Below are 57,671 nucleotides of genomic sequence, written 5' to 3'. Positions count from 1 at the left end.
AGGAACTCGCGGGCGCCCCGGTCCCATGGCAGCACCTCCAGCCCCTCGGCCCGCACCGCGGCGACGACGGCATCCCCCACTGCCGTGGGGTCCGGGACAGGCGCGGGAGTGGTCCCCAGCGTAATGGCCCCCAACCGACTCACCTTCTCGGAGCGCAACCGACCGGCCTCCCACACGCTGCGCTCCTCCTCCACCCGCCACGCCCCGGCCGCGGCGAGGGCCTGCTCCCGGCTGATCGGCGCGGCCGCACGGATGAGGGCATCGCCGCGCCCCGGCAGGCGGCTGATGTCGGCCACCGCCAGCCATTGACTTGAGGCCAGGGCGGAGCCCGCCGGCAGGCGCATCCCGGTTCCGGCCACGCTCGCATAACCCGCCTCGACCCCTGCCGCCGGGGCCGGCCCCCGACGCCGCCCGACCCACTCGGGGCGGGCCAGCGCGGCCACCAGGGCCACCGCCTCCTCAAACCCGGGGCCGGAGAACACCTCAAAGAGCCCGGGCGGGGCACCAAGTGCGTCGAAGTCACCGTCATTGTGCGAGGCGCGCACCGCCTCCACGGCTCGACGCAGGCGGACCGCCTCCGCCCTCCATGACGAGGCCGCCTCCCCCTGCCCGGAACGCACCTGCCGCGCCAGGGCCACCAGATCCCCGCCCGGTGCGCGCAGGTCGGCGCTGAGCAGGGCCACCGCCTCCGCGCAGCGCCGCACCCCCAGGACCGGGGCCGCCACCAGCAGTGCCCGGGCCAGGCGGGGGCCTGCGGGAAGCCCGGCCGCGGCGCGGCCCAATGGGGTTACGCGGGAGTCGTCGTCCATGAGCCCGAGTTCTGCGAGCGCCTGATGCGCCGCCCTGAGGGCGGGCGCTGGTGGCGCATCGATCCACGCCAGCCCCGCGCCTCCGGGCGCACCCCACACCGCCAACTCCAGGGCCGCCCCGGTCAGGTCGGCTGAGAGGATCTCAGGGGTGGGCGCCGCGCTGGCGCGCGCCCAGTCGGTGGGGGTGCAACAGCGATGGACTACGCCGGGTCCCTCCCGTCCGGCCCGCCCAGCGCGCTGCACGCCCGCTGAACGGGACTCTCCGACTGTCACCAGCCCGGAGATCGAGCGGACCACGTCAAGGCGGGGCTCGCGAGCCAGGGTCGAGTCGACAACGATCCTCACCCCGGGCACCGTCAGCGAGGACTCGGCGACACTGGTGGAGACCACCACTCGCCGTCGTCCCGGGGGTGAGGGGGTTAGCGCCGCATCCTGGGCGCGCCCCGACAGGCGCCCGTGCAGCGGGAGGACGTCAACCTGTCCGGGCAGCTCGGTGCGCAATCGCCGAACCACCTCGTCGACCTCCCGCGCGCCGGGCAGGAAAACGAGGGCGTCGCCGTCATCCCCTCTCAGCGCCTGAACCGTGGTGGCGGCCACATGGGCGAGGAAGCCCTCGGGTACGCCTCGCGGGCCCAGGCGCTGGGTCCGTGAAGGGGCCCAGACCTCTGTGACGGGGTGCCTCACCCCGGGCACCTCCACCAGTGGGGCATCCCGCCCGGCCGAGCCGAGCAGGGTGCGCAGGCGGCCGGCATCCGCAGTGGCCGACATGGCCACCAGCACCAGGTCCTCGCGCAGGGCGGCGCGCGCGTCCAGCAGGAGGGCCAGGAGCAGATCGGAGTCCAGCGAGCGTTCGTGGACCTCATCGAGGACGACGGCGTCCACGCCGCTGAGTTCGGGGTCGGCTTGGAGACGGCGCAGGAGCAGCCCGGCAGTGACCACCTCAATGCGGGTGTCCGGGCCACTGCGCCGCTCGCCGCGCACCGCGTAGCCCACCGTGGCCCCGACCTCTTCACCCAGAAGCCAGGCCAGGCGGCGGGCGGCGGCCCGGGTGGCGACGCGGCGGGGCTGGGTGACAATGACCCGGCCGGGCGGGTTCGGCGGCGCCCCTGGTGTTGGCGCAGCAGGCCCTACGGGGCCCTGGTTGGGGACAGGAGTGGCGGCGCGCAGCACGTCGGCGACCAATGGCGGGACCAGTGTGGTCTTGCCGGTCCCTGGGGGAGCAGTGACCACCAGGGTTGGGGCCGTCAATGCCGCGCGCTCAACAGCGGCGTCGTCCAGGCCGCCGGCGCCACCGGGCATTGGGCGGCCGGGCGCCCGTGGCGCCGCGGCCCCAGGGGTGTGGGGCGGAGCGCTATTGGGGGCGAGGAGGCTGCGCAACTCAGGCAGGGCGGCGACCACGGGAAGATCGGGCGGGCTGGCGAGGAGCCGGGCAATGGGATCCACGAGCGCATTGTCACTCGAGGCGCCGGGCCGGCCACTGCCCGGGGAGTGGATCTGGCGCCTGGGGCCGGCGTCCACAATGTGGGGTGACAGCAGTCACATGGCCGGGGACTTTGCCGCAGGACCACCGTGCGACAGCGGGCCTTGGGCGCACCCTCGGGGAGCGAGCCTCAACGACTGCAGAGCAAGGACTTGCCAAGGCCAGTACGCTCATAGTGAGAGCGAATGCCCTGGGGGAGGAGAAGATCCTTGACTACCCAACCCACCGCGGCCGGCACCTGGGACGAGGATCCCGACGGCGCCTCCATCGTCCTGGCCACCGGCCGGGCCCGCCACGACCTGCTCATTGTCGCCGATCCCATCTACCTCACCAAGATTGACGCCGCCTGGGGCCGCCCCGCCTCCAGTATCCGCCTGTCCTTCCTGCCCGGCGTGAGCGCCCCCAGCGGCCCCGGTCAGGAGGACGAGCTCATGTCCTTTGACCGCGACGGGCTGGGTGTGCTCATAGCCCGCGGACGCACCTCCCTCTTCGAGGGGGCGCCCGCCGACCGCACTACCGCCTTCGCCCGCATTGCCGCTGGTGCGGGAATACGGGCGGCGCTCCTCGTCACCCGCGCCGACTCGGTGGGGGGAGCGGAACCCGGAGATGTCCTGGTGGTCGGCGACCACCTCAACCTCAGCGGCAGCCCCCTCCTGCCCCTACCGGTGGCCGGCCCCCTGGGGATCGGCTGGGATCAGCGGCTGGCGGAGCGCCTGAGCGTCGTCGAAGGCGTTAAGAGCAGTGCGGTCGCTGCATTCCTGCCCGTGCCCATGCGCCCCACCCCCGCCGAGACCAGGATGCTGGCCCTTCTAGGGGCGGATGTCGTTATCGCCGACGGCGTGTCCGAGGCCATGGTCCTGGCGTCGCGGGGCGTGCATGTGGTTGGGCTGGCCTGCATTGACGCTGTTGCCGGCCAGCCGGAGAGGCCGGGGGCGCCGGGCCGCAGGAGCACCGGCCGCCGGTCCATTGCGCAGGTGGTGCACGACGTTGTCGAACACCTGCTCGACGCCTTGCACTGAAGCCGGTTCAGCCGGTTCTCCGCGCGCGCCGCGAGCCCGACGTCATGCTCGGTGGGCGCCTCAGGGCGCCAATGCGCCCAGGACCTCGCTGGTGCCCGCCTCAATGCGCAGGTCCGCGATCTCATCGACCGCCGTCGGCCCGCGGTTGACCACTGCCAGTGCGGCCCCGTGGGCCACGGCCTGGCGCACGATCCACAGTCCGGTGAGTACGGCCAGACTGGTCCCGGCCACGAGGACGACGTCGCAGGCGCCCGCCGCCCGCATTGCCTGGTCCATGGCCGGGGGCAGTCCCTCTCCGAAGAAGACAATGTCGGGCTTGAGCAGGCCGTCGCACTCCGGGCAGGTCAGCGCCCGGAAGTCGCAGTTCTCGGCCGCCGCACGGTCGGCCTCAGGGGTGATGGCGATGCGTGCGGGATTCGACTCGCGCGGATAGTCGGGGTTGAGCGCGCTCAGCCGCTTATCCAGGTCGGAGCGCGGGGTTAAGCGCCCGCACCTGAGGCACACGACTCGGTTATAAGCGCCGTGCAGCTCCCAGACGGTGCGCTGCCCCGCTTTGGAGTGCAGACGGTCCACGTTCTGCGTGGCCACGCCGCTGAGCGACCCCTCCTCCTCCAGGCGCGCCAGGGCGATGTGCCCGGCTGTCGGTTGCAGGGGCTCCAGTAGCCGCCAGGTGGCGTGGTTGCGGGCCCACACCCAGCGGTACCACACCGGGTCGGAGACGAACTCGTCGAACTCCACCGGGGTGCGTTCCGTGGTGCCCACGCCCCGGTAGTCCGGGATTCCCGAGTCGGTGGAGATCCCGGCACCGGTGACCGCCAGGGTGCGACGTCCTCGCAGGAGCGACCTGAGGGCGTCGACGGCGGCAGTGAGCGCGTCCGGCTCGGTGTGCTGCGCGGCCATGAGACCTTCTTGCGGATTGGGGGACGTGGGCGTCACGGTGCCTGCCAGCCCGAGTGCTCAGGACGGTCGGGCTCCATGGGGGGCGCGAAGGCCCCGCCCTGGGCCGGGGGCTGAGTCGGCGGTGCGGGGTGCGTCGGGGGCTGAGTCGGCGGTGCGGGGTGCGCCGGGGGGTTGGGCTGTGGCGCCGATGTCCGGCCTGTTGTCCCAGGGTAGCCGGGGGCGGGGTAGCCGACCTGAGGAGCGCTTGCGCCGCTTTGGGCCGCTGGCCACGGGGTTCCCGCGGGAGCGGCCGAGGCTCCGGCCGCCTCGGGGGCGCTTGTGGCGGCCTGCGGCGGAGCGGTGGCGCCGGCCTTCTTGCGGCCCGAGAACCAGTCTCGGGCCGAGCCCTTAATGGCTCCGGATGCCAGCACGAGGAGGATGAGGCAGCTGACTGCGACAATAACGAAGAACAGTATGTCGTTGACAAGGTCTCGGCTGTCGGAGTTGTCGGAGTTGATGGCGTGCAGGGCCCAGTAGCCGGCGAGCAGCGTCGAGTAACCGAAGATGCCGACCGCACCCAGGATGGCGGTGCCAACGAACAGGGGTCGTGCGGTGCGCATAAAACCGAGAACCAGTCCCAGGAGGCCGAGCAGTAGGGCGCCGCCCAGGACTATGGGGCCCATGAGCTCAAATACGGTATTCGGCAATGTGTGGCTCTGGGTTAGGAGCGGGCCGACAGTCAGTGAGTAGTGCTCGCAGAATGCTAGTACGCCTTCCACTTCGTCTACGATTATGTTGCACTGACGGATGGTCTGGAGCGGGGCGATGAAGAATCGGGGCGTAAAAGCCAGGGCGCTGACGGCGAAGAACCACAGCGCCGCCTCCGTCATGCCCACGGATACGGGCTTTGGGGTGCGCGCCCGGGTGGCGGCGCGTTTCAGGCCCAGGATTGTTATGATCAGCGTGCAGAGGAAGACAATGCCGGCAGTGATAATAGTGATGATATCGATGATGATATAAGTGATAGTATCGGCGGTGGTATCGGTTATCGATCCCCAGTTAATAATGAGCCGGAGGGGCTCGCTGAGGATTGCCATGGTTGCCACGGGCAGGAGTCCGGCCGCGGCGGTGGGGGAGCGCTTCGCGAGCACCTGAACCACGGAAATGATTAAGAGCCACAGGGTGGGGCCCATAATGTAATTGGACAGCCGGTAGATGCTCGGGCCGTCTTCATAAGCAGCAGAAGTTTGGAGGACGGTGGTCAGCAGCAGGGAGCCGGCATAGATCACGAAGGCGAACAGGGCCAGAAGAAGGCTGAGGACGTCGAGGCTCGGGCGCGGTTGTAATGCGGCCCGGGCCTGGGAGCCGGGGCGCGGTGTTGCCGGGCCCAGGGGGTGGAAGGCCGGACGACCAGGGGAGGGCAGTGGCGCCGCTGCCGCATCAGCGGAGGAAGATGAACCGGAGGCGGATCCGGCGGAGTAGGGGGCGCCGGATCCGGCTTGTGCCGGGGCGCCGGGGGCCGAAGCGGCCGGCCCGGGCTGCGCCATGGGCGCCGAATCCGCTGAACCGGCTGGGAGCAGATCGGCGGGGCGCATGCCGGTGGCCAGGCGCGTCGTCGGCGCCGCCGCTGCCTCCGATGCGAACGGTGCGGCCGGCGTCCTCGGTCTTGCCTCCGGTATTGCGGGGAGGTCGGGGGCGCCGGGGGCGGATCCGGCGGAGTAGGGGGCGCCGGATCCGGCTTGTGCTGGGGCGCCGGTGGACAAGGTGGTTGTGGGAATGCCGGCGTCGGAGCGCTGCGAGTCGGGAGCGCCGGCGCCCGGGGTGCCGGGGGCCGAAGCGGCCGGCCCGGGCTGCGCCATGGGCGCCGAATCCGCTGAACCGGCTGGGAGCAGATCGGCGGGGCGCATGCCGGTGGGCAGGCGCGTCGTCGTCGCCGCCGCTGCCTCCGATGCGAACGGTGCGGCCGGCGTCCTCGGTCTTGCCTCTGGTGTTGCGGGAAGGTCGGGGGCGGCCGCGGAAAGCCGTGTGCTCAACGTGACGGTCTCTGCGGGCTCGCCGCCGGAGGGCGGCTCATCACTTGGAGGCGGGGAGGCTGGAGCCGAGGGGGATGCGGCCGCCCGATCCGCTGCGGACGTGGGGGGCCGAGTGGGCGAGGGGATCTGCGCAGTAGAGGGATCGGGGGTCGGAGGCGCGTCGTGGGCCTCGCCCGGCGGCACCGAATCGCGCTGAGGATCCGGTGATGGTGCGGACGGGGGGAAGGACGGCGGGTAGGACGCACTCATAAGCCAATTCTCCGCGATTGATGGCATATATGGGGCAGAATCGGGAAGTTGACCCTGGGGTCTTCTCCCCATGCCTCATAGATGCATTGTGATCACCATTGCGCCTGAGGCGGGTGTGCGACACGGCTTCGGCGGGTGCCGAGAAGATGTCAGTCAGTGGCGGGAGAAGTGCGTGACGAAGTTGCGGATAATGCGGCCGGCTTCGTGCTGGTGCCCTCTGCGGGCCTCGGAGAGCATTGTTTCGACCTGGCCCGGGTCGCCGTAGCCGGCGTCGGCGTAGATGCTCACCCGCTGCGCGAAATGGTGCGCGTCCAGCTCGGGGTTGAACTGGGTGCCGTACACGGTCTTGCCCACGCGCAGCATCTGCACCGGGCAGTCCGGGGAGCTGGCCAGCAGGGTCGTGTGCGCGGGCACGTCCACGGCGCCCTCGTGGTGACCGACGAACACGGTGAAGGTCTGCGGCAGGCCGGCCAGCAGTGGGTCCTGCCGACCCTCAGCGGTCAGGAACACGTCGGCAATGCCGAAGTCCTCCGCGAACTCCGTGCTCGTGGGCGTCCCCAGGTAGCCGGCGAGCACCTCCAGGGCGAAACCGGTGGCCAGCACCGGCACGCCCTCCTTGAGGGCCACGGCGAGCAGCTCGCGCACCTGCTCCTCGACGCGCAACTGGGTCCGAGTCTTGGACACCTGCGGTGTCGAGGCGTTGTAGGGGCTGCCGCCAATGAACACCCCCGAGACGTCCCCGGCCGCGAAGGAGTCGAGGAAGTCGATCTCCTCGAGCAGGACGTGGTGAAGGTTCTCGCGGGTCAAGGCGCCCTGGGTCAGGAAGGACTCGTACTCGTCCTGTGCGGCCTCGATCTCGGGGCGTGTCGACACCATAATGAAGGGCTTCATTGCGACACCCTAAGGCTTTCCCTTGTAACGTTCGTGTTAACAGCCGGGCTCGGGGCGCGTCCGGGGTCCCCGACCGGTCGCCCCGGCCGCACCACTATGAGGGGCTTACTCGAAGTACGGCAGCAGCCACCACGCCCACAGCCACCACGACCACAACCACAGCACTGTTGACGCCGCGCCGACAACGACCCCGAACCAGGCCTCCGTGTGACCAACGTCGTAGGAGCGCCGTATTCGGACCAGTGCCGCCCAGCCGAACCCGAGCGCCGCAACCCCGAACAATGGGATGAAGGACAGTAAGCCGCAGACGAGCGCCGTCGACGCCATGGGGTCGGTGTGCTGCCGTGGAGCCTGGTAGCCGGGGGTGGCGAAAACCAGTGCCGGGTCAACGTTCTCAGTGCCGGGGAACACGAAACCATCGGCCGCGGAATCGGACGGGTTGACGGCCGCCGGCGGCATGCCATAGGCGCCACCGTCAGGCGGGGAGGTGGGCTGCGTCGTCGTGCTCATAGCCCAATCCTGCCCCCCGCCGCATGCCGTGCAAGTGGCGATGGGGAGAACTGTCCGTTGCGCCCGGGCGCAACGGTCTGCGACCGATGCCACGAGAGGCGCTGCCAGAGGTCGGGCGCCGGGGCCCTAAACTGAAGATCTGGCAGGACTCTGCCAGGTCCTGTCGCAGACAGGAGCCCCGGTGCCCCGGCACCAGCGCGCTCCCTGTTTCCCCCATTGTTTCCCCCATTTTTCTCCCATTCCCCGCGACAGGAGGCCATTGTGTCCGTACCTTCCCTGTCCAGAGGCTGGCGCCTCCACGCCGACGGTCGTTCCATCGCCCCCGGCGAGGTCGTCGCCCCGGGTGAGCGCCTGACCTGGCCGCGCACCATTGGCATTGGTGTTCAGCACGTGGTGGCCATGTTCGGGGCGACCTTCCTCGTGCCGCTGCTCACCGGTTTCGACCCCGCCACCACCCTCTTCTTCACCGGGGTGGGCACGCTGCTGTTCTTGGCGATCACCTCCGGGCGCCTGCCCAGCTACCTGGGATCATCCTTCGCGCTCCTGGCCCCCATTGGCGCTGTGACCGGTTACGTGGCCGGCGGCGGAGGGCCGTTGGACGAGGCCAGGGCCTCCCTGGCCCAGGGCGGGATTATTGCCGCGGGCCTCGCGCTGGCCCTGGTGGGCGTCGTCGTCCACGTCGCGGGAGCGGGCTGGATCGACCGCCTCATGCCCCCGGTCGTCACCGGGGCCATTGTCTCCCTCATTGGTTTTAACCTGGCCCCCGCCGCCTGGAACAATGTGAAGACCGCCCCGGTGACCGCCGTGATCACCATTGCCGCAGTCCTGCTCATCACAGTCCTGTTCAAGGGCATTATTGGGCGCCTGGCGATCCTCCTGGGAGTCGTGGTGGGATACGTCACCGCCTGCGTGCGCGGCGAAGTCGACTTCTCCGCCATCTCCCAGGCCGGCTGGGTGGGAGCCCCCACCTTCCGGGCGCCGGCCTTCGACATCTCCCTGCTGGGCCTGTTCGTTCCGGTGGTCCTGGTCCTCATTGCCGAGAACGTGGGGCATGTGAAGTCCGTCGCCGCCATGACCGGGGAGAATCTTGACGACGTTACCGGCCGGGCCCTGCTCGCCGACGGCCTGTCCACCGCCCTGGCGGGCGCCGGCGGGGGCTCGGGCACCACCACCTATGCCGAGAACATTGGCGTTATGGCCGCCACCCGCGTCTATTCCACCGCCGCCTACGTCGTAGCCGCGCTCACCGCCCTGGGCTTGTCCATGCTGCCCAAGTTCGGTCAGGTCGTTGCCACCATTCCCCCGGGGGTCCTGGGCGGGGCCGCCACCGTCCTGTACGGCATGATCGGCATGCTCGGGGTGCGCATCTGGGTGCAGAACAAGGTGGACTTCTCCGACCCGGTCAACCTCAATACGGCTGCGGTGGCCATGGTGGTGGCGATCGCCGATTACACGCTCGTGGCCGGTGGCATGACCTTCTCCGGCATTGCCCTGGGCAGTGCCGCGGCAATCGGCATCTACCATCTCATGCGCTGGATCTCCCGCCTGCGCGGCACCACCCTGGAGCAGGCCTCCCCCGCCTCCGCCCCAGCGGGCACTGAACTGGAGGGCACCGCCTACGCCAAGCGCCACAAGGCCTCTGCCCAGGGCTGACGGGCAAGGGCCGGGCGGGGGCTGACCTCGCGCGCGATTGGCCGCCGGCATGCCAACGGCCGGCCCCGGCCAGGATCCGGCCCTCCCCGCAGCGCTCGAGTGTCGGTTCCCGCCGGGGGTGGTTCACGGATTCACGGAAGTGGCTCAGCGGGGGCCGCACCAGGGGCGTGAGGCGCTCAACCCGCTGAGGACGGGGTTGAGGAGGCCGTTGCGCAGCCGACTGGTGAGACAAGTGGCTCCCCGATCGCCAGGGCGCCGATTTCGTCCTCCGAAAGCAGGGAGGAGGAGTAGAGGGCGCCCAGGACAATGGAGACGGTTGTGTCATCCGGTTCAACAGTCTCATCGATCTGAACAATGACGTCTCCGCTGAAAATGCGGGCCAGTGAGTAGGCGTTGGCAATGCCCGCCGTCCCGGTGGTGATCATAATGTCGCCGTCGTAGGCCCCCTTGGGCCAGTCGGCGGTGTTGCCAATGGTCAGCCCCATCTCCCTAAGGGTCTCGGCGACACTGGTCGCCAGTCCCACGGTGCTGGATCCGTTGTAGACGTTGATGGGGATGGTATTGAGGTCAACCGAGACCGAGTCCTCGGGCGGACAGGGCTGCGGCGCCGTCGTCTCCTTAGGGGCGGCCACCGAGAATCCGGGATCCCAGGGGACTGTCAGCACACCCGACCAGATCATGAAGCACACAACTGTCAACACAGCCATGCCTGACAGGAGGGATCCGATGACAATCGTCTGACGCCGCCTGAGACGACGACGGTACTCGGCGCGGGGATCAGCTAGGGTGCTCACGCCCCCAAGGTTAGTAGACGCCGGCGCCATGGCGGAGCCGATCGCCGGGCGCAGGCCGGTTCATCCCGCTGAGCCGGGCCGGCCCCACAGGCGCGGCTTTCGCACGGTCCGGGGCGCCTCCGTGTCGCAGTGCGGTTCCTTCGAGGAGCTTTTGCGGAGCCTGCGGGCCCCGCGCGGGTCAGGGACGAGGAGGGGGAGGCGGGGCGGCCGTGGGGTGGCCGGTTTCATCAAGCTCTAGAACCCGGCCGTGGATTGTTGTGCGCCCTTGGAGGGCCGCACGCAGGGCCCGGTGCAGTCCCGTCTCCAGGTAAAGGTCACCGCGCCAGGAGACTACATGGGCGAAGAGGTCGCCGAAGAAGGTGGAATCCTCGTCAAGGAGGTCGCGCAAGTCCAAAGTGGCGCGCGTGGTCACCAGCTGGTCGAGCCGAACCTGGCGCGGAGCGATCGCCGACCAATCGCGCTGATGCGTTACCCCGTGCTCGGGGTACGGGGCGTTCTCGCGCACGGCCTTGAAGATCACGACAGCATCCTAACTGGGGATCGCTGCCGCAGGAGACTCGCCGGCACAGCGCTCCCGGCGGCGCCGGAATGGGGCATGCCTGGGGTGGGGCATGCCTGGGATGGGGCATGCCCGACTCGGCGGTGCGGGAGGCCGGCGGGTTTCAAAGTTGAGCCGGTGGGTGCTCAAGCGCCCGGGTGTCAAAAGTGTGGGCGCGCCTCCTTCGGAGTCGAGGAGGCGCGCCCACGGAGGTGGCGTCTTAAAGACTATGGCGTGGCCGTACTGCGTCGCGCGGAGATCTCAGCGGGCCCGCCCCGGCGTCACTGGTTGGCGCCCTTGAGGGACTGGGAGACGGTGGAGCCGTCGGAGGTCGTGACCATGCAGCTGACCACGCGGTCGCCGGAGGACCAGGAGCCCTCGGTGGGCGTGAAGTAGCTGATCTCGTAGATCGAGCTCTGGTAGGGGACGCCCACGTAGGTGTTGAAGGGGTCGACGCAGATGTCCGCGACCCAGGTGTCCATGGCGTCACCGCTCGGGAAGGAACTCGCAGTGATATTGCCCTCGTGGTAGACCTCGTAGGCGTGCGGGGCGGAGCAGTCCACAACCGACACGGTGAAGACCGAGGTGGATGTCTCGTCCATGGCCTCAATGCAGTCGCCGACCTGAAGGTCCTGCACCGAGGTCTCCTTCCCCTTGGTGGTGGGGGAGGGCGGGGCCGAGGTCTGGCCCCCCTTGGTGGGGCTGGGGCTGTCCGTCTTGTCGGAGGTCCCGTTCGAGCCACCGGAGTCCTCGGTGGCCTCCTCGGAGGCCTGGGTCTCTGATGCGACTGGGACGGAATCGTCGTTACATGCGCTCAAGCCGAGAGCGAGGAAGAGTGCGGCGGGAACGGCGAGGGCGGGGGCGATCTTTTTCATATGCGTAGACTCTCAGGAAAACGCGTTCTGCGCGATGGGTGGTTCTCCCCACAGCATGAATCACATTTCCGGCGGCGGCAGATCGACATGGGGCGGCGGGCCGGTACGGGGCTCCGGTGTGGGGCCGAGGCAGCCGACCCCAGGGCCCGGCTGCGCGTGATGGCTGCCGTGGCGGGGGCGAGGAGCCGTCGGCCTTGCCGCGTCGGGCACCCGGTGGCTTAAGGTGAGCGTTGCGCCATTGCGGCGCCAGGGCGGGCCCGGTTGCGTCTCGCCATAAGTGCGGTGCGCCGATGGTGGCCGCTGTCCCACAGGAGGGGAAACGATGAGTCCGCTGCGCCGTCACCCCGCCGGAGCTGAGATTCCTATCACAGTGGGTCTCATTGTTGCCCTGGCGGTTCAGAATGCCGTTCCGCCGTTCGCTACGGACATGTATTCCCCGGCTTTTCCTCAGGTCGCTCGGGACCTGGCGACCAGCCCGACGGCGGTGGGGCTGACCCTCACGGCCTTCTTCGTGGGCATGGGGTTGGGGCAGGTCGTCGGCGGTGCGGTGTCGGACCAGCGGGGACGGCGGCGGCCCTTGATCGTTGGCGGCGTCGTGTGCAGCCTTGGGGCGGTCGTCTGCGCCCTCGCCCCCTCGATTGCAGTCCTCATGATCGGACGGTTCATGCAGGGCATGGGTGGCGGGGTGGCCGCGGTTGTCGGCCGAGCGGTCGTGGTTGATGTGGCCCGAGGCGACCGGCTCGCCCAGATTATGAGCATCCTGATGGCCGTAGGAGGGCTGGCCCCCATGATCGCCCCCGTCGCGGGCGGCGCGGTGCTCTCCGTGGCTTCGTGGCGGGCGGTGTTCTGGTGCCTGGTCGCCTTCGGGCTGCTCATGACCGTCATGGCCGCGGTGTTCGTCCCCGAGTCCCTGCCCGTCGAGCGGCGCCAGGCCGGCGGGCTGAGGCGCTTCGCCAGCGGCGTCGGCGAACTGGTGCGCCACCGCAGCTACCTGGGGTACATGCTCACCTCCTCCTTCTCCAGCTTCGCAATGTTCGCCTACATCGCCTCCTCGTCTTTCGTGCTCCAGGAGATCAAGGGCCTCAGCCCCATGGCCTTCTCCCTGTTCTTCGCCGCGACGGCGGGCAGTCAGATGCTCCTGAGCGTGGTCAATGCCAGGATTGTGGGACGCATCCGCCCCCGCCGACTCATAGGGATGGGTCTGTCGGCCTCCACCCTCGGCGTGGCGGTGGTGGCTTTTAGCGTCCTGCTGCTCGACGTGGCGCTGGTGCCGTTGTGCATTGGCTTTGTGCTGCTCATGTCCGCTCAGGCGTTCGTCTTCGGGAACGCCTCGGCCCTGTCCCTGGGGACGGTGCGGCACGTGGCGGGCGTAGCCAGTGCTCTACTGGGGCTGGTGCAGGCGGTGGCGAACGCGACCTCGGCGCCACTGGCCAGCTCGGGGGGCGGCGCGACGGCGGTGCCCATGGTGGCGGTCATGGTCGTTGGCGTCGTGGGGGCCTGGAGCTCGTACATGCTTGTGGGTCGGACCCACGGGGAGCGGCGCCTGCCGCAGGGCTGAGGGGTGGGCGCGTGAGGACCCCCCGTGCACCCGCCAGAGCCCGCTTACCCTTGCTACCTTCCGGTCCTGGGGGAGTTCACTGGATGACGCCGCACGAGGGGCCGGGTGAGAGTCTACCCGACCGCGCAGGGCCGGGGCGACGTCCGTGCGTGACCGATCCCACCGTGGGTGGCTAGCACCGGCGGCGCGCAGTCCGCTATATTCCATTCCCGTTGCACGCGGTCGCGGGCCGTGTGGGACGCCTGGAGGATTCGCCTAGTGGCCTATGGCGCACGCTTGGAAAGCGTGTTGGGTGCAAGCCCTCGGGGGTTCGAATCCCCCATCCTCCGCTCCTGTTTCTCCCGGAATCACAACGATTCCGGGATTTTTCCTGTTCTCGGAGCCATCTGGGCGCCTGCGGGCGGGTGTTCCCGGTCCCGCGCCGGTTGGGGGTCGCCGCCGCAGCGGCCCGGAGGCCCTTCTCCAAGCTGCCTGGTCCCGCGCCTGTTGGGGGCCGTCCCAAGGCTGCCCTGGGCCGCCCCGGGACCGCCTGGGGCCGTCGCTCCCGATCGCCACCGTCAGCGACCTAGCTGAAGGCCGCCCTGGGCCGCCCTGGGCCGCCTGGGGCCGCCCTGGGCCGCCTGGGGCCGCCCTGGGCCGCCTGGGGCCGCCCTGGGCCGCCTGGGGCCGCCCCGGGCCGCCTGGGGCCGCCCCGGGGCGGGAATGCGCGGGATCCGAGGGTCGCGATCAAGGTCGTAGGGGCGGCAAAGCGCTGCTTCTTCGGAGAATTCCGGGTCGGATACACGTGGGCACCGATTTCCCAGGGCTTTCACAGGCCCAGGACGGGGGTCCTTTCAGGGTCGGAGTGTTCCATAGTTGTTGCCGCCGGACGGAGGTGGTCGTGAGGGTTGGGGAGCCCGATGATCGGCCATCACCGAGACGCGCCCGGGTCTAAGGGAGCCCGAGCGTCCGTCGCTCTGGCGAAGGAGGTACTCCTCCCTTGCACATGGGAACAGGGTTGAGGAGCCTCGCCGACACAGGGCCTGTGGTCCGGGCGGAACCGCCCGGACCACAGGCCCGGTCACATTCCGCAAAACAATCGGCCAACACCGCACAAGATGGGAATTAACATAAGAATAAAGCAAGGGAGGGGAGGCGGCCCCTATCGGTGCGGCGTCAGTGGGCCGGTGAGGTAGCGCTGAATAGTGGGTCCGACCACGGCAACAAGGTGGTCAATGCTCGCGCTGGCCAGTGGCTCGACTTTCAAGACGTATCGGATCATGGCCAAACCCACCACCTGGGTGCCCACCAGGGCCGCGCGCTCCTCGGCGTCCTGCGAGGTGACGCCGGCGGCTGCCAGGGCGTCGGCCAGGGGGCTGGCGATCTGCTCGACGGCGTAGGCCTGGATCGCCGCCGGGGCGCCGTCGTCGGTGGCGACCCAGCGCAGAAGCGCTCGGAAGGTGGCGCCGCCGGAGACGTCGTCCCACGCGCTCAGGGAGAGCCGCACCAGACGCGGGCCGGCTGTGCGCAGGTCCCCCGAGACGATTCGCTCAATCTCCTCGGCCGCTCGCATCCGCAGGTTCATGGAGGCGCCGAACAAGTCGCCCTTGGAGCCGAAGTAGTAGGAGATCAGTGCTGGGTCCACCCCCGCCTGGCGGGCGACACCGCGGATGGTGGTCCCCGCGTAGCCCTTGGCGAGGAAGGAGTCCCGGGCGGCGTCCAAGATCGCCTCCCGCGTCGAGGCGGTTCGGCCGCTCTCGGAGTCTCGGGCGCGGCGGGGCCCACGACGGGGCCCTCTCCGCGAGGCCGATACCGGCCCCCTCGGTTCGGCGGCCGCGGGTTCCTCCCGGTCGGACACTCGCCCCCGAGTCGCGGTTGCCGCCTCCTCCTGGTCCCCGGGCGCAGCCTGCGCCCGCCCGGGCCCGTCCGGCATGGTGGCGCCCTGACCTGGAAGCCTCTCGGTGGCGCGTGTCACGCAAGAAGGGTAGAGGGGCGGGGATCGGGCCGGGCGGCATGGCGTCGGCAGGCTGGGCGTTGCCCGCCATCGTGCCGCTGGTGCGGTCCAGGGACGTGGCGAGCCCTCGTCTCACATGCCTAGAATTAGGTAAGTCTATTCGTGTCATATTCAACACTGTTGGACATCTGTGGCGTGAGTCGCATGAGGTGCGGCTCTCGCTCCGGACGATGTCGGGGAAAAGTCGGTGACGATCACCGGGCGCGGCGCACGAATTTCAACACCGTTGAATCCCTGTCGACCGAATCGCTACGGTCCTTGCCAGACCGCAGGATGCACCTGACATCGAAGGTTGGAAGGCGAGATGATGAGCAAACCCGTTGGCGAGGGTACCCCGAGCGTCGCTCCCGCCGAGGCGCATCAGGCCCGTACCCGGGGCGCGCTTCGTATGGGCCTGGACATCGGCTCGACCACGGTCAAACTCGTTCTCCTCGACGACGACGCCCCCGAGGCGAAGCCCCTGAGAGCCGAGTACCGCCGTCACAACGCCGATGTGCGCGGCGAAGTCACCCGACTCCTCGGCGAGGTCGCCGCCGCCTTCCCCAACCGGGAGGTCCGCGGCGCCGTCACCGGCTCGGCCGGGGTGTCCCTGGCGACCCTCATGGGCCTGCCCTTCGTCCAGGAGGTCATTGCCGAGACTGAGACGGTGCGCCGCCGCAACCCCGAGACGGACGTCATTATCGAGCTCGGCGGCGAGGACGCCAAGATCACCTACCTGCATCCCACCCCCGAGCAGCGCATGAACGGCACCTGCGCGGGCGGCACCGGCGCCTTCATCGACCAGATGGCCCAGCTCCTCCACACCGACGCCGCCGGCCTGGGCGAACTCGCCACCCGGTACACGACCCTGTACCCCATCGCCTCGCGTTGCGGCGTCTTCGCCAAGTCAGACCTCCAGCCCCTCATTAATCAGGGCGCCGCCAGCGAGGACCTGGCCGCCTCGGTCCTCCAGGCCGTGGTCACCCAGACCATTGCGGGCCTGGCCTGTGGACGCCCCATCCGGGGGAATGTCATCTTCCTGGGCGGTCCCCTGCACTTCCTGCCCGCCCTGCGCGACGCCTTTGAGCGCACCCTGGCCGAACAGGTCGAGACCTTCACCTGCCCCTCCGACGCCCAGCTCTATGTGGCCCTGGGCGCCGCCATGCTGGCGACGGGGGAGCCGGCAACGATCGAGGAGCTGTCCACGCGCCTGACCTCCCGGCGCCCCATTGAGCTGGGCACCTCCCGCATGCGGCCCCTGTTCTCATCGGAGGCCGAGCTCACCGCCTTCCGTGAGCGCCACGCCCGGGCCACCCTCGCCCGCGCCGACTGGCCCGCCGAGCCGTCGACCCCCCAGGACGACGAGGAATCCGCGCCCGCCGTCGACTGCTTCTTGGGCATTGACGCGGGCTCAACCACCATTAAGGCCGTGGTCCTGGACGAGGCCGACCGGATCGTGTGGGAGCACTACGCCGGCAACGAGGGCGACCCGGTGGGGGCCGCCGTGGAGATCCTGCGCCGCATCCACTTGGAGATGCCCGCCCATGTGCGGATTGCGCGCTCCTGCGTGACCGGCTACGGGGAGGCCCTGGTCAAGGCGGCGCTGCACCTGGACCAGGGCGTGGTCGAGACCATGGCCCACTACCGGGCCGCCGCCCACCTCAACCCCGGGGTCACCTCCGTAATCGACATTGGCGGGCAGGACATGAAGTACCTGTCCATCCGCGGCGGCGCCATTGACTCCATTAGCGTCAACGAGGCCTGCTCGGCGGGCTGCGGCTCCTTCCTGCAGACCTTCGCCCAGTCCATGGGCATGAGCATTGAAGACTTCGCCGCCGAGGCCCTGGGCGCGCAACGCCCCGTGGACCTGGGGTCGCGCTGCACGGTGTTCATGAATTCCTCGGTCAAGCAGGCCCAGAAGGAGGCCGCCGACGTCGGTGAGATCAGCGCCGGACTGTCTTATTCGGTGGTGCGCAACGCCCTGTACAAGGTCATCCGCCTCAAGCACGCCGACCAACTCGGTGAGCGCGTGTCCGTCCAGGGCGGCACCTTCCTCAACGACGCCGTCCTGCGCGCCTTCGAGCTGCTCACCGGCCGGGAGGTGGTGCGCCCCGACGCCGCCGGCCTCATGGGCTGCTTCGGTGCGGCCCTGTCCGCCCACCGGGACTACGACGGCGTGCCCGGCACCCTCATGAGCCTGGCCGAGCTCTCCCGCTTCTCCCTGAGCACCCAGACCTCCACGTGCAAGCTCTGCCAGAACCACTGCAAGCTGACCATCACCACCTTCAACGACGGCTCGCGCCACGTCTCGGGCAACCGGTGCGATAGGGGCGCCACCCAGGAGCGGCGCGCCACCAAGTCCGATCTGCCCAACCTTTACGACTACAAGTACCGGCGCACCTTCGCCTACCGCCGTCTGCGGCGCGGCATGGAAACCCGTGGGGAGATCGGTGTCCCCCGGGTGCTGGGCATGTACGAGAACTACCCCCTGTGGTTCACAATCCTGACCTCCCTGGGGTTCCGGGTCATGCTTTCGGGGCGCTCCAACCACGAGCTCTTCGAGTCCGGCATGGACACCATCCCCTCGGAGAACGTCTGCTACCCGGCCAAGCTCGCCCACGGGCACGTCGAGTCGCTGATCTCCAAGGGCGTGAAGACCATCTGGTTCCCCTGCGTGTTCTTCGAGCGCGACCTGGTGGCCGGCGCCGACAACCACTTCAACTGCCCGATCGTGGCCACCTACCCTGAGGCGATCCGCACCAATGTGGAGGCCATTGAGCAGGGTCAGGTGCGCATGCTGGCGCCCTTCCTCAACCTCGCCGACCCCGCGAAGCTCGCCGAGCGCCTGGTGGAGGTCTTCGCCGACTGGGATGTCACCCTGCCCGAGGCGCGCCGGGCCGTGGCAGCCGGCTTCGCCGAGGACGCCGCCTTCAAGGCCGATGTGCGCGCCGAGGGCCGCCGGACCCTGGAGTGGATGCACGAGCACGGCCGTAAGGGCATTGTCCTGGCCGGGCGCCCCTACCACATTGACCCCGAGATCAATCACGGCATCCCCGATGTCATTAACACCCTGGGATTCGCGGTCCTGTCGGAGGACTCCATGCTGCCCGAGCCGCAGGACGACGGCGACGACGGCGCTGAGCGGGCCGTGAGCGGCGGCGCCCTGTCTCGGGCCGTGGCCGGGATCCGGCGGGCAATAGCCGCGCGCCGCGAGGACCCGCAGGCCCCCTCGGACTGGTCCGACGTCGTCGCCGAGGGCCTGCCCGCCCCGACCGCGTCGGTGGCAACCGCTGAGGTCGCCCCCGCCCTGCGCGTGCGCGACCAGTGGGCCTACCACTCCCGCCTCTACCGGGCCGCCGAACTGGTGACGCACTCACCGGACCTGGAACTGGTCCAGCTCACCTCCTTCGGCTGCGGGGTGGACGCCATCACCATCGACCAGGTCCAGGAGATCATTGAGTCCGCCGGCGGTGTCTACACCTCTTTGAAGATTGACGAGGTCTCCAACCTGGGGGCCGCCACCATCCGCCTGCGCTCCCTGGCCGCGGCCTCGCAGGAGCGGCGCCGCAACCAGGAACAGGCCGCCGACGGCGCCGAGGCCAGTGCTGTCGACAGTGCCGAGGCCAGCGACGGTGCCGCGACTGGGGCGGTCGAGTCGGCCGCGCGCAGCGCCGGGAGGGCTGCGGCCGCGGGCTCCCCCGCACGGGAAAAGGAAAAGGAGCAGAAGGAGCAGGCGCGCCCCGGCGCTCGCCGCCCGGGCCCGGAATCGGGGGCCGAGTCGCGGCTGCGCGAACTGCCGGGGGCCGCCACCCCGCCGTTCACCCGGGAGATGCGCAAGACCCACACCATCCTCATGCCGCAGATGAGCCCGGTGCACTTCCGTCCCCTGGAGCCCTTGTTCAAGCGGCTGGGCTACCGGGTCGAACTGCTGGCCTCGGCCAGCAAGGCGGACCTGGAGGTCGGGCTGCGCTACGTCAACAACGACGCCTGTTTCCCGGCCATTATGGTCATTGGTCAGCTCATTGGCGCCTTCGAGGACGGATCCCACGATCCTGACCACTGCGTGGTGGCGATCTCCCAGACCGGCGGCATGTGCCGGGCCACCAACTACGCCGCCATGCTGCGCAAGGGCCTGCGAGAGGCCGGCTACCCGCAAGTGCCGGTCATGGCGGTCTCCTTGCAGGGGCTGGAGTCCAACCCCGGTTTCGAACTCACCGCCCCCATGGCTCTGGCGCTGCTCAAGGGCGTTGTCATTGGCGACACCCTCAACACCTGCCTGCTGCGCGTGCGCCCCTACGAGGCTGAGCCCGGTTCGACCCAGGCCCTGCTGGAGCGGTGGAACGCGATTATCGCCGAGTACTTCGAGCACAAGGGGCGGTGCCCCACGTGGGGTGGGCGCCTGAGCTACCGGCGCCTGCTGCGTGAGATGGTCCGCGAGTTCGATGCGCTGCCCCTGGAGGACGGCCCGCGGCGCCCGCGCGTCGGTGTTGTCGGCGAGATCCTGGTGAAGTTCCAGCCCGACGCCAATAACCATGTTGTTGACGTCATTGAGTCCGAGGGCTGTGAGGCCGTGGTCCCCGGCCTGCTGGCCTTCTTCCTCAACGGGCTGACCACCGCCCAGTGGAAGCTCGACAACTACGGCATTGGCGCCGACTCGGTGGCCAAGCAGAAGGCCGCGGTGTGGTTCATTGAGCAGGTCCAGGCGCCGGCTCGTGCCGCGCTGCGCGCCGCCGGCGGGAAGTTCGACGTCGAGAGTCCTATTGAGGTTATGGCCCAGAAGGCCTCGCAGGTGCTCTCGCTGGGCAACCAGGCCGGGGAGGGCTGGCTGCTCACCGCCGAGATGATTGAGCTCATTGAGCAGGGCGTGCCCAATATCGTGTGCTGCCAGCCCTTCGCCTGCCTGCCCAACCATGTGGTGGGCAAGGGCATGTTCCGGGAGATGCGCAGGCGCTTCCCGCAGGCCAATATTGTCGCCATCGACTACGACCCGGGGGCCAGTGAGGTCAACCAGCTCAACCGGATCAAGCTCATGATCTCGACGGCGCGCATGCGCCACGACTCGGGCTCGGGGACCACCCTCGCCGAACTCCTGGCCGATCTGGGGCCCGCACCCGACGGCACCCCCACCTCCCCCGATGTGGCGGCCCGCCCCGGGGTGCTGGCGGCCGCGGGCAGACGGTGACGGCCGCGGGCGGGAGGGTCATTGTTAAGAGCATGCTGAATCGTGACCGTCCCGCCCCGTGCCTCCTCCAGACGGGGTCGGGCGGGTCGCGGGCGGTGCGCTGGGCGTCGCCATGAGTTGGCGGCCCCGTTTAGAGTCGGACCGTGACCACTGCGCTGTACCGCCGCCACCGCCCCGACACCTTTCAGGAGGTCATTGGGCAGGAGCATGTGACCGCGCCGCTCATGGCGGCGCTGCGCGGCGACCGTGTCACCCACGCCTACCTCTTCTCCGGCCCCCGCGGCTGCGGCAAGACCACCTCGGCGCGCATCCTGGCCCGCTGCCTCAACTGCGAGCGCTTCCCCACCGACACCCCCTGCGGGGTCTGCCCCTCCTGCCGGGACCTGGCCACCGGTGGGCCGGGGAGCCTGGACGTCGTCGAGATCGACGCCGCGTCCCACAACGGCGTCGACGACGCCCGGGACCTGCGTGAGCGCGCCGCCTTCGCCCCGGCACGGGACCGCTACAAGATCTTCATCCTGGACGAGGCCCACATGGTCACCCCGCAGGGCTTCAACGCCCTGCTCAAGCTGGTCGAGGAGCCCCCGGCTCACGTGAAGTTCGTCTTCGCCACGACCGAGCCGGAGAAGGTCATTGGCACCATCCGCTCGCGCACCCACCACTACCCCTTCCGCCTGGTCCCTCCCGACGTCCTGGAGGGTTACTTGGGGCACCTGTGCGGCGCCGAGGGCGTTCAGGTGGGGGCCGGGGTCTTCCCCCTGGTGGTCCGCGCCGGCGGGGGCTCGGTGCGCGACACTCTCTCGGTCATGGACCAGCTCATCGGCGGGGCCGTTGACGGCGAGGTCGACTACCAGCGCGCCGTGGCGCTTCTGGGCTACACCGACACCACCCTCTTGGACTCCTGCGTGGATGCGATTGCCGCCGCCGATGGTGCCGGCGTCTTCCGGGTGGTGGACCGGGTGGTGTCCTCCGGGCACGACCCGCGCCGCTTTGTCGAGGACCTCCTGGCGCGTCTGCGGGACCTGCTGGTGATCTCCCTGGCCGGCTCCGAGGCCGGCCCGGCCCTGGGGTCCCGGCCCGTTGACGAGCTGAAGCGCATGGAGGTCCAAGCGCGCACCATCGGCGCCCCGGGGCTGTCCCGCAGCGCGGACATGACGGCCCAAGCCCTGTCCCAGATGGTTGGTGCCACCTCCCCGCGTCTTCAGCTTGAGCTGCTCATGGCCCGCCTGCTGGTGCCCTCTGCGCCGGGCGCCGGGGGGCTGGCGCCCGCGCCCGGTGCCCCTGCGGCCGGCGACAGCGGGGACTGGGGGGCGCCGGCGGCCCCCGGGGCGCGCCCGGCCGGCGGCGGGCCGGGCTCGGGGCGCGCCAGGGCCGCTGAGATCGCCCGCCGTGGCGCCCCAGCGGGGGCGGCGGCGGATCAAGCGATGGATCAAGCGACGGCCCAGCAGGCTCCAACGGCTCAGACGGGTTCGGCCGGCCGGGCCCCGGCCGCGCCCGGGGCGCGGGGGGCAGGGGCCGGGCCCGCCGGTGACGCTCCCGCATCACCTGCTCCGGGGGCCCCGGCCGCCAATGCCCAGGCCCCCGATGGTGCGGTGCGCGGGGAGCCCGCGCCAGCACCCTCCGGCGGCCCCGGTCCCGGTCAGGCGGGCGGGGACACCGCCGCGACCCACGTGCGGCCCCGTAACGAGTCTCGACGCCCCCATGAGCCCGACGGCGCCGCAGCCGCCCAGCCGGGCGCGGCCGGGCAGCAGCCGGACGTCCACTCCAGCGCGGGCGCCGCCGACGCCGAGATGATCCGGGCTCGCTGGGAGGAGGTCCTGGACGCCGCCAAGCGCTCACGCCGCGCCACCTGGGCGCTGGTGGGCCCCAACTCCCAGCCCGGGGCCATTGCCAATGGGGTCTTCCAGGTGCTCTTCACCTCCCCGGGGCTGGTCGGCGCCTTTGAGAACGGCGGGCACGGCCCAATCCTGGCCGCCGCCATCCACCAGGCGCTTGGACTCCAACTCGAAGTCCACGCCATCCTCACCGGCGGCGACGGTCCTGGAGGCGGCGAGCCCGGGGGAGCAATGACCGGCGCCCCCGGCCGCCCCGGCGCCCCGGGCCGCCCCGGTGGCCACAGCGGCGGTGGGCCTGGCGGGCGCAGTGGCGCCAGGGGCGATGCGTCCAGACGGCCGGAGGCCAAGGGATTGGCCCCGGACCAACCGGCCCCGGACCGGCCGACCCCGGATCAACCGGCCCCGAGCCAACCGGCCTCGGACCGGCCGGCCCCGGGTCCGGCCCGAGGGCCAATGGGAGCCCCGGCCGTGGACGACGACGGCTGGGGAGAGGTCGCGGTTCCAGGCTCAGGGCGAAGGGGCCCCACATCCTCAGCGCCCGACCCCTCAGCGCCTGACCCGCAGCCGGCTGACCCCTGGGGCGGGGTCACGCGGCCGGCCCCTAGTGCGGGCAGCCCTAATGCGGGCAGCCCTAATGCGGGCGGTCGGGCGTCGCGGGACCCGGGCAGCGCCCCGGCGGGCCCCCACGGACAGGCGGGCCCGGGGCGGGGCCAGGCGTATTCCGGCCCCTCCGCGCCGAGCCCACACTCGGCGCCGGCGCCGAGCCCCCACTCCGCCTCGGCGCCAGGATCCCACCCCGCTTCGGCGCCAAGCCCCCTGTCCGTCCCCATCCCCCCGCCCGGCGTCGGCCAGGATGAGACCCGCTCCCCCGCAAGGCGGGGCCGGCCCGCAGCGGCCCACTCCGCAATGGCGGACCGTTCCGCATCCCCGCCCGAAGGGCCCCAGGGGCCCGCACCCGCGCCCCGTCCCGCCCCGGCCCAGGGGACCTCGGCCACGAGCCCGTCCCTGGCCACCGTCCACCGCATCCGCCCCCTGCCCCCGCTTCCCGGTACCCCGGGCGTTGAGAGCCGGGAGGGGGGGACCGGCCCCCGGGGCCTGGCCCCAGTCAGCTGGGAGGGGACGGCGCCGGGCGCGCCAGGCGAGGTGACCGCCTTCTCCGACGGCGTCCCGGTGCCCGAGGAGCCCGGCGACCCTGACGGGCCCGAGGAGACCTGGGCCCCCACGGGTGCTGCCGGCGATCGGGTCGCCGCCGCCATGGAGGCCGCTCGGGCTGCGGCCCGCGGCCAGGGCCGCCCGGCCGCAAACCCCCGCAGCGCCGTCGCCCCCTTGGAGGAGGACCTGCCCAGTGAGGACGACGAGGACGCTGAGGAGGCCGGTGTCGTGGGCCTGGAAGTCGTCAAGCGAATCCTGGGCGCCACCGTCTTGGAGGAGATCACTGTGACCCAGGAAGGACACTGAGCGTGCCCGCCATCTACGAGGGCGCCGTCCAGGACCTCATTGACGAACTGGGCGAGCTGCCCGGTATAGGCCCCAAGTCCGCTCAGCGCCTCGCCTTCCACATCCTGGCGGCGGACGCCGGCTCCGTGGACCGGCTGGTCCAGGCCCTCCAGGCGGTCAAGGCGCGCGTGCGCTTCTGCGAGACCTGCGGGAACGTCGCCGAATCAGCCCAGTGCGCCATTTGCCGCGACCCGCGCCGCGACCGGCGGGTCATCTGCGTGGTCGAGGAGCCCAAAGACGTTGTCGCTATAGAGCGCACCCGCGAGTACCGGGGCCTCTACCACGTGCTCGGCGGGGCCATCGACCCCATTAATGGGGTGGGCCCCGACGACCTGCGCGTGCGCGAACTCTTCGCCCGCCTCGGAGGCGGGGATGTCGAGGAAGTCATCCTGGCCACGGACCCCGACGTCGTGGGGGAGGCCACCGCCGCCTACCTCACCCGCATGCTGCGCACCATGGCCGTGCCCGTCTCGCGCCTGGCCTCCGGACTGCCGGTGGGCTCGGATCTGGAGTACGCTGACGAGGTCACCCTGGGACGGGCCTTCGAGGGGCGCCGCCGCGTCGACGACGCCACCTAAGGCAGTTGGCGGGAACGCCCCTTGTTCTCTTACTGAGCCGAATCCGCCCGCCGTTTGGGACGTGACGAGGAAAGCACCCATATCCGCCACCTCAGGGACGCGCCGCTCCGCCTGGAGCGCCCTGTGGTGGCTACCCTGGTGGGGTGAGTCCGTCCGACCGCCCTGACCAGAGGGTTGCTGTTGTCATCCCCGCCAAGGACGAAGCGGCACGAGTTGCCGCCACCATTCGCGCATGCAGGGCGATTCCCCGCGTCGACCTCGTCGTCGTCGTGGACGACGGCTCCACCGACGGCACGCAGCACCACGCCCGCGCGGCGGGCGCAGTGACCGTCCGCCACTCCGTGAGCCGCGGCAAGGCCTCCGCCATGGAAACCGGGGCCAGCGTCGTGGCCATGCGCGACTACATTGATGGCCCCGCCCGCCTCCTGCTCTTCATCGACGCCGACCTGGGTGACACCGCCGCCGCCTGCTCCGATCTGGTGCCGCCGGTGGTCGACGGCGTCGCCGATATGGCCATCGCCGTGCCCCCCAGGCCGGTCGGGGCCGGCGGGCGCGGCCGCGTCGTGCGCACCGCTCGTGCCGCCATCGCCTCAGCCACCGGCTGGTCCCCGGTCGCCCCCCTGTCGGGCCAGCGCTGCATTACCCGGGAGGCCTACGAGGCGGCCGAGCCCCTGGCCGAGGGCTGGGGCGTGGAAGTGGGCTTGAGCATAGACGTGCTCGTGGCCGGCAAGACGGTTATCGAGGTCCCCTGCGACATTACCCACCGGGTCACCGGCAATGACAGGGCCGGCCGGCTCCACCGCGCCGGCCAGTTCCGGGACGTGCTGAGAACCATCGCTGTGCGCCGCCTGCGCCGTCGCCGCGTCCCCTCACGCCTCTACGAGGAGGCCGCGCGCAACCAGCGGCCCTTCCACACCTACCGGGCCTGGGACCCCGACAAGATCGGCACTGCGAGGAGGTAGAGGAGGCCGACGGCGAGAGCCGGCCGCGGATGACGGCGGTACCGGCCCCTGGGCCGGCCGCACCGCCCGCCCTCAGCGCCGTACCGCCTGCGCCGTCACCCAGGCCAGTAGGGCCGGCAATGCCACGACCACCGTGAAAACCGCCATGGCGGCCCCCGAATCATTGAGGAGCACCTCGACGACGACAAGCACCCCCAGTGCCCGGGTCACCGGCCCCAGCCACGGTGCGGCCGGGCATCCCGCCAGCCACCGGTAGGCGCTGGTCCCCGCCCGCCAGGACCGCAGTTGCAGGCGCAGCCACCACCCGGCCCCGGCGATCGTCAGCACCCCGGCCCCCAGTGCCACCAGGGCGAGCGGATTGGAGGTGAAGGGGGCCACCAGCGCCCAGGCCTTGCGCGCCACGGTGCGGCCCGCCTGTCCGGAAAGCACCTCGGTGGCGAAGCGGCTCAGGTGGGTCGTGGGCCCGGTGCGCGTCATCAGGTCCACCAGGGCGAAGGTGCTGACGGCCATGACGGCTCCCGCCCCCGCCACCAGCCAGCGCCACCAGGTCATGCGCACCTCCGCCAGGCCGGCGCCCAGCGCGACTAGGGCGGGCACCAGTGCCAGGACCCCGCCAATGTCGGCACCCAGCCGGGGGGCGCCGTCGAGGACCACCGCCACGGCGCCCACGGCCCCCACCAGGGCCACCACCGCCAGCCGCCTATTGCGCGGGCGCGTGAGCGCCCGCGCCGTCGGCCCCACCAGGGCGCCGACCGCCACCAGCAGGGCACCCGCGGCGAGGGCGAAAGCCGTGTTGGACATGCCGTAGAAGCGTCCAGCGACCACGGCGTTCATACCCAGCGGCCCGTTGAAGGCCAGATGGGCTCCGGTGGCCCCATCGAGGAGGATGACGGCGCAGGTGAGTATCGCCAGCGGGAGCACCGGGCCCGCCGCCAGTGGGGCGCCCGCAGTCGGTGCGGCGCCCTGGACCGGCCCCGTGTCCGCCGTGGGGGAGGCCCCCCGGCCGGGGCGCCGGCGCGACAGCACCGCCCACAGAGCCCAGGCCGCAGTGGCCAGGAGCACCGCCAGCACCGTGCCCAGGCCCAGCGCCGTGGCCAACACCCACCAAGAGGGCCGGTCCCCGCCGGCCCCCACCCGCCACCAGGGGAAGACGTTGGCCAGCATGACCCCCAGCGGCAGGGCGACCACGAGCAGGGCCGCCCGGTGAACACCACCGGCGGCGGCCGGGGCCCGGTCGCCTGAGCGCAGGACGACTCCGGCAGTCACCAGCACCACGAGGGCCGCAATGGTGAGCGCGACGCCGGTGGGCACCGTGATGAGCCGGGAGGCGCGGGCGTGGAGGGCGTCGTCGGCCAGCCGGGCCGGCCTCCCGTTCATCGGATCCGCGCCGGTCCCTGTACCGGGCGTTGGGCCCGGCCCAGCACCCGGCGGAGTAGCCGTGGCCACTGCCGGCAGGGCCAGCGCCTGGGAGGTGAAGGCGGCGCTTTCCAGCCCCGTCAGCGCATCCAGGAGGGTCGGCGCCAGGTCCGGGAGCTGGATGAGGCCCGCCCGATGCGTGGAGGAGCCGACGACGAGCCCGCCGCTGCTGCCCTGAGGGCTCATGGTGCCGGCGGGAAGCACCGCCATCTGCGGGCCGGGATCCTGGTCGTCGGCCAGGGAGAGCAGGAGGACCCGGGTCCCGGCGGGCGCCTGCGCCAAGGTGTCCGTCAATGCCGCCGCCAGGGCGGTTACCCGCTCGGCGTCCTCGGTGGGCGACTGGTCGGCGGCTGGGTCGGTGTCAGCGACCAGGAGCGTCGGGCCGCTCAGAGTCGCCAGCGCCTCTGTCAGCGAAGCGGCGGTCTGCGGCACCACGGGCGGGGTTCCAGCGGTGTCCTTGACCGTCAGGGCCAACTCGGCTCCCGGGCCCACTGCGAGCACCGGGACGTCCACGCGCCTCAGGATCCCCGTCAGGGTGCCAGTAGGAGCCTGATCAATGTCGGCCGGCCAGGTGCAGGCGCCCTCCTTAGTGCGCTCGGCGGCGCGCAGGCGGCTCCCATCCCCCAAGGTGAGCCAGCCGTCAGCCGGGCAGGTGCCCTCACCCACGGTACGGACCACCAGATTGACCGGCTCGTTGACGGCGGCGGAGGACGCAATGACGACTGCGGCCCGGGCCGCCTCCGGGCCGGCCTCGCCCGTGGCCAGGGCCTCAATATCGGCCCAGGTGACATTGTGGGTGGCGAGCACCACCACGGGAGCGCGCTCAGCCTCCGGCGCCCGGCCGGGGTCGGCGGTCCGGGCCGCCTTAGGGGAGGCCGGCGGCGTCCCGGGGCCGGTGGGTGTGCCGGGGCCGGCCAATGCGGTCCCGGCCATGGCCAGCACCATTCCCAGGACGGTAAGCAGCACGAGAGCACCGACCACGGCCCGCAGAAGGGCTCGACGACGGCGCCGCCGGGGGGAATGGCTCATTGGTTCAGCCTACGCGGGGCGCTCACAGACCTGCCGACGGCGGCAGGAGTGGGCCATTCCCCGGGCGCCGGCGAGCCCTTGGGCCTGTCTCAGTTCACGTCCGCCGCCGGCAGGGTCACCGTGAAGGTGGTGCCGTGCTCGCCATCGGCCCGCCCCTGACGCGAGTCCACCGTCAGCGTCCCGCCGTGGGAGCGGACGATCGCCAGTGCTATCGACATGCCCAGGCCCGTGGAGCCGGTGCGGCGGCCGCGCGAGGAATCGCCGCGCGCGAAGCGCTCGAAGAGGCGTTCGCGCACCTGCGGGTCAATGCCCGGCCCGTCGTCGGCCACGGTAATGACCAGGGTGGCCCCCGAGCGCTTGAGAGTGGTTGTCACCCGGCTGCCGGCAGGCGTGTGAACCCGGGCATTGGCCAGCAGGTTGACCAGCACCTGCCGCAGGCGCGCCTCGTCGCCCATGACCAGGGGCGGTTCGGGCTCGAAGTCCTCAACCTCGCTCAATTCCCCGGCCGGGCCCGCGGGCGGCTCCAGGGCGGTGAGCTCCAGGGCCCACTCGTGGTCGGGGCCGGCGGCCCTCGCGTCGGCGACGGTGTCGACTAGGAGCCCCACCAGGTCCACCTCCTCGCGGCGCAGTTCGCGGCCCGCGTCCAGGCGCGCCAGGAGCAGCAGATCCTCCACCAGTGCGGTCATGCGCACCGACTCGGAGTGGACCCGCCCCAGGGCGTGAGTGGCGCGCTCGGGCAGGTCGGCGTCGGCCCCCTCGCGGGCAATGAGCTCGGTGTAGCCGCGGATGGAGGCCAGGGGCGTGCGCAGCTCGTGGGAGGCGTCGGCCACGAACTGGCGCACCTGCGTCTCAGAGCGGTGGCGCACCGCCAGGGCGGCGTCCACATGATTGAGCAGCGTATTGAGGGCACCGCCGACCTGCCCCACCTCCTGGGAGGAGGCCAGGTCGGCCTCGGTGACGCGCTCGTTAATGCTCACCTCTCCGCGCTCCAGGGGCTGGGAGGCCACATGCTTGGCGGTGGCGGCCACGCGCTCCAGCGGCGCCAGGGAGGAGCGGACCATGGCCCGCCCGGCCAGCGCCGCCACCACCGCCCCACCCAAGGCGATGAATCCCTCAATGAGGAGCTGGGTGCGCACCAGGGCGTTGTCCGCTTTCATGGACAGCCCCGTAATGACCAGGTCGCCGCTGTCATTGTCATGGATGGCCAGAACCCGGTAGTCCCCCAGGCCGCCGATGCGCACAGTGGTGGGGCCCTGACCGGTGGGCAGGGCGAGCAAGTCCTGGTAGTCGGTGGCGGCCAGAGTCTGGTAGGACCCCTGCTCGTCAATGTAGCCGGCGCGCACCGCCGGCTCGGAGTCGGTCTTGCCCGAGACGATCACGCTCAGCGTCCCCGTCGGCTGTCCCGCGGCGTCCAGTCCGGGAGGCAGGCGAGGCTCGCCATCACCACCGTCCGCATTGTCCGCATCGCCCGCATTGCCCGCATCGTCTTGATGCGCTGGGGGCGTCGACGTCGGGGACGAGCAGCTGGACTGGGGCGTCTTGCCGTCGTGGGCCCCGCCGTGACGACGATTAGCGGCGCGCTCGGAGGCGGCAATGAGCTGATCGTCGAGGCGGTCCATGAGGGTGTGGCGCAGCGTGAGCGTGGAGACGGCCCCCATGAGGGCGGCTACGACCAGCATGATCCCCAAGGTTCCAGCGGCCAGGCGCGCGCGCAGACTGCGCGGCGATCGCTGAGGGGCAGTGCCCTCGCTGTCCTCGCAGCCTTTGTTGTGCTCGCTGTCCTTGCTGTCCTTGCAGTCTTTGCTGTGCTCGCTGTCCTTGCGGCCCGGTCGTGGAGGGAAGAGTCTCACCGCCGGGCCCTACGCGCCTGCGGCGCCCGCGGCGTCGGCCACGGCCCGGGGCGTCTCCGCGGGCTTGAGCACGTAGCCCACTCCGCGCATGGTGTGGATCATGGGTGCGCGGCCCCTGTCGATCTTGCGACGCAGGTAGGAGATGTAGAGCTCAACAATGTTGGCCTGCCCGCCGAAGTCGTAGTTCCACACCCGGTCCAGGATCTGCGGCTTGGATAGGACTCGGCGCGGATTGCGCATGAGGTAGCGCAGCAGTTCGAACTCGGTGGCGGTCAGGTGGATCTCGTCCTGGCCGCGCCACACCTCGTGGGAGTCCTCGTCGAGGCGCAGGTCGCCCACCTCCAGCAGATTCGAGGGCTTCTCCGCGTTGGCCCCCGAGCGCCGCAGCAGGGCGCGCAGGCGGGCCACAACCTCCTCCAGGGAGAAGGGCTTGGTGACGTAGTCATCCCCGCCGGCGGTCAGCCCGGCCACCCGGTCCTCCACCGAGTCCTTGGCGGTGAGAAATAGAACGGGGACGCCGGGGGTGTGACCGTGGATACGGCGCATGACCTCCAAGCCATCGAAGTCGGGCAACATGACGTCCAGGACAATAACGTCAGGACCAATCTCCTGGGCGGCGCGCACCGCGGCGATCCCGGTGCCCGCCGTTGTCACCTCCCAGCCCTCATAGCGCAGGGCGGAGGCCAGAAGGTCGGCGAGCATCTCCTCGTCGTCGACCACCAGGACGCGGACAGGAGAACCGTCGGGGCGGGTGAGGGGCTCGGGCACAGTATTCATAGGCGACATTGAACACACAGCTCCTGTGATTCACCTCCAGCGATTCTGTGACAATGCTGTGTGTCACATGTGGTACCGAGCACTTTTCTCTCGGCCTTCTGGATTGCGCGGTGAGGTGATCTCAACGCGAAGTACCGGTGTGTCTGCACGCCCCGGCGAGAAGTGCGCGGTACCGTGCCAAGTTTTGGTTTGTCGGGGCTCCCAGCGCGATGTATCCTCGTTTTTGTGGTCGCACAGGGGCGAACTGCAACGGGGTAAACGGGATACGGGGAGGGACCGCATGGAGTCTCAGGTCGGATACGAACGCTTCTTCGACCCCGATGACATCTTCTTCTCAACAACGGATTCCAGGGGTGTAATTCGGCGCACAAACAGGACCTTCGAGACTCTGTCGCGTTATCCCCGTGAACGCCTGATCGGGGCACCGCACAACATCATCCGGCACCTTGACATGCCCGCCGGTGTCTTCCGGCTCATGTGGGATGACCTGGAAGCGGGGCGCCCGGTATGCGCTTATGTTATCAACCGGGCACTGGACGGTCTGGATTATCGCGTTTTCGCCACCATCGTCCCGTTGCGCGACGGCTACCTGTCAGTGCGCATCAAACCTCTTCAGACCGCCACCCGGGAAACCGTTGAGGAGATCTATCGGCGGGTGCGCAGCAAGGAGCGCGAGCTCGCCGCCCGCGGCGGCTCCCGGCGCCAGATCGGTGAGCACGGCGCTCGCGAACTGCTGGGCGAGCTGGGCGCCCTGGGCTTCGGCTCCCTGCACGACCTGACCCGGGTGGCGCTGCCCGAAGAGGTCGGCGCGCTGGTCACCGCCGGCGTGCGCGTCCCCGCCGCCGTCGGCCTGCACGGGCCCGTCGCCCAAATCCTGGACGCGGCCGCCCAGATCGAGCGGGAGACCAACCTCCTGGTCTTCGAACTCGACGAGTACCTGCGCCTTCTGACCGCCCTGGCCGCCACCCGCGACTCCATGCTCGGTGTCGCCGACCGCGTTGAAATGGCCACCAACGCCGTCTCCCAGTACCCCGGCGCCAGGGAGTCCTCTCGGGCCCAGTCCCTGGCCAGTCGCGTCATGGAGTTGTCCTCCGAGTGCGTGCCCGCCCTGCGCTCCTTGCCGGCGACCATGTCCCGGGTTCAGGGCGCCGTCCTGGAGTTGCGCTTCTCCGTGGCCCTCATGCGCCTCATGACGCTCATGGTCGGCCGCTTCTCGCGCTCCATCCTCGATGGCAGCGAGGAGGACCCGGTTGGCTCCATCACCGACCTGTGCGAGGCGCTGGAGTCCGGGTTCGCCGAACTCGAGCCCATTTGCGTGGAGGTCGAGCGCGGTGTGGACGAACTCGACGCTCAACTGGGCGCCGTCGTGCCCCAGTTGGACCGGATTGTGCGCAGGCTCCGCCAGTGGGCGGACCTGGTGGACGAGCAGGGGGCCGGCGCCTACGCGGCCCCAGTGGCCACCCTGGCCAACGACGGGACTCCGGAAGTGCGCGACATGGCGGCCTTGGCGGCCGAGTGCCGCGGGCTGACCCTGCCCTATAACGCCGGGTTCGCCGCCCACCAACTGGGCACCATCCGCACCGCGCTGCACCAGCTGCGCTGAGAAACCCCGAGAAACCCTGAGAAACCCCGAGAAACGCTGAGGACCGAGAACACTGCGGGCCACTGAAGGCCAGTGAGGGCCACTGAAGGCCGCTGAGGACACTGCGAGTCCGCGCTGCTGCGGGGCTGCGGCGGGCAATGGGGCCCCGGCGTTGGCGCCCGACGCCGGCGCGCCGTCCGTTCGCCTGTGAACCGGAATTCTGTGGGCCGGCTCCCAGGACTAACCCGCCCGAGGGCGGCAGGGCCATGCGTTACAGTCGGCGCAGGCCCGCCGAGGGCCGACATCGAATGCTGCGCCACCCCGCCGGCGCGGCGCCCCGCCGTCCCGAAGGTCCAGGAAGGTCCCCGTGCCCACCAAGCTCGTCATTGTGGAGTCCCCCAATAAGGTCCGCTCCATCGCCGGCTACCTCGGCCCGGAGTACGACGTTGAGGCGTCAATCGGTCACATCCGGGACCTGCCCCAGCCCTCAGAACTGCCGGCCGCCATGAAGAAGGGCCCCTACGGCAAGTTCGCCGTCGACGTCGAGGACGGCTTCCAGCCCTACTACGTGGTCAACCCCGACAAGAAGAAGACCGTCACGGCGCTGCGCAAGGCCCTCAAGGGCGCCGACGAGCTCTACCTGGCCACTGACGACGACCGCGAGGGCGAGGCCATTGCCTGGCACCTCCTGGAGGTTCTCAAGCCCACGGTGCCGGTCAAGCGCATGACCTTCACCGAGATCACCCGCGAGGCCGTCACCCGCGCCCTGGCCTCCACCCGCCAACTCGACACCCACCGGGTCGATGCCCAGGAGACCCGCCGCATCCTGGATCGCCTGGTCGGTTACGAGGTCAGCCCTGTGCTGTGGCGCAAGGTCCGCGCCGGCCTGTCCGCCGGGCGCGTCCAGTCCGTGGCCACGCGCCTGGTGGTCGAGCGCGAGCGCGAGCGCATGGCCTTCACCTCCGCCTCCTATTGGGGGGTCGAGGCCCAGCTGTCAACGGTGCTGTCCGCCGTCGACCTGCCCGAGCGCGAGGCGGCCTCCTTCACCGCTAGACTGACCACCCTTGACGGGCGCCGCGTGGCCACCGGCCGTGACTTCTCCGACTCCGGGCAACTGCGCCCGGCCGCCGTCAAGGCCGGCGCCATCCATCTTCACGAGGGCGGCGCCACGGCCGTGGCCGACGCGGTGAAGCGCGGCACCCCGCGCGTGGCCGAAATCGAGGACAAGCCCTACAAGCGCCGCCCGGCCGCCCCCTTCACCACTTCCACCCTCCAGCAGGAGGCGTCCCGCAAGCTGCGCATGAACCCGCGCGAGACCATGCGCGTGGCCCAGGGCCTGTACGAAAACGGCCTCATCACCTACATGCGCACCGACTCCACCGCCCTGTCCAGCCAGGCCGTGGCGGCCGCCCGCGCACAGATCCGTGAACTCTACGGGCCCGAGTACGTGCCGAACAGGCCCCGCGTCTACGCCACCAAGGGCAAGGGCGCCCAGGAGGCCCACGAGGCGATCCGCCCCGCCGGGGACCACTTCCGCACCCCCGCCCAGGTCTCCGCCGAGCTCAGCGGCTCCCAGTTCCGCCTCTACGAGCTCATCTGGAAGCGCACGGTCGCCTCCCAGATGGCCGACGCCGTCGGCTCGACCGCCACCGTGCGCGTCGAGGTCCCCCTGGTCCCCGCCCACGGCGGCTCGCGGGACGCCGGTTCGACCTTCACCACTGCCGGGCTGAGCGCCTCGGGCACGGTCATTACCTTCCGCGGATTCTTGGCCGCCTACGAGGAGGGGCGCGACGCCGAACGCTACGAGGAGGGCGGCGCCAAGGACTCCAAGGACGTGCGCCTGCCGGCCATGGTCGCCGGCCAGGAACTCGCCGCCCTGGGCGCCCAGGCGGCCGGCCACGAGACCACGCCGCCGCCGCGCTACACCGAGGCCTCCCTGGTCAAGGCCCTGGAGGAGCGGGAGATCGGCCGCCCCTCCACCTACGCCTCGATCATGTCCACCATCTCGGACCGCGGCTACGTCGACCATCGTGGGCAGGCGCTGGTGCCCACCTGGCTGGCCTTCGCCGTCACCCGCCTGCTGGAGGAGAACTTCTCCGAACTGGTCGACTACGACTTCACCGCCTCCATGGAGCGCGACCTGGACCGGATCGCCGCCGGCGAGGAGGACCGGGTGGCCTGGCTGACCCGCTTCTACTACGGCGACTCCCGCAACCCCGAGGGACACGAGCCGGTGGCGGCCGATGAGCACGGGCTCAAGGAAATGGTTGAGGGCCTTGGTGAGATTGACGCCCGGGCCGTGAACTCCATTGAGATCGGTGAGGGCATGACCCTGCGGGTGGGCCGCTACGGGCCCTACCTGGAGGACGCCGAGGGCAAGCGCGCCAATGTTCCCGCCGACCTGGCCCCGGACGAACTGACAGTGGCCAAAGCCCGGGAGCTCTTCGAGCGGGCCGCCGACGACGGGCGCGAACTCGGCACCGACCCCTCCACCGGGCACACGATTATCGCCAAGGACGGCCGCTACGGCCCCTACGTCACCGAGGTTCTGCCCGAGCCCGAGCAGACCGCTGCACCTGGGGAGAAGGCCAAGCCCGCCAAACGGGGGACCCGGGGCGCCAAGAAGGGCCCCAAGCCGCGCACCGCCAGCCTGCTGAGGTCAATGGACCTGGCCACCGTCACCCTGGACCAGGCCCTGAACCTGCTGAACCTGCCGCGCGTGGTCGGCCAGGACCCCGAGTCCGGCACCGACATCACCGCCCAGAACGGCCGCTACGGCCCCTACCTGAAGAAGGGCACCGACTCGCGCTCCTTGGAGACCGAGGAGCAGATCTTCACCATCACCCTGGAACAGGCCCTGGAACTCTTCTCCCAGCCCAAGCGCCGCCGCGGCCAGTCCACCCGCAGCCCCCTGCGCGAGTTGGGCACCGATCCGGTCTCCGGGCGGCCGGTGGTCATTAAGGACGGCCGCTTCGGCCCCTATTTCACTGACGGGCAAACCAATGTGACCCTGCGCCGGGGCGATGACCCGGCCACCGTCACCCCCGAGCGCGCCTATGAACTGTTGGCTGAGAAGCGCGCCAAGGGCCCCGCTAAGAAACGCACCACCGGCAAAACCACGGCGAAGAAGACGACGGCGAAGAAGGCGAGCACGACCCGGGCCGCCAAAAAATCCTAATCGGCGCTCTGACCCCCGTCCATCCGGCGCCCGGGCGATGGTGGATGTGATCCACCGGAAGAGTGGATAAGTGTCGTGGCTCACCCGGAGTTCGCCCCTGAGCCGTGTTTTTCATGGTGTTGATCGGCCCTTAAACGGCCGGTCAACACCATGAAAAAGTAGAGGAAGGTGGGAAAAGCTAGGGGAGGGGCGGGAGAAGACGTGGGGGAGGCGGTATTGGGGCGTGTCGCTGGACTGCGACATGCCCGCGACAACCCCGCGCAACCGCTCACCTAGGCTGAGGGCATCGAAAGGCATCGAACCGGATGACCAGTTCTTCGAGCCCCTTGGAAGGAACCACCATGAAGACCCCCTCCCTGCTCTCCCTCGCCGCCGTCCTCGGGCTGGCCCTGAGCGGCTGCTCCGTCTCCCTGTCCGGCCCGGACACGGCCTCCTCCTCGGGCAGCCCCCAAGCGCCGCAGAGCGCGGCCGCCTCAGATGCCGATGGTGGCGCCCAGGCCTCCGGGGGCGCCACCACTGGGGGCGCCGCCTCCGAGGGCAGCGGGTCGGCAACCGGCGAGCCCGCCGTCGAGGCCACCGACATCACCGATGCGACCTGGCGCGGCGTGCTGTCCAACGGCAGCCGCCTGAGCCCTGACTCCGATGGCAATGTCACCATTGAGTCCGCCCTCTCCGAGGTCAGCGTCGTCGGCGACGTTGAGACCCTTGACGTGCGCGGCGCGGGAGTCACCGTCGCCGCCGAGGACGTCAACACCCTCAAGGTCAGCGGCTCCTCCTCGGTGGTCTACGTGCGCAGCGCCCAGAAGATCGAGATCGCCGGGGCGAGCATTGAGGTCTACTGGCTGGAGGGCAGCCCGGTGGTGGAGGACAAGGGCGCCTTCAACACCGCCCAGCAGCTTGAGCAGCAGTGAGAGAACCAACCGCCGCAGTGGGCGCCGGCACCCCAATGGGGGCTGCCGGCGCCCCGGCCGCCGTTGTGCTCCTGGTCGACGACGAGGCCCCGATCCGCGACTCGCTGGGCCCCTACCTGGAGCGCAGCGGCTATCGCGTACTGCTGGCCAGCGACGGCAGGGAGGCCCTGGACCTACTGGCCTCCTACCGGGTGGACATCATTGTCTCCGACGTTCTCATGCCCCGCATGGACGGCCGTGAACTGGTGCGCCGGGTGCGCGGCGGGGGAACCTGGACGCCCATCATTCTGCTCACCCAACTCGACGCCACATACGAGCGCATCTCCGCCCTGGACGACGGCGCGGACGACTACTTGTCCAAGCCCTTCGACCCCGCCGAGCTCGCCTCCCGCATCCGCGCCGTCCTGCGCCGCACTCGCGGGCCCGAGCCGCCGCTGAGCGTCGCCGCCCGGCTGGTCGCCGGACCGCTGGAACTCGACAGGGTCTCCCGCCGGGTGGCGCTGGCGGGCAAGGGGCTGTCCCTGACCCCCAAGGCGGTCGCCCTCCTGGACTACCTCATGAGCCACCCCCGCGAACTTCACACGCGCGAGACCCTTCTATCGGCCCTGTGGGGCATTGACTTCTCCTCCTCCACCCGCGCCGTCGACCACCGTATTCGCGAAATCCGCCGGGCGCTGGGCGACGACGCCAGCGCCCCCACCTTCATTGAAACAGTGCCCTCCGTGGGCTACCGCTTCTGCCATGAGGTTCACCCGTGAACCGGTCCGGCCCCACGGGAGCGCCCCCGACGACGTCGGGCCCCGCCCCCCGGGAGGGGACTGTCGCCGAGGGGCGGGGGCGAGCCCGGTGGTCCTGGTGGCGGTGGGCCGTGGCCTTGGGGATCCTGGCCGCCATGGTGGCCGTGAGCGCCCTGCTGTGGGGCGACTTGAGGGTGACTATGAGCGTGAGCGTCCCCCTGCTGGTTGGTGAGGTTCTGGGCTTGGGGGCGGGGGCGGCCGCAGCGGTGCTCCTGCTGCGGCACCGGTGGGGCGCGGCCCAGCAGCGGGCCGCCGCCCGGGCGCAGGAGTCGGCCCGCGCCCGGCACCGCCAGTTCCTGCGCCGCCTGGACCACGAGCTCAAGAACCCGCTGACTGCGGTGCGGGTCGCCGTCGCCGACGCCTCCCGCGTCGAGGACAGGGCGAAGGCGGCCTCCTCCCTGGAGGTGGTTGACGCCCAGGCCCGCCGCATGAGCCGCCTGCTGACCGACCTGCGCAAGCTCGCCGAGCTGGAGACCTCCCCCCTGTCCTTGGAAGAGGTCGACCTGGCTGAGACCCTGCGCGACGCCGTCGCCGCGGTCCAGGAGGACGGCGCCGCCCGCGGCGCCGCGCCTCCCATCCGGGTGGATCTGCCCCAGGTGCCCTGGCCCCTGCCCGCCGTCCGCGGTGACGGCGACCTGCTCTACTCGGCCCTGTGCAATGTCGTCTCCAATGCCGTGAAGTACACCCCGCCGTCGGGGGTGATCGAGGTGCGGGGCCGGGAGGAGGCGGGCGTGGTCACCATTGAGGTCGCCGACACCGGCATTGGCGTGCCCGAGGCGGACTTGCCGGCGGTGTGGAGCGAGTTGGCGCGGGCGGGCAATGCCCGCGCCCTGCCCGGCTCAGGGCTTGGGCTGGCACTGGTGTCGACCATTGTTGAGCGTCACCGGGGCCGTGTGCGGATGACGTCGCGCGAGGGCGTGGGCACGCGCGTGTGGCTGTCACTGCCGGTCGCCGGGCCGTAAGCCGCCCCGTCACTGCGCCACTGGGCCCCCGGTCATTGGGGCGGGCGCCCCGCCAGAGGCGTCCCCGGCCCGGTACCGCCCCGGCCGCGCCCGGGGCGTGCTGGTCGGCACCGCCGGCGGGGCCGTCGCCGGGCACCGCCCCGGCTACCCTGGGCGCGTGACCGCTCTCGCCGCGCCGCAGCCCGCCCCGCACCCCCACCCGGGGCTGTTCATCTCCTTCGAGGGCGGTGACGGCGTCGGCAAGACCACCCAGATCACCGTTCTCGCCGGACTCCTCGACGCGGCCGGCGCGGATCACCTCGTGACCCGTGAGCCCGGCGGCACCGGGCTCGGCCGCGAGATCCGCCGCCTTCTTCTCCACAGCGGAGAGGTTTCCCCGCGCGCCGAGGCCCTCCTGTACGCCGCCGACCGCGCCCACCACGTCGAGACCCGCGTGCGCCCCGCCCTGGTGCGCGGCGCCATCGTCCTGACCGACCGCTACCTGGACTCCTCGGTGGCCTACCAGGGGGCCGCCCGCGCCCTGGGCACCCGGGAGGTGCGCGACCTCTCCCTGTGGGCCACCGGCGGACTGCTCCCGGACCTGACCATTCTGCTTGACGCCGACCCCTCCATTGCCGCCCGGCGCACCGCCGACCGCGGCGCCAAGGACCGCCTGGAGTGCGAGGCGGGCGCCTTCCACACGGTTCTGCGCGAGCAATTCCTGTTACTGGCGGACGCCGAGCCCCGGCGCTTCGTGGTCATCAACGCCGACCAGGACCGGGACCAGGTGGCCGACGAGGTGGCTCGGGCCCTGCCCCCTGCGATTGAGGCCCGCAGCGCCCGCTACCGGGAGGCGGGGGGCCGGGGGGCGCTCACGCCCCTGGAGCGCGCCGCGGCCCGGATCGCGGCCCGCCTGCCGGATGGGGGGCGGCTATGAGCGTGTGGGACGACGTCGTCGGCCAGGAGGCGGTGGTCGGCACCTTCGAGGCGGCCGCTCAAGCCGCCCGCCTCGCCGTGCGCGAGCGCCAGGGGCCCGAGGCCGGCGGCGGAACCTCGGCCATGACCCACGCCTGGCTGGTCACCGGCCCCCCCGGGTCGGGGCGATCCAATGCCGCCCGCGCCTTCGCCGCCGCCCTCCAGTGCACCGGGGAGGCGCCCGGCTGCGGGCGGTGCAAGCCCTGCCGGGACGTCATGGGCGGAGCCCACCCCGACATGGTGCGCCTGACCACCGAGAAGCTCCTCATCACCATGGAGGAGGTCAAGACCCTCATCGGGGAGGCGCAGCGCCGCCCCTGGACCGGCCACTGGCGGGTCATCCTGATTGAGGACGCCGACCGCATGGCCGAGCGCACCACCAATGTGCTGCTCAAATCCATTGAGGAGCCCCCGCCCCAGACGGTCTGGCTGCTGTGCACCCCCAGCGCCGACGACGTCCTGCCCACGATCCGCTCCCGCTGCCGCCTGGTGACTCTGCGCATCCCGCCCCCGGAGGCGGTCGCCGACCTGCTGGTGCGCCGTGACGGGGCGGACCCCGAACTCGCCGCCCGGGCGGCGCGCGCCAGTCAGTCGCATATCGGCCTGGCCCGCCACCTGGCCACCGACCCGGGCGCCTGGGAGCGCCGTCGCCGCCTCCTGCTCGCCCCGGTGTCATTGCGCAGCGTGGGAGACGCGGTCCTGGCCGCCGCCAACCTGGTGGAGGCCGCTGAGGCGGAGGCCAAGAACGCCACCGCGGAGCGCGACGCCCGGGAGAAGGCCGACCTGCTGCGGGCCCTGGGCCTGGAGGGGGAGGCACGGGTGCCGCCGGCATTGCGCGCCCAGGTGCGCCAGCTCGAGGAGGACCAGAAGCGGCGCGCCAGGCGGGCGCGCACCGACGTGCTGGACCGGGCGATGATCGACCTGCTCTCCTTCTACCGCGACGTACTGGTCACCCAGATGGGGGCTCAGGTTGAGCGCGTCAATATCGACCTGGGGCGGGCCGTGGACCAGGTTGCCGGTTCAACGGGGGCGGACAAGTCGCTGGCGCGCATAGCCGCCATTGAGGAGTGCCGCGCACGGCTGCGCACCAACGCCTCCCCCCTGCTGGCCATCGAGGCGCTCATGGTCAGCCTGCGCCCCCAGGCGTGAGGCCGGCGCAGGGCGGCGGCATGAGCTCCCGTGTCGGGCGGCGGGCCGGCGGCCCCCCGGTCCGGCGGCCCCCGGGGCGCGCGGTCCCGGTATCCGAGGCGGAGAGGAGTGCGGCGGAGCGCAGGGGAGCGCAATGGGGAGCGCAATTGTCCGCGCGCCTCAGGACGCGGAGGGAATCGTCGGGGGCCGGCGGAAAACACAATGCTTCTTCCGGGCCCCGGGGCCGGCGGTGAAAAGCGCTCCTCCACTAACCCCGCTTTTGACCACAATGCGCTGGATCCGCCCCGTCTGGGGAGAATTCCCCCCTAGGGAGGAGAGCGAGCGCACGTTCGTCCTCGTAGGCTGCCCATGTGAGTACCTCAACTGTTATCCCTCGGCGCCGCTCGGGCCGTGCGCAACGGTCCCTGGCGGCGTGCGCAGCCGCCCTGCTGGCCTGCGCGGGCATTGTCGCCTGCGACAACGAGCCCTCCCCGTCCGCCTCGCCAGTGCCTTTGAGCGGTACGCCCGCGCCTGTGCCGGCGGGCCTGGAATCCTTCTACGAACAGAGCATTGACTGGTACCCCTGCGCCAAAGAGGGCGGCATGACCGAGGACCCCAAGGAGACCGGCCCCGGCTCCACCTCCTGCGCCCGCATCTCGGTGCCCCTGGATTACTCCAACCCCGAAGGGGCCACCATTGAGATTGCTTTGAAGCGCCGCTCGGCGTCCAATGGCAACCCCATTGGCTCGCTCTTCATCAACCCCGGCGGCCCGGGCGGCTCCGGCGTGGAACTGGTGCAGAACGCGCCGGGCTACTTCTCCGACGCGCTCCTGGAGTCCTACGATGTCATTGGCTTCGATCCGCGCGGGGTCGGTTCTTCCACCGCGGTTGACTGCCTGACCGACGCCGAGCTGGACGTCGAGCGGGCCGGCGAGAATGAAACCGCCCCCGGGGATGCTACCGCCGCCGAGGCCCAGGCCGACGTGGCTCAAGGCGCCCAGGAGCGGGAGGCCCAGTGCCAGTCGCGCACCACCACGCCCGGGCTGCTCGATCACATCGACACGATCTCGGCGGCTCGCGACCTCGATATTATGCGGGCGCTGGTCGGCGACAACCTCCTGAGCTACCTGGGCTTCTCCTACGGCACCTACCTGGGGGCGACCTACGCCGACCTCTTCCCCGGCAATGTTGGGCGCATGGTCCTCGATGGCGCCGTTGACCCGTCGCTGTCCGCCGGGGAGCTGACCCTGGGGCAGGCCGAGGCCTTCGAGAGCAGTCTGCGCACCTACGTCGAGGACTGCCAGGCGGGGAGGGGGTGCCCGCTGACCGGCGACGTCGACTCCGGTATTAAGCAGATCCAGGACTTCTTGGAGACCACCCGCACCAACCCGGTATCCACCTCTGACCCGCAGCGGCCTTTGACCCACTCACTGGCCTTCAGCGCCGTGCTCGGCATTCTCTATCAGCCCGAGTCCTGGTCGTACCTCACCCAGGGCCTCGACCAGGCCATGAATGAGGACGACGGCTCAACGCTGCTGTTCATCGCCGACTTCTTCGCCTCCCGCAGCGAGGACGGCACCTATGAGGGCAACGGTGACGAGGTGATTAGCGCAATCAACTGCCTGGACAACCCGGTCACCGGCGACGCCGCCTCATGGGAGCAGGAGGCCGACGAGCTGGAGAAGATCTCCCCAACTTTCGGCTCCGAGTTCGCCTACAGCGACCTGTACTGCCAGGCCTGGGGCCATGAGTCGACTCGCGAGAGGACGGAGATCCACGCCTCCGGTGCCGCCCCCATCCTGGTCGTGGGGACCACCGGGGACCCGGCGACCCCCTACGCCTGGTCGGAGGCCCTGGCCGCCCAACTCGACTCCGGCCAGCTCCTCACCTGGGAGGGGGAGGGGCACACAGCCTACGGCCGTGCCGGGAAGTGCGTGACCGGCGCCGTGGACACCTACCTGCTGACGGGGGAGATGCCCCAGGAGGGGCTGCGCTGCGTCGGCTCGCAGTAGGGCGGGACGGCGGATACGCGGCGACCAGCCGGCGCATGCACGGTTCCCGGCCCCACCGCGGGGCCGGGAACCGTGCACGGGCGTGGACGGTTCGGCGCCGCGCACCGTGGAAACGACTGGGACCCGCGGGGGCCCTGCGGGCGCGCGGACGGTTCAGGTCGAGGCGGTCGGTGTGAGCTCCCCGGCAATGGGGCGGCCGATCCAGGAGGCGAGTTCCGCACCGCGCAGCCCTTGACCGAGCAGGAACTGAACCTTGGCGTAAGTCGCCTCCAGGGTCATGTCCCGGCTGCCGACGCCGCCGGCGCGGGCAAGGGCCTCCCCCGCCTGGTATCGGCCCAGCGCCACCTCGGCCTGATGGCACTGGGAGGTGACGACGACGGCGACCCCCGACCCGATGGCGTCGGCCAGGACCCCAATGAGGCCGGGATCGTTGCCGGGCACGGTGCCCACGCCGAAGGCCCGCAGCACAACGGCGTCGGGCAGCGGCCTCAGCGCCGCCCCCAGCCGGGCCGCGCCGAGGCCGGGGACCAGGTCGATGACGGCCACGTCGTGGCATCGGTAGGGCAGGGCGCCCCTCCAGCCGGTCCCTTGGACGGGGAGGGGGCTCCATTGCCACGGGGCGCCGGCAATGGCCAAAGGCGGCGCATTGGGCGAGTCGAAGCCCGCGAAGGCCCATGAACTGGTCTTGGTGGCCCGGGCGCCCGCGAAGAGGCGCTGCCCGAAGAACAGGCTTACGCCGGTCACGCGGGTGCTGGTGGCCGCATGCAGGGCGCCCATGGTGTTCGCGGCGGCATCAGATCCCACTGCTCCCAGCGGCAGCTGGGAGCCGGTGACCACGACGGGGACCGGCAGGTCGGTAAGCGCGTAAGACAAGGCCGCTGAAGTGTAGGCCATGGTGTCAGTGCCATGAAGAACAACGAAAGGCTTGTCGGGATCCTGGATGGAGTAACGGCGCAGTTCGTCTACAATCGCCTGCCAGGAAGCAGGGGTTGCGTTCGCGGAGTCGATCAATGGGTTCAGGCGGCTGATGGTCACCTCATGGTCAGATCCGTCAGATCCATGGGCGCGTAAAAGGGTGTTGAGCCACCCCTCCAGATCCGCTCCGGGCACAAGCCCGTGCGGGGAGTCCACCATACCGATGGTGCCGCCGGTGTAGATGATGTGGACGCGCATGGTTGTGCTCCTGGCTCTCATCAATGGCGGTGCGCAGACGCCCCCGAGAATACTGCGTGCGGCGCCGCTGCTCGTGGAGGGGTTGCCGCCCGCCCCGTGGTCGCAGATGCGCCGTTGCTGTGAATAGCCTCAGAAAACTCACTGCGGCGGGCCGGGCGGGCTATAAAGATGGCGGCCCCGGTGATGAGATTGTCGATGGGGGCCGACTCCCCGGGGCGGTGGATCGAGAATGGGGCGGCAGGAAGAGGCGGGAATGATCGGTCAATGGTCGGTCAGGGGCGGGGCGAGCTGAGCGGGCGGCTTCGACCGCGGGCCCCGCAGCGGCCGGGGCCGGGCCGGGGGACGGGGCGTATTCGGCGCCATAACGCCAGTTTTCGGCGATTGTGGTTAGAACCACGACGAGGGCGGTGTGCGCAGGTTTGCGTTGATGGCGGCGCGAGCGGTAACGTCGCCCCCGCCGCCAGGCGCGCCACCTTAGCTCAGTAGGCAGAGCGATTCACTCGTAATGAATAGGTCGTGGGTTCGATTCCCACAGGTGGCTCCGATGGCCCCGGAACCCTCGGTTCTGGGGCCTTGTTGTGCTTGGTTGTACTTGCTGCGCGATCCAACTGCTGTCAAGCGGCTCATGTTGCCGGGGCGGATGGGGCCGTAACTGATGATGTGGGGCTGCTTTGCCGCCCGGCGCGCGCTCGATGCCCCTCGTGGGGCAAAGGTGATCGGTTCGAGCGCGATCGTGGTGAGGAAGTTGGAAGCGCCTCTGGGCGGATGTGTCCGGCGCAGGCGGCGCTAACGAATTGCCCAAGACGATCGAGTAGATTCAGTACAACTTTCCCGTTGCACCGAATACGTTTCTCCATTACTCTGTTTATGTTCGCTGGAGGGTTCGCGCGAATCCTCCATCCGTTTCGTGATTGAGGAACCATGGCTCAGAAGACCCAAGTCATTCTCGTCGACGATGTCGACGGCTCCGAGGCCACTCAGACCGTCACGTTCGCGCTTGACGGCGTCAACTACGAGATCGACCTCAACGACGGGCATGCCGCCGCCCTGCGCGAGTCCTTCGAGGAGTGGACGGTCAAGGCGCGCCGCAAGTCCGGTCGCCGCAACACCGGCCGACGTCGTGCCAGCTCCGCCTCATCCGGTGAGACCCAGCGCATTCGCGAGTGGGCCCGCGCCGCAGGCATGTCGGTGTCCGACCGCGGCCGCATCTCCGCCGACATTCGCGAAGCCTACGCTCAGGCGCACGCCAACTGAGTCCCACCGGCACCGCTCCGCTTTCCGCGTGGTGGATGCACCTTGGCCCGGACTCCCCGCAGTCTCTGCCGCCTGCCGCCCGTGCAGGAGGGCAGGGGCTGCACGCGCTTCGAGGCAAGAACTGCTGAACTCCCCGCGCGAGGCCCGTAAGCCTGGCAGACTAGGTGTCATGGCTTACACCCTCGTACTGCTCCGCCACGGCGAGAGCGATTGGAACGCGAAGAACCTGTTCACCGGTTGGGTCGATGTCCCGCTGTCGGAGAAGGGCCGTGCGGAGGCGGTTCACGGCGGCGAGCTCCTCAAGGAGGCCGGGGTCCTCCCGGAGAAGCTCTTCACCTCAACGCTGCGCCGTGCAATCATGACCGCCAATCTGGCCCTGGACGCCGCAGACCGCCACTGGATCCCGGTCGAGCGCCACTGGCGCCTCAACGAGCGCCACTACGGCGCCCTCCAGGGCAAGAACAAGAAGGAGATCCGCGACGAGTACGGCGAGGAGCAGTTCATGCTCTGGCGCCGCTCCTACGATGTTCCACCGCCGCCCATTGAGCTGGGATCCGAGTTCTCCCAGGACACCGACCCGCGCTACGCCGGCGAGCCCATTCCGGTCACCGAGTGCCTTAAGGACGTCCTGGAGCGCCTGCTGCCCTACTGGGAGGAGACCATTGTCCCGGAGATTAAGACCGGCAAGGTGATTCTGATTGCCGCGCACGGCAACTCCCTGCGCGCCATTGTCAAGCACCTTGACGACATCTCCGACGCGGACATTGCCGGTGTTAACATCCCCACCGGCATTCCGCTGGTCTACGAGCTCGACGAGGAGACCCTCAAGCCCGTGAAGAAGGGCGGCCGCTACCTCGACCCTGAAGCCGAGGCGAAGATCGCCGCAGTGGCCAACCAGGGCAAGTGAGCCCCTTGACTGACTCCCGTGGCCCCGGCCTCCGGGACTGCGCGGCCTGAACCGCGCGACGGCGCCGGCCCACCCCGCTGAGGGTGGGCCGGCGCCGTCGCGGTTGGTCGCGGTTGGTTTCGTGGCCGCGGCGGCCCGCGGCCATCGCGCGCCGCCGTCTACCGGCCCGGTGCGGGGTGCCGGCTCAGTGCAGGGCGTCGGCGTCCTCATTGTCATGCGTCTTGGGCATGGTGGCCCCCGACACCAGGTAGGAGACGCGTCGCGCCACCGAGGTGGAGTGGTCCCCGAAACGTTCTAAGAAGCGCCCCAGGAGGACCGCGTCCACAACCTGCTGGCGGGTCAGCTCATTGGCGGGGTCGAGGATCATCTGGAAGGACTGGCGGTGCAGGGCGTCGAGTTCGCCGTCGTTGGCCTGGATGGCCATGGCCAGTTGCACGTCGCGGGTCTCAATGAGGCGGGAGACGTCCTTGCCGGCCCGCACCGCCAGGTCCGCCATCTGCAAGACAGTGCCCAGGACGGGCTCGGGGACCACCGGCTCGGGGTAGCGGCCCCGGGAAATGGCGGCGACGTGCCGGGCGAGGTCGCCCTGACGCTCCAGGGTCTGGGCCACGCGCAGCGCCGAAAGAACATTGCGCAGGTCGCCGGCCACGGGCTGCTGGCGGGCCAGCAGCATGACGCACATGTCGTCAATGTCCCGCTGAAGGTCGTTAATGCGCTCGTCGGCGTCAATGACCTGCTCGGCGATAATAATGTCCCCGTGGCGGAGGGATTCGCTGGCCCGCTCGATGGCGGTGGCGACCTGCCGGGCCATTGACTCCAGGTCGGCACCGAGCTGCTTGAGCTCCTGGTTGAAGATGTCGCGCACGAGGCGGCTCCTGCTGTGTGTCGGGGCTTGTGTGGCGGGGCTCGCCCCAGACGACCCCACCCCATAACCTAGAGTGTGTGGACTCGGGTTGGTTGCTGATCGTGGTCGCGATCGTCGGTGTCGCCCTGGGCACCGCCATTGGTCTGGCCCTGAGCGCTTCGGCCCGGGACCGCTATGCGGCGGCCCTGCGCACCGACTCGGTGCTCGATGCCAGGGGCGAGGTGCTTCCCGTCCTGGCCGCCCTGCGCTCCACCGTCGTCGTTCTCGACGACGACGACGAGGTCTTGCGCGCCTCCACCGCCGCCTACACCTTCAATATCGTCCGCGACGACGCCGTATGCGAGCCGCAGGTCGCCCAGATGGTGCGGACCGTGCGCGCGGAGGGGGCCGTGGAGGACTCTGACATCACCGTGGCCCGCGGGCGCCTGCCCGGGGCCGGGTACTTCTTCCTCCACGTGCGCGTCGCCCCCATTGGCCGGGGCCGCATTCTGGTCCTCATTGAGGACCGCACCGCCGCCCAGCGCCTGGAGCAGATGCGCCAGGACTTCGTCGCCAACGTCTCCCACGAGCTCAAGACGCCGGTCGGCGCCATCTCGCTGCTGGCGGAGACCGTTGAGGCCAGCGCCGACGACCCGCAGACCGTGCGCGAGTTCGCCGGGCGCATGGGCAAGGAATCCCGGCGCCTGGGGGTCCTGGTTCAGGAGATCATTGAGCTCACCCGTCTGCAAGAGGGCGACGCCCTGGCCTCCCCCGACGACGTCGAGGTTGACTCCGTGGTCGCCGAGGCCCTGGACGCGGTGCGCGTGGAGGCCGAGGCCAATCAGGTCACCCTGGTGTCGGGGGGCTGCCAGGGGCTCATGGTGCGCGGGGACTCCGCCCTGATCACCACCGCCGTGCGCAACCTGTTGGACAATGCGATCCGCTACTCCGGGCCGCGCACGCGCGTGAGCGTGGGGGTCAGTGTGGACCCCGCCCACGAAGACCTGGTGCGCATTGCCGTGGTCGACCAGGGCATTGGCATTGCCAAGGAGGACCAGGACCGGGTCTTCGAACGCTTCTACCGGGCGGACAAGGCCCGCTCGCGAGCCACCGGCGGCACCGGCCTGGGCCTGAGTATTGTCAAGCACGTCGCCGCCGACCACGGGGGCACCGTCGAGTTGTGGTCGGCCCCCGGCCGGGGCTCAACCTTCACCCTGGTCCTTCCGCGCCTGCACCCCGCCGAGAACGAACCCGACCCGGAGCAGGAGGCCGCCGCGGCCGTGGCCACCGGTGCGGCCGGCGCCGCCTTCGCCGCCATTGCGGCGATCTCCGCACCGCCGTCGTCGTCCCCCGAGCCGGCCGCCGAACCGAGTGCTCAACCGGGGGCACCCCAGGACGGCACCGCCCACCCCGGTTCTGAAGGGAGCCCGCCGTGACCCGCATCCTGCTCGTCGAGGACGAGGAGAACTACCGCGCCCCCCTGGCCTTCAGCCTGCGCCGAGACGGCTTCGAGGTGGTCGAGGCCGCCGACGGCGAGGCCGCCATGTCCGCCTTCAAGGCCGCCATGGCCCCGGGCGGGACCGGGAGGATCGACCTGGTGCTCCTGGACCTCATGATCCCGCGCCTACCGGGCACCGAGGTGTGCCGCCGCATTCGCACCACCTCCACGGTGCCGGTCATTATGCTCACCGCCAAGGACTCGGAGATCGACAAGATCGTGGGTTTGGAGATCGGTGCCGACGACTATGTCACCAAGCCCTACTCCTACCGCGAGCTCATTGCCCGCGTGCACGCGGTCCTGCGCCGCTACCGCGACCCGGACCCCGCCCCCGCCGAGGAGCTGCTGGAGGTGGGGCGCGTCGCCATGGACGTGTCGCGCCACGAGGTGCGCGTCGACGGTGAGCCCGTTGCCATGCCATTGCGGGAATTCGAGCTCCTCGAGCTCTTCTTGCGCAACCCCGACCGGGTGCTCACCCGGGCCCAGCTCATCGACCGTATTTGGGGGGCGGACTACGTGGGGGACACCAAGACCCTCGACGTCCACGTCAAGCGGATCCGCGCCAAAATCGAAGTCGAGCCCAGCGAGCCGAGGATGCTCACCACGGTGCGCGGGCTGGGCTACAAGCTCGGGGCGGGGCAGTAGGAGAGAAGTAGGCGAAGAGCGGGAGAAGAAACAGTGGGGGAGGAGTAGGAAGAGGCTCGGGCGGGCCAGTGCGCCCGGGGCGGTTGTGGGGCGATTGCGCCAATAAGACGCCGTCTCGTCTGTGAGCAACCTCCCCGATCTTTGCGTGTTATCACCTGATAAAATGAGGGCTCTGCTATCAGTCGGGAGTGACGTCACCTATGACCTTTGAAGTCGGCGAGACCGTCGTCTACCCGCACCACGGCGCAGCCCGGATCATTGACATCCGCCAGCGCAAGGTGCGCGGTGTGGAGAAGACCTACCTGCAGCTGGAGGTCGCCCAGGGCGACCTGACGATCCTCGTGCCCGCGGACAGCGTCGAGCTCATAGGTGTGCGCGACGTCGTTGACGCCTCTGGTCTGGAACGGGTTTTCGAGGTGCTGCGCGCCCCCCTGACGGAGGAGCCCACGAACTGGTCACGCCGTTTCAAGGCCAACCAGGAGAAGATCGCCTCCGGTGATGTCATTAAGGTCGCCGAGGTCGTGCGCGACCTCTCCCGCCGGGACACCGACCGCGGCCTGTCCGCCGGTGAGAAGCGCATGCTCTCCAAGGCCCGCCAGATCCTCGTCTCCGAGCTCGCTCTCGCCCAGAAGACCGCGGAGGAGGAGGCTGAATCCCTCCTGGACGAGGTTCTCGCCTCCGGCACCGCCGCCTGAATCGCTCAACCAGCAGGCGTCCGGCCCCCAGCACCTCCATCTCCAGCGCTCGGCGGCGCATCGGCGGTTGGGTCCGCCGCGCACCGGGCGCCTCGGCATCGAGGACGCCGAGGCGCCCGTCGTCTTCCGGTAGCGTCCGGGGCATGACGTACCGCGCCCCCGCCTCCCCCGACGAGCGCACCCGCCTGGAGGTGGTGGCCGTCCTCACCGCCGCCGGCTCCGGGACCCGCCTGGGCGCCGGCGGCCCTAAGGCCCTGGTGGAGGTCGGCGGGCAGTCCCTGCTGCGCCGGGCCGCCCAGGGCCTGGCCGGCTCCGGGGTCATTGACCACCTGGTCGTGACCGCCCCCACCGGGCACGTCGAGCGTTTCACCGCCGAACTGGGCGCCTTGACCACCAGTCACGAGGTGGTCCCCGGATCACCCGCCTCGCGCCAGGCCTCCGTGGCGCTGGGGCTGGCCGCCGCCCTGCGGACCAGGCCCGCCGCGGGCGTCGTCCTCGTGCACGACGCCGCCCGCGCCCTGACCCCCACCGCCGTGGTGCAGCGCGTCGTGGCGGCCGTCCGGGCCGGCCACGACGCCGTCGTTCCCGCCCTGCCGGTAACCGACACCGTCAAGGAAGTGCGCCCCGCAGAGCCCTCGCCGGCCCCGGGCGGGCGGGCACCCCGGGCGGCCGACAGCGCCGCGGTGACGGTCGAGGAGGTCACCGGCACCCCCGACCGCTCCCTCCTGCGGGCCGTCCAGACCCCCCAGGGCTTCGCCACCGCCACTCTCGTATCCGCGCACCGCCAAGGCGCCCAGCGCGCCGGCGACGAGGCGCTGGCCGCCTCCGACGACGCCGGGCTGGTCGAGGCCCTGGGGGGGAGGGTCGCCGTCGTCGCCGGGGACCCGCTGGCCATGAAGGTGACCACGCCCCTGGACCTGGCCCTCGCCGAACTACTGGCCGCCCGCACGGCGCGGACGTGACCGAATCGCGTATTGGGTCTGATCCGGACCCATGAGCCGTAGGGTGGCCGCATGACCACCTCATCCCCATCCCGCGGCGCCGCCCCCGCCTCGCCCGACGCCGCCCCCGCAGACGCCGCCAATGGCATCCCCCACCGCTCCCGCCTGCTGACCTGGCCGGTGGTGGCCTGGGGCCTGTGGGACTGGGGGTCGGCATCCTTTAACGCCGTCATCACCACCTTCGTTTTCACCGTCTACCTCACCAGCGCCTCCTTCGGGCCCCCCGCCGACAATGAGTCGGCGCTCAGCCTGGGGCTCACCATTGCCGGCGCCTGCATCGCCCTGCTGGCCCCCGTGACCGGGCAGCGGGCCGACCGGGCGGGGCGCACCGTCTTCTGGCTGGGCGCCTACACGGCCATAGTCGTCGCCGTCTCCGCCTCACTGTTCTTCATCCTGCCCGAGCCGGGATACCTGTGGCCGGGGATCGTGCTGCTGGGCGTGGGCAACGTCTTCTTCGAACTCGCCTCAGTCAACTACAACGGCCTGCTCTCCCAGCTCACCTCCAAGGACCGGGTGGGCGCCGTCTCCGGCCTGGGCTGGGGCATGGGCTACCTGGGCGGCATCGTCCTACTCATAATCCTGTTCATCGGCTTCATTAACCCCGAGGTCGGCTGGTTCGGGGTCACCAGCGACAACGGCCTCAATATCCGCGCCTCCATGCTGGTGGCGGCCCTCTGGTTCGGGCTCAGCGCCATCCCGGTCATGATCACCCAGTCCGGGGAGCGGGCCCGGCGCCACCGCCAGGCGCTCGACGAGGACGCCCAGCGCGGTGGCGCCCGCGAGCTCGCCGCCTTGGAGCAGGAGCCGGCCCCGACCTCCACCACCCCGGGCACGGTGCGTCGCGAGTCCTTCCTGGCCTCCTACAAGCGGCTGTGGCGCACGCTGGTGGCGCTGCGCCGCACCCACCCCGAGGTCCTGTGGTTCCTGCTGGCGGCCGCCATCTTCCGTGACGGCCTGGCCGGGGTCTTCACCTACGGGGGGATCATTGCCCAGAACACCTTCGGCTTCTCCAGCGGCGACGTCATCGTTTTCGCGATTGCCGCCAATGTGGTGGCCGGGGTGGCCACGATCGGGGCCGGGCGCTTGGACGACTACCTGGGGGCGCGTCGGGTCATTGTGGGGAGCCTGAGCATCCTCCTGGTCGCCGCCGCCCTGGTCTTCGTCCTGCACGACGCCGGGCGCTGGGTTTTCTGGACCCTGGGGCTCCTCCTGTCGGCCTGCGTGGGGCCGGCCCAGTCCGCGGCCCGGTCCTTCCTGGCGCGCCTCATCCCCGAGAGCCGCGAAGGTGAGATCTTCGGCCTGTACGCCACCACCGGGCGCGCCGTGTCCTTCCTGGCGCCGGCCATGTACGGCGCGTCGATCTGGGTCGGCACGAAGGTGGTGGGCGCGGGCGCCGGATACTGGGGGATCCTCGGCATTATTACCGTCCTCGCCATTGGGCTGGCGCTCATGATGCGGGTGGAGGACCCTGCGGGCCACATTACCGACCTGGGGGACTGAGCCGGTTCGGGCTCGGCTCCGCAGCGATCCGCGATCATCGGCGCGCTCATGCTGCCCGCGCGAGCGCTCGCGCGGGCAGCATGAGCGCACGCGGGCGGGCGGGCAGCATGAGCGCACGCGGGCGGGCGGGCAGCATGAGCGCACGCGGGCGGGACGAAGGCGCATGACGTCACTGGGGCGCGATAACCTGCGCGCGAGGGCCGCCCAACATCCCCTGCCCGTGCGGCCCTCCGCCGGTGCGCTCCCGGTCCTTCCAGCCGGGACGGTCGGCGCGTGCTCCCGGATACCACCGGGCGCACCGGGCTCTACCCCCATCTTCCCGCATGATCATTGACAACCGCGATCTTGTTCTCAAGGGGCTCTTCGGAGTCCTGCCCGCCCACCTGGAGCCTTACGTCCGCTCGTCGCTCGGCGATCAGTGCACGCCGGCCCGACTCAGATCCCTCCTGTCCGGCAGCGGCGCCCCTGGCGACGTCCCCGACCTCGCCGACCTATCGACTCAAATCCGCATCCTGACTGCGCGCGGCAGCGACGGGCGCTACCTCATGCCACTGCCGGCGGGGTTGGGGAGCAAGCTTCACGAGGTCCGTCAGTTCCGCAATAGGGCGGTTCACGGCGAGAACCTCGATTCGGACACTGCCCTGGCGGCCCTCGTGGCCATTGCCGAAACGCTGCGAATGATCGGGGCCGAGCAGGGCAGACGGGAGATCCGTGAACTCATCGACGCCCTCGACGGGGGCAGGGGCGCCCACCGCGAGCCGCTTGAAGCCGTCAGCGTCGACGTGGACTGCGGCACCACCGTGAGTTACGCCCACGCCGTGGCGGGTCAACGATTCACCGTGTCGATCAGCCTCGGGTGCAAGGCCCGCCCCGGGGGCTTGGCGGGCGTACCGGAGCCCCCCGGGGACCGGCACTCCGATGAGCGGAGTCGCGCCGAGCGTCAACTTGGGACCGTCAAGGTCAGGATCGTCCTTGTCGAGGAAGGCGGGGGTCGTGTCGTCACCGAGCCCTGGGACCTCGTGTGGGACACGGGCGCCGGGGACCTGCGCGCTACCGGCGATCTGAGAACCGACCGGGCCGCCCTCCTGCAGGTCGAGCAGGTCGGCACGACGCATATCCGCGTCGAGCTCGCCAATGGCGACGGCGCCCGGACGGTGAGGCGCGCGGGCCCGACCGTCCTGCCGCCGCGCCAGTGGCGCCTGGAGGACCACCGCCCCTCGGCGTGCGCCGCCCTGGCGACTTTCGTCCAGCCCGGTCAGGCAGCATGCGCGGAACTGGTGCGCAGAGCGCGTCAGCGGGCATCGTCCCCAGCGGGCCGCTCCACGGTCGCCCCCGGTCCGGACGCCCTGGCGGCATCCGCCTGCGCCGTGCTGCGTCGGCTCCGGATCGCGGTTGGCCCCGCCGCACAATGGACCGAACCGCAGACGGTGCGCAGCGCCGCAGCGGTGCTCGATCTGCGCGAGGCGAGCCGTCTCGACATGGCGGTGCTCATCGCCGGAGTGCTGGAGAACCTGGGCTGCGCACCCATCCTCCTGCTGACCCCGAGCACCGTTCTCCTCGGCTACAGCCGCGGCCAGGACGGCTCGGTTCCTCATTCACCCCACGAGGTCATCAATCTCGTTGAGAGCGGGGAGTGGGGCGTCATTGATTCCGAACATGCGGTCGCCGTCCACCAACCGGGCGGCCAGGTCCGTCGCACGCTCCTGTCGGCCCTATCCGAACTGCTTCTCGTGGTGCCCATCGAAGAGGCGCGCTCCAATGGTGCGCTGCCCCAGCCGGCCCTCGACCGCGACGAGGACGCCGTCGTTGAGGTGGCGGCCGCGCCGGCCCCTCAGGAAGAGGAGGCCGCGACCCCGACGCCCGCGGGCCCGACGCCCGCGGGCCCGACACCCGCTCAAGGCGGCCCGGGCCCGGGAGGAGACGCGACCCCGACACCCGCGACCCCGATGCCTGCGGGCCGAGCAGCGGAATCCGCCTCGACGACGGCCCCCCAGGCGAAGGGGGCTGCGACCGCCCCGGCAGCCGTGCCGGGCGGCGCGGTGCCCCGGCACGTCGAGGACTGGAAGAAGGACCTGCTGGACCTCTCGCTCCGCAACCCCCTTATCAACGTCGCCTCGTCCCGGGTCATTAAGCTGGAGGTCGCGCCTCAATCCCTCGGTGAGTTGGAGGACATGGTCAACGACCGCCAGCTCATCGCCCTGCACCCGCGCGCCCACGGTGCGGAACGTACCGGAGAAGCAACACCGAACGGCCAGGGCATTGAGCCCGCCTCCCTGCTGACGGAGCAGCGCGCGGTCCGCGTGGACCTGAACCGGGCCGAGTACGCGCAGCGCCTCCAGTCCGTCGCCGCCAACGCCCGCACCACCGTCGAGGAAACGGGCGCGAACAACCTCTACCTCACTTTGGGGACTCTCGTGTGGCGCACGGGCGGGCGGCTTCTCCGCTCGCCCCTCGTCCTCGTGCCGGTCGTCCTGGAGCGCACCGGTGAGGGCTATGGGCTTCAGCTTGATGAAACCGGGGTGTCGACCCCCAACTACTCACTGCTGACGCGCTTCGCGGCCGAGACCGGCATTGAACTCGCCGAGCTCCGTGAGCCCGTACGCGACGAGCACGGCATCGACATTGAGACCACGCTCGCGCAGGTTGATTCCCGCCTTCGCCACTGCGGTCATGAGGTGCGGATCGAACGGAATGCCCGCCTTGGCATGTTCCAGTTCTCCACCTACCGGATGTGGCGAGACCTGGAGGATTCCTGGCCGACGATTGTGAGCAATCCGCTGGTGGGGCATCTCATGAACGCGCCGGAATCGTCCCCGGGGAGCGTGACGCTCCCGGCGGAAAATGAGCCCGATATCAACGACGTCGTGGAGAATCTTCCGTTGATGGCCGATGCCGCCCAGGCGCGCGTTGTGGCCGACGCCGTTGCGGGACGCAACCTCGTTGTCGAGGGGCCGCCGGGAACAGGCAAGTCCCAGACTGTCGCCAACCTCATTTTCCGGGCACTGGCCACGGGCAAGACGGTCATGTTCGTCGCGGAGAAGACCTCGGCGCTCGACGTCGTCGCCCGTCGTCTGCGCGAGGAGACCGGCATTGGGGATCTCCTGCTCAACCTGCACGACAACGGCGTGAAAGCAGCGGAGGTCCGTCGGACGCTGCGGCGCGCCGACGACCTCACGGAGGCCGGCGCAGGCTCCTCGAAGGGTGAGTTGGAGACGCTGCGTGAGCGGCTCGCAGTCATCCGCGGGCAGCTGGATACGTACCGGAATGCGCTCCACGGCTCGGGAAGGCGGGGCCACTCCTATTACCGTGCGCGCCAGGCATTCATTGAGGCGCGCGATGAGGGGCGCCCTGAGGCCGAGCAGTTGCGGGCCGACTTCGAGGCCGTCGCCCGGGAGTGCGGACTCGATGGCTTCGACCCGGAACGCCACGCCGAACTCCTTGAGGACTACCGCACCACGCAGGAACGGTTGCACACGGCCCTGACCGGAGAGCTGGCCGCATCGGTCCTGGCCCGGCGGGACCGGCTCTTCCGCGGCGAGCATTCTCGAGTTGAGGATCTGCGCCGCGAGCTGGGGCTCCGCAAGGCGACAATGAGCGTGCGAGAGCTCTTCGCGGCCTACGGCGACCTCATCACTGCGCTGACGCCCTGCCTGCTCGTCTCCCCGGACTCGGTAGCGCGTTTCCTGCCACCGGATGGTCCCTACGTTGACATTGTCGTCTTCGATGAGGCTTCCCAGATCACGGTGGCCAACGCCGTTGGCGCCATGGGGAGAGGTCGTTCCGCGGTGGTCGTCGGGGACCCGCAGCAGATGCCGCCCGCCGCCGTGGCGGGCGCTGCCAGGGGCGAGGCCCACGAGGGGATGGCGCATCCGGACAGGGTTTCAATCCTGGACCGGTGCATCGCGGCCGGCGTCGCCACGCGCCGCCTGACATGGCACTTCCGCAGCCAGGTGGAATCCCTCATCGCATTTTCTAACGCGCGCTACTACGACGGCGCCCTACTGTCCTTCCCGAGCCCTCTCATTATGGGGGCGCAGGGGGACGATGGACTTAGTGGGCACGGCATTAGCCTGCGACGCGTCAAGGGCACCTACTACTCCGAGAGATCCGCTTCGAAGGGTCGCCGCGTGAAGCCGAACACGAATCCTCATGAGGCGTACCAGATCGTCGAGGAGGTGGTCCGCCGCTTTGAGGCGAGCCCGCACAAGACGCCCTCCCTGGGGGTCATCACCTTCAATAAGAACCAGCGCGATCTCATTGAGAATCGGCTGCGTGAAAAGGGCTCGCAGCGCATTATCACCTCCCTTGAAGAGCGCGACGGGCTCATGGTGCGGAATCTGGACAATGTCCAGGGGCAGGAGCGGGACACGATCCTCTTGTCGACCACGGTCTCCGCCAATGAGCGTGGAGATATTCCGCTCAACTTCGGATCCCTCAGTCACGCCGGCGGCGAGCGGCGCCTCAACGTTGCGATCACCCGCGCCCGGCGCCAGATCATCGTCTTCTCCAGCTTCGACCCTGAGGATCTTCACGTAGACCGAACCACCCACCAAGGGCTCAAAGACCTGCGCGACTATCTCATGGTGGCGCGTGATGGTAGCGCACCGCGGGCGCTGCCGGTCTCCCGCGGCGTCGTGGACCGCCACCGCAATGAGATCGCCGAGAGCCTGCGCGATGCGGGCCTGCAGGTGAATGTCGGAGTCGGGCATTCGAGCTTCGAGGTTGACCTCGTCCTGGCCGATCCGCAGCGCGGAACGCCTCCGAAGGTCGCCGTCCTGCTCGACGGGCCCGGCTGGAACCAGCGGGGCAGCACCACGGATCGCGACCTGCTGCCGGTGTCCGTCCTGCGATCCATGGGATGGAGCCGTATCGAGAGGATCTGGATGCCACAGTGGGTGGCCGACCAACGCGGGGTGGTCACCAGTCTCGTAGAAGCGGTCGGCAGCAGCCCCCTGCCCCAAGCGCCTCAGGGCTCCGCGGACGATGTCCCGGCGCGCCGCCGGCCCGCGAAGACCGACCCCGCCCCGGCCGGGAATGTCACCGACCATGAAGCGGCTCCCGAGGGGACTGTGAAGCCGGCCGAGGGAACCGTAAAGCCGGCGTGGTCCGTTCCGTCCGCCACGGAATACCGTCCATGGCCGGCCGAGGCCTTGCACCCGGTATCGGAGCTCGACCGCGCCTGCACGGATGAGGACGCCAGGGCCAAGGTCATTGACATCGCCCGATCCATCTGTGGCGTCGAGGCACCGCTCACGCGGCATCGGCTCATTGTCAAGATTTGCCGCACCTTCAGCCTGCAACGCACGACCGCTTCCCGGGAGGCTTCAGTGCGCCGGATCCTGGGGGAGGCCTTCGCCTACATCGATGAGTGCGACTTCGTGTGGAGAAGCATGGATTCCCGTCGGATCGCCCCCGCATACCGCCGCAACGCCCTCGACCACGTGGATTCCATTTCCGAGATCCACCCCGATGAACTGACCGCGCTCATGGCGGAGATCCTCGCCGACTCTCCGGGTCAACTCTCCAAGGAGGAACTGTGCCTCAAAGCCCTGCGGCGCTTGAGCGCTAAGAAGCGCAAGCTGAGCGCGCGCGGAGTCCTACCCGCGCTCAGCGAGGCCCTGGAGCGGGCCCAGGCGCACCGGGACTCGGCAGGCCGAGCCAGTGGCGATGCCTGACGGCGGTGCAGCCATGGCGGGCGTTCGCGGGTGGCGAGCCACAGGCGGTGGCGACGCGACTCCCGCACAGCAGCACGGCAATAAGACATCTGACTCGATCCACCGTGCTCTGTTTCATTGGTTCCCCCGCCTATAGCCGTTATTGTAGTTCTTGTCACAGTCATCCAGACTTAAAGCGAGACCGGGATTGACGGTGTTGTCCGTGTGGGTGACGAAACGAACATGGAGCAGGACAAAAGCCTCCTCATCGAGTTTTGAACTATCCATCTGCCCATCTGTGTCCACGAGTCCGGGAACCACGGCGTTCGCCTGGTTGGCCGGAATTATTCCCAGTGAGATCAGTTGGATGATTGTCATGACAGTCATCGCTCTCTGGGCGCCACCGGCTTCTTCGCGCATGAAATCGATGTCGCCAATAACGCTAGCGAGGTTTTGAGTGCAGGAGGGTTATTCATGGGGTGTTGTAGGTGAATATGAGGGCTAGTACTGCGGTGATTGTTGTGTTGAATGTGTTCAGGGGTCTTCGGTAGTCGTTGTGGAGGATTCTCCAAGTCTTGATATTGGCGATG

The 57,671-nt window shown here is 70.3% G+C and carries 38 protein-coding genes, 2 tRNA genes and 1 other RNA gene (1 of these 41 running past the window's edge); 25 read left to right on the top strand and 16 right to left on the bottom strand.

All coding sequences use genetic code 11. The annotated features are described in order from the left end of the window. Positions 1-2,252: the 5' portion of an ATP-dependent helicase HrpB gene (gene hrpB / locus EUC46_RS08785; RefSeq protein ID WP_241655502.1), read on the bottom strand. The gene continues 556 nt to the left of window position 1, outside the view; the window shows 2,252 of its 2,808 coding nt (coding positions 1-2,252); the start codon lies at positions 2,250-2,252; the stop codon falls past the left edge of the window. Between the two features lie 246 nt (positions 2,253-2,498). Between hrpB and EUC46_RS08780 the strand changes: the two genes are divergently transcribed. Further along, positions 2,499-3,308 (top strand): nucleoside phosphorylase-I family protein, encoded by an 810-nt coding sequence (locus tag EUC46_RS08780; RefSeq protein ID WP_128773788.1) that lies wholly within the window; start codon positions 2,499-2,501, stop codon positions 3,306-3,308. A 60-nt stretch (positions 3,309-3,368) separates the two neighbouring features. On the opposite strand, the gene EUC46_RS08775 is transcribed toward EUC46_RS08780, so the two are convergent. The 4 genes from EUC46_RS08775 to EUC46_RS08760 all read right to left on the bottom strand — a co-directional run bounded on the left by EUC46_RS08775 (position 3,369) and on the right by EUC46_RS08760 (position 7,870). Continuing rightward, on the bottom strand, positions 3,369-4,208 hold the full coding sequence (locus EUC46_RS08775) for a Sir2 family NAD-dependent protein deacetylase (protein ID WP_128773787.1): 840 nt from the start codon (positions 4,206-4,208) through the stop codon (positions 3,369-3,371). A gap of 32 nt (positions 4,209-4,240) precedes the next feature. Beyond that, entirely contained in the window at positions 4,241-6,220 is a 1,980-nt protein-coding gene (locus tag EUC46_RS08770; protein WP_128773786.1) for a hypothetical protein, read from the bottom strand. 402 nt (positions 6,221-6,622) lie between these two features. Further along, positions 6,623-7,360: a glutamine amidotransferase-related protein gene (locus EUC46_RS08765; RefSeq protein ID WP_128773785.1), complete on the bottom strand. Its 738-nt coding sequence runs from the start codon at positions 7,358-7,360 to the stop codon at positions 6,623-6,625. A gap of 105 nt (positions 7,361-7,465) precedes the next feature. After that, on the bottom strand, positions 7,466-7,870 hold the full coding sequence (locus EUC46_RS08760) for a DUF4190 domain-containing protein (RefSeq protein WP_241655501.1): 405 nt from the start codon (positions 7,868-7,870) through the stop codon (positions 7,466-7,468). Positions 7,871-8,131: 261 nt separating this feature from the next. Here EUC46_RS08760 and EUC46_RS08755 point away from each other — a divergent pair, with 261 nt between their 5' ends. Then, on the top strand, positions 8,132-9,523 hold the full coding sequence (locus EUC46_RS08755) for a uracil-xanthine permease family protein (RefSeq protein ID WP_241655500.1): 1,392 nt from the start codon (positions 8,132-8,134) through the stop codon (positions 9,521-9,523). Between the two features lie 176 nt (positions 9,524-9,699). Here the strand turns inward: EUC46_RS08755 and EUC46_RS08750 are convergent, their stop codons facing one another. From EUC46_RS08750 to EUC46_RS08740, 3 genes are all read right to left on the bottom strand, one after another. Further along, the gene (locus tag EUC46_RS08750) at positions 9,700-10,317 is read right to left on the bottom strand and encodes a LytR C-terminal domain-containing protein (RefSeq protein ID WP_128773784.1); all 618 of its coding nucleotides are present in this window, start codon (positions 10,315-10,317) and stop codon (positions 9,700-9,702) included. A 178-nt stretch (positions 10,318-10,495) separates the two neighbouring features. Continuing rightward, the gene (locus tag EUC46_RS08745; protein ID WP_128773783.1) at positions 10,496-10,837 is read right to left on the bottom strand and encodes a type II toxin-antitoxin system VapB family antitoxin; all 342 of its coding nucleotides are present in this window, start codon (positions 10,835-10,837) and stop codon (positions 10,496-10,498) included. 299 nt (positions 10,838-11,136) lie between these two features. Next, entirely contained in the window at positions 11,137-11,730 is a 594-nt protein-coding gene (locus tag EUC46_RS08740) for a septum formation family protein (RefSeq protein ID WP_128773782.1), read from the bottom strand. Between the two features lie 322 nt (positions 11,731-12,052). Between EUC46_RS08740 and EUC46_RS08735 the strand changes: the two genes are divergently transcribed. Continuing rightward, entirely contained in the window at positions 12,053-13,288 is a 1,236-nt protein-coding gene (locus tag EUC46_RS08735) for a multidrug effflux MFS transporter (protein WP_128773781.1), read from the top strand. 10 nt (positions 13,289-13,298) lie between these two features. Here the strand turns inward: EUC46_RS08735 and ffs are convergent. After that, an RNA gene (gene ffs, locus EUC46_RS08730) (signal recognition particle sRNA small type) lies at positions 13,299-13,394 on the bottom strand. Positions 13,395-13,532: 138 nt separating this feature from the next. Between ffs and EUC46_RS08725 the strand changes: the two genes are divergently transcribed. Further along, positions 13,533-13,617: transfer RNA gene (locus tag EUC46_RS08725), tRNA-Ser, on the top strand. Between the two features lie 812 nt (positions 13,618-14,429). On the opposite strand, the gene EUC46_RS08720 is transcribed toward EUC46_RS08725, so the two are convergent. Then, positions 14,430-15,242, bottom strand: coding sequence for a TetR/AcrR family transcriptional regulator (locus EUC46_RS08720; RefSeq protein WP_241655499.1), 813 nt, complete (start codon positions 15,240-15,242; stop codon positions 14,430-14,432). A 427-nt stretch (positions 15,243-15,669) separates the two neighbouring features. Here EUC46_RS08720 and EUC46_RS08715 point away from each other — a divergent pair, with 427 nt between their 5' ends. The 4 genes from EUC46_RS08715 (at position 15,670) to EUC46_RS08700 (ending at position 25,314) form a co-directional block, all read left to right on the top strand. Continuing rightward, on the top strand, positions 15,670-20,442 hold the full coding sequence (locus tag EUC46_RS08715) for an acyl-CoA dehydratase activase-related protein (protein ID WP_128773794.1): 4,773 nt from the start codon (positions 15,670-15,672) through the stop codon (positions 20,440-20,442). A gap of 143 nt (positions 20,443-20,585) precedes the next feature. Beyond that, a complete protein-coding gene (locus EUC46_RS08710) occupies positions 20,586-23,735 on the top strand; it encodes a DNA polymerase III subunit gamma and tau (protein WP_128773780.1) in 3,150 nt (1,049 codons plus the stop codon). Positions 23,736-23,737: 2 nt separating this feature from the next. Continuing rightward, positions 23,738-24,352, top strand: coding sequence for a recombination mediator RecR (gene recR, locus EUC46_RS08705; protein WP_128773779.1), 615 nt, complete (start codon positions 23,738-23,740; stop codon positions 24,350-24,352). Positions 24,353-24,495: 143 nt separating this feature from the next. Further along, positions 24,496-25,314, top strand: a complete 819-nt coding sequence (locus tag EUC46_RS08700) for a glycosyltransferase (RefSeq protein ID WP_128773778.1) — start codon at positions 24,496-24,498, stop codon at positions 25,312-25,314. A gap of 72 nt (positions 25,315-25,386) precedes the next feature. On the opposite strand, the gene EUC46_RS08695 is transcribed toward EUC46_RS08700, so the two are convergent. The 3 genes from EUC46_RS08695 to EUC46_RS08685 form a co-directional block, all read right to left on the bottom strand. After that, the gene (locus tag EUC46_RS08695; RefSeq protein WP_128773777.1) at positions 25,387-27,759 is read right to left on the bottom strand and encodes a hypothetical protein; all 2,373 of its coding nucleotides are present in this window, start codon (positions 27,757-27,759) and stop codon (positions 25,387-25,389) included. A gap of 89 nt (positions 27,760-27,848) precedes the next feature. Further along, positions 27,849-29,438, bottom strand: a complete 1,590-nt coding sequence (locus tag EUC46_RS08690; RefSeq protein WP_128773776.1) for a sensor histidine kinase — start codon at positions 29,436-29,438, stop codon at positions 27,849-27,851. A gap of 180 nt (positions 29,439-29,618) precedes the next feature. After that, entirely contained in the window at positions 29,619-30,386 is a 768-nt protein-coding gene (locus EUC46_RS08685; protein ID WP_128773775.1) for a response regulator transcription factor, read from the bottom strand. A gap of 280 nt (positions 30,387-30,666) precedes the next feature. On the opposite strand from EUC46_RS08685, the gene EUC46_RS08680 reads away from it, so the two are divergent. The 8 genes from EUC46_RS08680 (at position 30,667) to EUC46_RS08645 (ending at position 41,910) form a co-directional block, all read left to right on the top strand. Next, complete coding sequence (locus EUC46_RS08680) at positions 30,667-31,989, top strand: PAS domain-containing protein (protein ID WP_128773774.1); 1,323 nt, start codon at positions 30,667-30,669, stop codon at positions 31,987-31,989. A 346-nt stretch (positions 31,990-32,335) separates the two neighbouring features. Further along, positions 32,336-35,146, top strand: coding sequence for a type I DNA topoisomerase (gene topA, locus EUC46_RS08675; RefSeq protein WP_128773773.1), 2,811 nt, complete (start codon positions 32,336-32,338; stop codon positions 35,144-35,146). 341 nt (positions 35,147-35,487) lie between these two features. Next, on the top strand, positions 35,488-36,057 hold the full coding sequence (locus tag EUC46_RS13310) for a DUF3060 domain-containing protein (protein WP_128773772.1): 570 nt from the start codon (positions 35,488-35,490) through the stop codon (positions 36,055-36,057). Positions 36,058-36,092: 35 nt separating this feature from the next. Continuing rightward, positions 36,093-36,815, top strand: coding sequence for a response regulator transcription factor (locus EUC46_RS08665; protein ID WP_128773792.1), 723 nt, complete (start codon positions 36,093-36,095; stop codon positions 36,813-36,815). Further along, entirely contained in the window at positions 36,812-37,816 is a 1,005-nt protein-coding gene (locus tag EUC46_RS08660) for a sensor histidine kinase (protein WP_421701586.1), read from the top strand. Before EUC46_RS08665 ends, EUC46_RS08660 begins: the two co-directional genes overlap by 4 nt. A 157-nt stretch (positions 37,817-37,973) precedes the next feature. Beyond that, the gene (gene tmk / locus EUC46_RS08655) at positions 37,974-38,732 is read left to right on the top strand and encodes a dTMP kinase (protein WP_128773771.1); all 759 of its coding nucleotides are present in this window, start codon (positions 37,974-37,976) and stop codon (positions 38,730-38,732) included. Continuing rightward, the gene (locus EUC46_RS08650) at positions 38,729-39,919 is read left to right on the top strand and encodes a DNA polymerase III subunit delta' (RefSeq protein WP_128773770.1); all 1,191 of its coding nucleotides are present in this window, start codon (positions 38,729-38,731) and stop codon (positions 39,917-39,919) included. Before tmk ends, EUC46_RS08650 begins: the two co-directional genes overlap by 4 nt. Positions 39,920-40,269: 350 nt before the next feature. Further along, positions 40,270-41,910: an alpha/beta hydrolase gene (locus EUC46_RS08645; RefSeq protein ID WP_241655498.1), complete on the top strand. Its 1,641-nt coding sequence runs from the start codon at positions 40,270-40,272 to the stop codon at positions 41,908-41,910. A 153-nt stretch (positions 41,911-42,063) separates the two neighbouring features. Here EUC46_RS08645 and EUC46_RS08640 read toward each other — a convergent pair whose 3' ends face one another. Next, complete coding sequence (locus EUC46_RS08640; RefSeq protein ID WP_128773769.1) at positions 42,064-43,083, bottom strand: asparaginase; 1,020 nt, start codon at positions 43,081-43,083, stop codon at positions 42,064-42,066. A gap of 468 nt (positions 43,084-43,551) precedes the next feature. Here EUC46_RS08640 and EUC46_RS08635 point away from each other — a divergent pair. From EUC46_RS08635 to EUC46_RS08625, 3 genes are all read left to right on the top strand, one after another. Continuing rightward, positions 43,552-43,624 (top strand) — tRNA-Thr (locus EUC46_RS08635). Positions 43,625-44,004: 380 nt separating this feature from the next. Continuing rightward, complete coding sequence (locus tag EUC46_RS08630) at positions 44,005-44,337, top strand: histone-like nucleoid-structuring protein Lsr2 (protein ID WP_128773768.1); 333 nt, start codon at positions 44,005-44,007, stop codon at positions 44,335-44,337. Between the two features lie 169 nt (positions 44,338-44,506). Further along, on the top strand, positions 44,507-45,244 hold the full coding sequence (locus EUC46_RS08625) for a phosphoglyceromutase (RefSeq protein ID WP_128773767.1): 738 nt from the start codon (positions 44,507-44,509) through the stop codon (positions 45,242-45,244). Between the two features lie 184 nt (positions 45,245-45,428). Here the strand turns inward: EUC46_RS08625 and phoU are convergent, their stop codons facing one another. Further along, positions 45,429-46,109, bottom strand: coding sequence for a phosphate signaling complex protein PhoU (phoU, locus tag EUC46_RS08620; protein WP_128773766.1), 681 nt, complete (start codon positions 46,107-46,109; stop codon positions 45,429-45,431). Positions 46,110-46,186: 77 nt separating this feature from the next. On the opposite strand from phoU, the gene EUC46_RS08615 reads away from it, so the two are divergent. The 6 genes from EUC46_RS08615 (at position 46,187) to EUC46_RS08590 (ending at position 57,102) form a co-directional block, all read left to right on the top strand. Beyond that, positions 46,187-47,524, top strand: coding sequence for a sensor histidine kinase (locus EUC46_RS08615; RefSeq protein ID WP_128773765.1), 1,338 nt, complete (start codon positions 46,187-46,189; stop codon positions 47,522-47,524). Continuing rightward, a complete protein-coding gene (locus EUC46_RS08610; RefSeq protein WP_128773764.1) occupies positions 47,521-48,231 on the top strand; it encodes a response regulator transcription factor in 711 nt (236 codons plus the stop codon). Before EUC46_RS08615 ends, EUC46_RS08610 begins: the two co-directional genes overlap by 4 nt. 200 nt (positions 48,232-48,431) lie before the next feature. Continuing rightward, positions 48,432-48,926 (top strand): CarD family transcriptional regulator, encoded by a 495-nt coding sequence (locus tag EUC46_RS08605; protein WP_128773763.1) that lies wholly within the window; start codon positions 48,432-48,434, stop codon positions 48,924-48,926. A gap of 143 nt (positions 48,927-49,069) precedes the next feature. Continuing rightward, positions 49,070-49,888, top strand: coding sequence for an IspD/TarI family cytidylyltransferase (locus EUC46_RS08600; protein ID WP_128773762.1), 819 nt, complete (start codon positions 49,070-49,072; stop codon positions 49,886-49,888). Between the two features lie 51 nt (positions 49,889-49,939). Further along, a complete protein-coding gene (locus EUC46_RS08595) occupies positions 49,940-51,427 on the top strand; it encodes an MFS transporter (protein ID WP_128773761.1) in 1,488 nt (495 codons plus the stop codon). A gap of 323 nt (positions 51,428-51,750) precedes the next feature. Beyond that, entirely contained in the window at positions 51,751-57,102 is a 5,352-nt protein-coding gene (locus EUC46_RS08590; RefSeq protein WP_241655497.1) for a DUF4011 domain-containing protein, read from the top strand. Between the two features lie 114 nt (positions 57,103-57,216). On the opposite strand, the gene EUC46_RS08585 is transcribed toward EUC46_RS08590, so the two are convergent. After that, positions 57,217-57,501: a hypothetical protein gene (locus EUC46_RS08585; RefSeq protein ID WP_128773760.1), complete on the bottom strand. Its 285-nt coding sequence runs from the start codon at positions 57,499-57,501 to the stop codon at positions 57,217-57,219. Positions 57,502-57,671 lie beyond the last annotated feature (170 nt).

Source organism: Actinomyces oricola (assembly GCF_004104015.1).
GTDB lineage: Bacteria > Actinomycetota > Actinomycetes > Actinomycetales > Actinomycetaceae > Actinomyces > Actinomyces oricola.
Note: the sequence above shows the minus strand (reverse complement) of the source record. Positions and strands in the feature narration are given on the sequence as shown.

Bases quoted from the DNA above. Each gene is read 5' to 3' on its own strand.
- EUC46_RS08775 (WP_128773787.1), bottom strand. From the start codon at position 4,208: ATGGCCGCGCAGCACACCGAGCCGGACGCGCTCACTGCCGCCGTCGAC.
- EUC46_RS08765 (WP_128773785.1), bottom strand. From the start codon at position 7,360: ATGAAGCCCTTCATTATGGTGTCGACACGCCCCGAGATCGAGGCCGCA.
- EUC46_RS08760 (WP_241655501.1), bottom strand. From the start codon at position 7,870: ATGAGCACGACGACGCAGCCCACCTCCCCGCCTGACGGTGGCGCCTAT.
- EUC46_RS08740 (WP_128773782.1), bottom strand. From the start codon at position 11,730: ATGAAAAAGATCGCCCCCGCCCTCGCCGTTCCCGCCGCACTCTTCCTC.
- EUC46_RS08735 (WP_128773781.1), top strand. From the start codon at position 12,053: ATGAGTCCGCTGCGCCGTCACCCCGCCGGAGCTGAGATTCCTATCACA.
- EUC46_RS08715 (WP_128773794.1), top strand. From the start codon at position 15,670: ATGGGCCTGGACATCGGCTCGACCACGGTCAAACTCGTTCTCCTCGAC.
- EUC46_RS08695 (WP_128773777.1), bottom strand. From the start codon at position 27,759: ATGAGCCATTCCCCCCGGCGGCGCCGTCGTCGAGCCCTTCTGCGGGCC.
- EUC46_RS08690 (WP_128773776.1), bottom strand. From the start codon at position 29,438: ATGCTGGTCGTAGCCGCCCTCATGGGGGCCGTCTCCACGCTCACGCTG.
- EUC46_RS08685 (WP_128773775.1), bottom strand. From the start codon at position 30,386: ATGAATACTGTGCCCGAGCCCCTCACCCGCCCCGACGGTTCTCCTGTC.
- EUC46_RS08680 (WP_128773774.1), top strand. From the start codon at position 30,667: ATGGAGTCTCAGGTCGGATACGAACGCTTCTTCGACCCCGATGACATC.
- EUC46_RS13310 (WP_128773772.1), top strand. From the start codon at position 35,488: ATGAAGACCCCCTCCCTGCTCTCCCTCGCCGCCGTCCTCGGGCTGGCC.
- EUC46_RS08665 (WP_128773792.1), top strand. From the start codon at position 36,093: ATGGGGGCTGCCGGCGCCCCGGCCGCCGTTGTGCTCCTGGTCGACGAC.
- EUC46_RS08650 (WP_128773770.1), top strand. From the start codon at position 38,729: ATGAGCGTGTGGGACGACGTCGTCGGCCAGGAGGCGGTGGTCGGCACC.
- EUC46_RS08640 (WP_128773769.1), bottom strand. From the start codon at position 43,083: ATGCGCGTCCACATCATCTACACCGGCGGCACCATCGGTATGGTGGAC.
- EUC46_RS08630 (WP_128773768.1), top strand. From the start codon at position 44,005: ATGGCTCAGAAGACCCAAGTCATTCTCGTCGACGATGTCGACGGCTCC.
- EUC46_RS08625 (WP_128773767.1), top strand. From the start codon at position 44,507: ATGGCTTACACCCTCGTACTGCTCCGCCACGGCGAGAGCGATTGGAAC.
- EUC46_RS08605 (WP_128773763.1), top strand. From the start codon at position 48,432: ATGACCTTTGAAGTCGGCGAGACCGTCGTCTACCCGCACCACGGCGCA.
- EUC46_RS08600 (WP_128773762.1), top strand. From the start codon at position 49,070: ATGACGTACCGCGCCCCCGCCTCCCCCGACGAGCGCACCCGCCTGGAG.
- EUC46_RS08595 (WP_128773761.1), top strand. From the start codon at position 49,940: ATGACCACCTCATCCCCATCCCGCGGCGCCGCCCCCGCCTCGCCCGAC.
- EUC46_RS08590 (WP_241655497.1), top strand. From the start codon at position 51,751: ATGATCATTGACAACCGCGATCTTGTTCTCAAGGGGCTCTTCGGAGTC.
- EUC46_RS08585 (WP_128773760.1), bottom strand. From the start codon at position 57,501: ATGCGCGAAGAAGCCGGTGGCGCCCAGAGAGCGATGACTGTCATGACA.